Source organism: Sphingobacterium sp. UGAL515B_05, assembly GCF_033097525.1.
In the GTDB taxonomy this organism is placed as follows: domain Bacteria; phylum Bacteroidota; class Bacteroidia; order Sphingobacteriales; family Sphingobacteriaceae; genus Sphingobacterium.
On sequence record NZ_CP109907.1, the window covers coordinates 4,612,665 to 4,670,335 of the forward strand.

Consider the following 57,671-nt stretch of genomic DNA (forward strand, 5'->3'; position numbering starts at 1 on the left):
AGTTAATGCGGCTTCGATTGGAAGGGGAGAAAAAGGAACAGCAGATCAAGTTGATGAAAGCCTTGAATGATAGGCAGCATCAACTGGTGGAGAATTTGAAGTTAAATGAACTGAATCGAAGCCAGCAACTTAAAGTATTGCAGCTCGAACGGGATAAGAAGGAGCAGGATCTGCAATTAAGCCGACTGGAAAATGAACAACGCTTACAGGAGCTTGATGTTTCCAAAAAACAGATTGCTTTCAAGTCACGGATGAATTCGATCTATATCTGGTTATTTATCAGTTGTTTGATTGTGACCGTATTGTTGTTTTACGCCTACTGGCAACGTTCAAAGGCATTGAAGCAAAAGGAACATTTGCATGAGCTTGAGATAGAAAAGAATAATCAACAACATGCCATTAAAAACCTGACTGCGATGTTGGCAGGGGAAGAGAAAGAGCGTACCCGTCTTGCTCGCGACCTTCATGATGGATTGGGAGGTTTACTGTCAAGTACCAAATTGGGATTATCAGCCATCAATAAAAATGCTTTGGAGCAAGAAACCATGAAAGCAGGAATCGATCGAAGCATTGATTTGCTGGACGGGGCTGTCGATGAACTTCGCCGGCTTGCGCATAATCTTATGCCAGATTTAATTGTAAAATTTGGTTTGAAAGAAACTTTAAGAGACTATGCAAGCCGAATGAGTCAATCTACATGTCAAGTTGAATGTGAATTTTTACAATTCGAATCAACCCTAAGTACGGAACAGGAGATTTCTTTGTATAGAGTTATTCAAGAATTGGTGAATAACGCGTTGAAGCATGCTAATGCGACCAATATTTTAATACAGCTTTCTTCACATAATAAACGTTTACATATTACAATTGAAGATGATGGCAAGGGTTTTGATATGGAAAGTGTCGATTTGCAGCATTCTGCAGGAATGCATAATGTGCGATCAAGACTTTCGTTTCTAAACGGGGAAATGAAGGTTATGTCGGAGAATGGAGCGGGTACAACCATTGAATTGGAATTACCCATGATTTAACTTTTTGGAAAAATGATAAAAATAGCGATTACAGACGATCACCCTTTGCTACTTGAGGGATTGAAAAACATTATAAATGCGCATGAGGATTTTGAAGTAGTGGGTATGTATTCCAGTGCAACTGAACTGTTCCATCGTATTGCTACTGATATGCCATTGGTATTGCTACTTGATATCAATCTACCGGATGCTAACGGTATCGATTTGGTTAAAGGCCTGAAGGATAGTAATAAGGATTTAAAAATTATTGCGTTTAGTGTCCACAATGAATTTGCAGTGATCAACAGCATTTTAAATGAGGGCGCCAATGCCTATTTACAGAAAAATGCAAATGGTGATGAAATACTTTCTGCCATTTCCGCTGTTCTTGTTGGAAGAAGATATCTCTGTGAAAAAACTCGGGCTATCTTGAATAAGAAAGTGGAAATGGGGCTTAAGCAAGTACCAAAATTGACACGTCGTGAGAAAGAAGTGCTTACTTTCGTAGCGCAAGGAATGACAACAAACCAAATTGCAGATTCATTGTTTATCAGTTCACATACGGTAGAAAGCCATCGCAAGAATCTAATGGAGAAATTTCAAACCAAAAGTGTTACTGCTGCAGTAAAATCGGCTATTGAATACGGATTAATTCGGGAAAACTAATTAAATTCTCCAATTCCCTGATTTCAGGGATGAAAAGATCTCCAGGCATTTGATACTTTTGCTATTATTGATTTAAAATAGAAGGTATCAAGTGCATTGTTGAAAACTAGTATTTTGCGCTATTTCAAGAGAAGACATTGTTTCGGTCTTCGATTCATTGATCTATTTTAAGATTCATCGGTCTATTTTAAATAGAATCTGTTTCAGAACAAAATTTCAAATCTAGGTTTTTCTTAGAGCGCCTAATACTGCGAAATATAACTTTTTCCAGCTTGAGGGACCTTTCAGAGAAGTTTTTAGGAGATAAACAACCAAAAATTACTGATTCAATTGATATGATTAAAAAAATAATACTTTGGACGATAGCTGTCCTCGTACTTTTGGCGATCGTTGCCTGGGGCGGTTACATACTACGACAGCAAGAATCCTACAAATCATTGGTCCATAAAAAAAGTAAGGCTTTGTTGACCGTATCATTAGATGATATTCTTTTGAATCAGTTTTTTAATAAATGGCAGTCAGCGCCGAAAGAGGGGCAAGATTTTGGTCAAAAACTAAGTAAACTCAAAGACAATGGAATTGATATCAAAGCGAATGTATTTCTTTTTGCTTTGGAGTCCCACCCCAAAAACTTTTATGCTTTTTTTCAGCTAAAGGATAAGCAACAATTTTTGACCTTTCTAAAAGATGTGATACAGGTTGGTGCAGTGGAAAGTAATTTAGCCCCTGATGTGAGCTATGCCTATCATCAACCGAGCAAAATCGCATTTATCTGGAAAGGGGATGACCTGCTGCTAAGTCTAGGCTTTGATCTTGATACAAAGAAAGAAGAAATGCTTCAGCTAATTCAATCAAAAGAAGACCGGGTTACCATCGAACAATTTATTAACCGTCCAAGTACATTGACAGGTAAATCACTGCGTTATAGTGATATTTCAACGGATAATTTTATTGAGCTTGATTTGAAAGGAGACCATCTCGATGTGTCTGGCGAATTTTTCTCAACAGATTGGAACTTTCCGAAGGAATATCTTGTTAGAGAACTCGTTTCCGCAAAATACATTGGTAAAGCTTGGATCAATATCCCCAATAGTCAACTTAAAAATCAGCTAAAGCAATTAGTTAGCGAACTTCCTATAGCCGCTGATTCTATTATAGCACATTTGGATGGAAATTACGTCGATATTGAAATTTTGAAAAACAAGGTCATTCAAACAGATACCATTATTAATTATGCGGTTGACGAAAATTTCGAAACGATCGAAGAGAAAACACCCTACGAAACGAAAGTTCCCGAAGTAAGATTAGCGATGCGTGGAGATAACGACATGCGCAGATTCCTTCCCAGTAAATTATTTTATCAATGGTTTCAAAAACAAGATAAGGAGTTTAGTTTGCTGACCACGTCAAAGGATATTGATAAACTTAATGTGGCTTACGGTAAGACAGCTGAGCTATCCCATGTTGCAGTTCATTTGGTAGATTGGCCAAATGAAGCTAAAATATTACCGATTCTATTATTGAAAACCATCGCTTCAGATATTACGCTGAGTCTGAAAGTTGTAGACCACAATCGCTTGGTTCTCCAGGGAACTATAGCGGACTACTCGCATTAAAACACACTAATTACAAACTTTCTTCGCTTCTCAGTGGTTTGTTCTTGAGTACAAAATACAAGAACATGGATAAACGAACGAAAAGTAGAAGTAAGGTGAAAACCTATTGGCGAATTTTAAAAAGTACGGTCTCGGGATTTTTGAATGAGGATTCGATGAAGTATAGTGCTTCATTATCCTATTATACTGTTTTTTCTATTGGTCCAATATTGGTTTTAATGATTGCCTTAGCCGGAATTTTTTATGGTGAGGATGCAATTGAAGGGAAAGTATTCTTGGAACTCCGTGGATTGGTGGGAAGCAGTGCCGCAAGACAGATTCAAGAGGTTATTCAGAATTTGCAACTTTCAGGAAAATCAAACCTGGCATTGCTTGTCAGTGGTATTACATTGATTTTAGGAGCAACGACTGTTTTTGGGGATATACAGAATTCGATCAATAAGATTTGGCATGTAAGGGCGAAGCCGAAAAAAGGCTGGTTAAAATTGATTCAGGATAGATTATTGTCTTCATCTTTGGTGATTGGATTGGGGTTCTTGTTAGTTGTTACATTGATTGTAAATGGTGTAATATTAGCATTGACAGATCAGCTACAGCATTATTTCCCGGAAATAACGGTGATGTTAATGGATGGGATTAACTTTGCATTGTCCTTCGGAATTATATTCTTATTATTTAGTGTCATATTCAAAGCGCTTCCGGATGTCAATATACATTGGCGGACAGTAAGGGCGGGGGCCTTATTTACTTCGATTTTATTTGTATTGGGACGTTATTTAATTGGAGTCTATCTGGAGCATTCTGCAACCCAAGATACCTATGGAGCGGCAGGTTCATTTGTGCTGATCCTGCTTTGGGTCTACTACACAGCAGCCATTTTATATTTTGGTGCAATCTACACAAGGGAGTATGCTACTGTAATGGGAATCCCTATTGAACCCTCGCAATATGCCGTGCATGTTGAAACGCAGGAAATTGAGCGTAATGTAACCGAAATACCTCCAGCTCCTTTAACGCCTGAGGAGCAGATGGTTACCGAAGAGGGTACCAACTTTCCCAAGGAACCATAAACGTTAGATTTACTGAATTCTTACCACCAAATTCTGTAAATTTGATGGTAAAATCGATCTATTGTTTATGAACAAATTACAATCATTACGTGAGAAACTCAATTTAACCCAAGAGGAACTAGCACAAAAATCAAGTATTTCAGTTAGAACAATTCAGCGGATTGAAGCGGGGCAGTCGCCAAAGGGCTACACCCTTCGTGCACTTGCACAGGCATTGAATGTGGACGAATCGGAGTTTTCTGCATATGATATGCCTGCTGAATCCGAAAATCTCACATGGATCAAAATTATCAACCTTTCTTCCTTACCCTTTTCTATATTGCCTCCACTAAATGTTTTGGTGCCTATCGCAATCATGCTGTTAAAAAAACAGCATTCGTATAAGGTCCGTCAGTTAATCTCAATACAAATCGTATCTACCTTAATCGCGGTGTTACTGTTGCTTGTTATTTTTATACTCAACGATTGGCTAGGTGTTAAAAGCAATGTGAAATTGCTTATTCCGCTATGTTGGATCTTTATGAATATAATCGTTATACTACGAAATGCGATCGGATTAAATAAAGGTGAAAATTCACGGATCTTGCCCGATATTAGTATTTTATAGCGACTATTATACAATTGTCGGGTAACTGTCGGGGCATTGTCGGGGCGTAAAAGTGTACTCTTCGTCCAGTATTTTTTTTCTTTGATCTTGAAAAAAAATACAAAATTATGAAAACACACTATCAAAAAAGGAAAAGCCATATGGCCTTGACTACCTTTGTCATTTTTCTTTCTCTTTTTACGATGACGAACGTCTTTCCACAAAATAAGATACCTTTGATCAAAGCTTCATCTGAGAAAGTCAGTATTAAAGACGGCGCCTATTGCCATGTCGACTGGAAATTAGATCCTAGAGCAAACCCTGATGTCTATTTCGTGAATATTCCAACGAAAGAAAGCACAGTCGTTTTTAGAACAGATCAGGAGGAATTAACTGTTATGACTAAACCCGGAGCAATGTATGATTTCATCGTACTATTGAATGGGGCGGATTCTTGTCACATTCGTATAAAGGCTCAACTACCACCTAATCTACCTGTATTGGATCGAAATGATCCCTTTCCTATGCGAATACCATTTCGTCTTATTGGCTCAAGGATTTTCCTGAATGGAACAATTAACAAGAAAAATGTTTCGATACAGTTTGATTTAGGAGCAGGAACAGGTGTTGTCAATAGAAATAACTCAAAGCAGCTGGATTTATTATTTTCATCGTTTACGACAGTTTCGAATACCGACGGGGTCAATAGCGAGCGGACAAGCCTAGACAATCAATTGCGTATTGGGCCGATGGTTTGGAAAAATGTGTCAATGACAGAGGTCGGTAATATGAAGTCCTTTGAAGATCTTATTATTGGTAACAGTTTCTTTCGAAATCACATTATTGAAATCGATTATGACAAAATGGAATTGGTAATTCATCGCGATCTCCCCACCAAAGCAAAGGAGTATACAAAGCTTCCGATATTTTACGAACAAAATCGACCAAAGTTTAAAGCCGCTTTTAGCCATAACCAACGACATTACGATTTTTGGTTCCTTTTTGACACAGGTCGTGATGGCACTATGCTGTTGGGGGAAGATTTTACCAGTATAGGGCACAATTGGGACAATCTAGAGCCACTTACCATGATCAGTAACCGAAAGATTATCCGTTTGAATGCTTCAATAGCTGGTGTTGAATTTAAAGATATTGTGACGAATGCCGCTGATCCGGCCAAGCCTAATGGCAGAACAAGTTTATTCGGAAATCAGATTCTGAACCATTTTAATGTCATTTTGGATAATCAGGAAGGATTTCTTTATCTGAAACCAAATGGTAGGATCAAGGAACCTTATTCAAACTATGAGGGATATTTGAACCAGATGTCTCAGTCAATGCAGAAAAATTAAAGTGTGCAGCCAATGTCGTTTGTTCAGGGAGCAAATGACATTGGCCACTTATGGTAAGTATATATCTAACGAATAAAATCGGTCCATTTTTGTGTTGATTTTCCAGAGGCAATCACAGTTTCTAGGAACTTCATGCCACGCAGACCATCAGCTACAGTAGGAAAATCAGTATCTTCTTCTCGCGGCTCTATACCTTGCATAGAAGCCAATAGTGTGGCTGCAAAATTTCTATAAATATTGGCAAATGCTTCTATATATCCTTCGGGGTGACCGGCCGGTAGACGGATGTTATGTTTGGCGATTGGTGAAAGGTACTGTTGACCTGCACGAAATAGCTGGGTCGGCGCATCGAGCTGTTTAAAGATGAGTGTATTTGCATCCTGCTGGTTCCATTCCAATCCCCCAAGTTCACCATATACTCTAATTTTTAATGCGTTTTCTTCTCCAGCGGCAACTTGAGATGCCGATAGTACGCCTGTGGCTCCATTTTCAAATCCAAGTAATATATTGCCGTCATCTTCAAGTTTTCTTCCGGTCACAAATGTTTGAAGATCGGCGCACATTTTAGTGATTTTTAAACCTGAAATATATTCTGCCAGGTGGGCAGCATGTGTTCCAATATCGCCCATACAACCACTTTTTCCACTCTTTTCGGGATCTGTCCGCCAAAAGGCCAAAGAAAGACCATTTTCGATCATCTTACTGAGCCAACCCTGCGGATATTCTACCATAATCTTTCTAATCGAACCTAATTGGCCCTCTTTGACAAGATGGCGAGCTTGTTTTACCATCGGATAGGCCGAGTAGGTGTATGTAACACAGAGTATCAATCCTGTTTCAGCTACTTTTTGTTGGAGCAATTCGGCCTGTTCTGTTGTCAGCGTCATCGGCTTTTCAAGCACGACATGGAAGCCATGTTCCAGAGCCATCATTGCTGGTTCAAAATGAGCAAAATTCGGCGTGACTATACTGACAAAGTTCATGCGGTCATCCGCCGAACGTTTACTTTCCTCGATAATCAGCTCCTGGTAACTTCCATAGCTCCTTTCCTTTGGAAGACCTAAAAGCGCGGCGGATTCTTTTGCAACAAGGGGATCAGCGCTCAGTGCGCCGCAACATAATTCAATTTGACCATCAATTCCTGCAGCCATACGATGTACAGCCCCAATAAATGCATTTTTTCCACCGCCGACCATGCCCATTTTTAGTTTTGTATTGCGCATAAAGTTGAATTTTTAATGATGATATCTTTTGTAATTACAAACCCAATAGTTTACGGTTAAGGCTATCATTGGTTTCGACGGCAGCAAAATTATCGAATGCCTTGTCAGTAACACGGATAATATAGTCTTTAATATGCAGCGCGCCTTCCCGTGCACCATCTTCAGCATTTTTGAATGCACATTCCCATTCCAGTACTGCCCAGCCTTGATAATCATATTGTGTGAGTTTGGTAAATATGGATTTGAAATCCACTTGGCCATCACCAATTGATCTAAAACGACCGGCCCTTGACTGCCAGTTCTGGAAGCCACCATAGACACCCTGACGACCAGAAGGATTGAACTCAGCGTCTTTAACATGAAACATTTTAATTCGCTCATGGTAAATGTCGATGAATTGAAGATAGTCAAGACATTGAAGAACAAAATGGGAGGGATCATAGAGAATGTTTGCCCGCTTGTGGTAATTTACATTTTCGAGAAATAAGTCAAAAGTAGCACCGTCATGGAGATCTTCTCCGGGGTGTAATTCATAACATAGGTCGACATCATACAAGTCGCATTCATCGAGAATAGGTAACCATAATTTTGCAAGTTCAGCAAAACCCGTTTCGATCAGGTTAGCTGGTCTTTGTGGCCAAGGGTATATAAATGGCCATAGAAAGGCGCCACTAAAGGTCGCTAGCGCTTTAAGTCCGAGGTTATGGGAAGCTTGTACGGCATATTTTAATTGCTGGATCGCCCACTGTTGTCTTGCTTGAGGATTACCATGTAAATGCTGTGGTGCGAAAGCATCAAATAGATCATCGAAACTTGGATTCACAGCCACCAATTGCCCTTGGAGATGGGTTGAAAGTTCGGTGATTTCCAATCCAAATGACTGTACTTTAGCTTTTAGATCAAGTGCATAGCTTTTATCGAGCGCTGCTTTTTCTAGATCGATAAAACGGGCATCCAAAGTTGGCAGTTGTATGCCCTTATAGCCAAGCGCTGCTGCCCACTGGCAGATTGAGTCCAAAGAGTTAAACGGAGCTTCATCACCGATAAACTGTGCAAGAAAGATGGCAGGACCTTTAATTGTTGTCATATGTATTGCGTTTTGAAAAAGACTATATTACGTACAAAACAGATCAATATTCCAATGTGTTTGAAGAAATGACTCAGTCTGTCGTTTATACTATTATAATTTGGTTATCCAAGCTACCTGCTTGTTTAATACAATATTACAAAAATTTGCAACCGGTTGCAATAAAATCAAAAAAAAACCTTAAACTTGTTTAGACGATTCATGCTTACGCTTTCCAAAATATAAGAATGGAACGTCTAAACCAGGTATAACTGTCAGGCATCTTTGCAGCACTTGATTGTGGAGGAGACTTGATTTTAAAGGGAAACTTCCCTTTGAGTAATAACCAAATAAACCAAGTATAAATAAATGGCAAATAATGTTTATGATGCAATTGTCATCGGGTCTGGGATCACAGGTGGCTGGGCAGCCAAGGAACTAACGGAACGTGGATTGAAAACCATCATGTTAGAAAGAGGACGCAATATTGAGCATATCAAAGATTACCCATCACCAAACAAAGATCCTTGGGAATTTCCGCATCGGGGTCGGGTACCTTTGGATCGGGCCCAGCACTACTTACCTTTTGGAATTAAAAATCAATGGATGAACGAAGGAAACATCGACTTTTGGACTAATGAGACAGAAAGTCCATATAAGGAAATAAAACCCTTTAATTGGTTCCGGGGCTATCACGTTGGTGGGCGCTCGCTTATGTGGGGGCGGCAAAGCTATCGGTGGTCGGATGTTGATTTTGAAGCAAATAGCAAAGATGGGCATGGGGTTGACTGGCCCGTACGTTATAAAGATATAGCACCTTGGTATAGTCACGTTGAGAAATTTGCGGGTATTTCGGGTAATAGAGACGGTATAGCGGTGCTTCCGGATGGCGAATTTATGCCGCCAATGGACATGAATATTGTGGAGAAAGATCTTGCTGCGCGATTGAAATCGCATTATCAGGGAAAACGACACTTTATAATTGGCCGGGTAGCCAACATAACAGTGCCCCACCACGGCCGTGTTAATTGCCAATACCAGAACAAATGCTGGCTGGGTTGTAATTTCGGCGCTTATTTTAGCACACAGTCTTCAACATTGCCCGCAGCAGTGAAGACAGGGAAACTTACCCTACGGCCATTTTCAATTGTAAAGAACATTATTTACGATCGGGATACGCAGAAAGCTAAAGGAGTCGAAATTGTTGATGCGGAGACGAATCAAACCTACGAGTATTTTGCTAAGATTGTTTTTGTATGTGCTTCGACTTTAAATTCCACCTGGGTGTTAATGAATTCAGCTACTGATGTATGGGAAGGTGGTCTTGGGAGCAGCAGTGGTGAACTGGGACATAATCTGATGGATCACATGTTAAATAGTGGGGCTGGGGGAAGAGTTGAAGGATTTGAGGATAAATATATTTTTGGACGACGCGCGAATGGATTATATGTACCCCGATTTGCCAATATTGCCGGCGATACCAAAAAGAGAGATTACATACGTGGTTTTGGCTATCAGGGCGGAGCTTCAAGGGGACAATGGTCAGGTAAGGTCGATAATAAGAGCGTAGGCGGGGCTTGGAAAGATGCTATAGCCGAGCCCGGAAGTTGGGGAGTTGGTTTTACTTCATTTGGCGAAATACTTCCATATCACGAAAATAAAGTCCTTTTAGATTCATCTGTAAAAGATAAGTGGGGGCTTCCTGTATTGGCTATAGATGCAGAGATTAAGGATAATGAGCGGAAAATACGGATTGATGCAAGCAATGAAATGAAGGAAATGTTGGAATCTATCGGTGTCAAAGACGTAACAACCTATGACAACGGGTTTAGTATGGGACAGGGAATTCATGAAATGGGAACAGCACGGATGGGCAATGATCCGAAAACCTCGGTATTAAATAAATTTAACCAAGTATGGGATGCTAAAAATGTTTTTGTGACAGACGGGGCCTTTATGACTTCGTCTTCCTGTGTGAATCCATCGCTTACCTATATGGCATTTACAGCAAGAGCAGTAGATTTTGCTGTTAATGAGTTAAAAAAAGGGAATCTTTAATATTTTATGATGCAATAATTATGAATAGACGAGAGGCAATACAACGTGTAGCCATGCTCATGGGAGCAACAGTTATTGGTGCTTCGTTATTTTTGGAAGGATGCCAGAGGTCTGCTTCGAAAGATATAGAAATGCTCTTTGATCCAAAATCAATCGATTTTTTGGGAGATCTCGCGGAGGCGATTCTTCCTAAAACTACTACCCCAGGGGCGAAAGAAGCTGGTGTAGGTTCTGAAATTCCCGTTCTAGTGCGAGACTGCTATAAACTTGAAGAACAACAGGTTTTTTTGACTGGAACAGCCGGAATTGACGAACGTGCCAAGAAAGAATTCGGACGTAATTTTCAGCAACTCGACAAAAAAGATCAAACTGCTTTTGTTGATGTTTTGGACAAGGAAGCGCAAGATTACGATGAAAAGAAAGCAGTTAATGAACTGCCCCATTTTTTCACACTGTTTAAACAGCTTACACTCCTTACATTCTTTAGCTCGAAATTAGGCGCCACGGAAGTTTTCCGTTATGTGAAAATCCCAGGAAAATATAACGGCGATTTCCCTTATCAAAAGGGTGATCATGCCTGGGCAACCTAGCTAATAAATTGTATATTGACCCCTTGTCTTTAATTGGCAGCGGGGTCAATTATAGAGGTTGTCAAGCCTATGAACTTTAAAAGATTTTTGCTATCGAAAAGTAAAGTGGTAAAATGTGTCCCTGTTTTCATCGTCAGTCTGGTACCGCCCGGAAAAGAGCTTCCAGCATCAAGTTTTTCCTTTTTAACATTGTGTCGGCTGAATTTTGAGAGCGCCTCTTTGACTGTTGTTTTATTGATCGCTAGATCAAAAGGCAATCCTTCGACCACCAGAAACTTGTCTTCAGGGATATCAAAAAATAATTCATTGACGGATTTATCAGCCCCATAATTGCTATAGAGTTCCAAGCCGGATTTTGTGATCCATTTTGCATACTTTTCTTCGTTGGCATCTTCATAGAAGACTGTTTTTACGTTTAATGTAGCCGCTATTTTATCTATTGTCTGGGGAAATACAAATTCACTGTTTTTATTTAACAATGATTTTAACTCCGCTTTGTTCTGCGCGAAAGTCGTTGCAGCAAAAAGGAAAAGACCTATATTTAATGTAAATGATTTTATCTTCATCATATCCTTGTTATATGTTTGGCAGTTGTTTATGTCCGCTAGATTAAAATTAATCAAACGAGTAAAAATATACAATAGTGCTTTATACTTGTTTTGATAGCGGGATCAACCAAAGTTTTCAGCATGCGTATCGCCTATAATCGATCTAATTTAATCCTAAAAGCGCGTATAAGAGATCTTTTTTATTGCTTGCAATGATAATGGAAACTATTAGGGATGGAAGCGCTAAATTTAGGGATAAGCTATTTAAAGCAACAGTGTTTATCGTTATAATAATGAGATGGATAAAATATCATTCTGCAGAAAACAATTTAGCGTATTGGACAGTTACAATTTAAATTGTACTTTCATAACGTTTTAATAAAGGAAGATATTTAATTTTTATGATCACAACCAAGTATTTTAACTATCGGCAAATATTTAATTTAGCGGGTGCCCATTTAATATGGCTGACGCTTTGGTGCTCTCTGGTGGCGGTCATTTATTATTTTTTTAATTGGCAGTGGATGATAATTCCCTGGGTGCCATTGGCTTTGATTGGAACCGCTGAGGCTTTTTACGTCGGGTTTAAGAATAATCAGGCCTATGATAGACTTTGGGAAGCGCGGAAAATCTGGGGTGGGATTGTCAATTCAAGTCGTTCTTTCACGGCAATGTTATATGCCTTTGATACCCAGGATGGTGATCATACCGATTTGGAGGAGCGGAGGAAAAGGATTGCTTATCGCCATATCGCTTGGTTATATACTTTTCGTGAGCAGTTGTTGATCCCGACAGAATGGGAGCATGTCAGTTTGAAAAAACACTTTGGTTCAATGAATGTTAAACGGAACAGGCTGATAAAGGCTGGCTTTCCTGATTATAGTAGAACATCGATTTTTTTACGCAAATACCTTTCTACAGATGAGTTTAAGTTGCAGAGCACTTATAAAAATTTTGCAACGTATTTGATTTCTAAACAAGCAAAGGAAGTTAATGCATTGAAAAATGATCAAATCATTTCGGATTTTAACCAAACCCAACTGCAGAATTGTCTGAATCAATTTTACGACTATCAAGGTCAGGCGGAAAGAATCAAAAAATTTCCTTCACCGAGACAGTTTGCCAGTACAGCATTTGTCTTTAATGTTATTCTCATCATTCTGCTTCCATTGGGCCTAGTAAACGAATTTGCGAAATTGGGAGACTGGGGGATATGGACGAGTATTCCTTTTTGTGTGGTAATTGGATGGATTTATATCGTGATGGAATTGGTCGGCGATTATACCGAAAATCCTTTTGGAGGACTCATGTTTGATGTGCCTATGCTTTCTATTTGTCGAACCATAGAAATTGATGTGTTGCAAATGGTGGGAGATGAGGATCTTCCGGAAGCAATTGCATCGAAAAATGGTGTTTTGGTTTAAATTTCCTTATACATTTATTGCAATTGTATTCTTTACCTCGGCGATCATAAATGAGCTATGGGTGCTGGCGATATGCTGTAGGCTTGTCAATTTCGTTAACATAAAGCTCCGATAGTCTGCCATATCATGGACACAAATCTTTAGGATATAGTCGTAGTCGCCACTCACGTGGAAACACTCGGTTACCTCCTGAAGGTTCATGACCTCTTTTTCAAATTGTAAAATATACTCCTTTTTATGCTGTGTTAATTTTACGTGGCATAATACAAGGAAATCTTTTGCTATTTTCTTTTTATCCAGTATGGCGACATAGCTAGCGATAATTCCAGTATTCTCGAGTTTACGGACTCTTTCATAGACCGCTGTTACAGACAAGTTCAGTTTGTAGGATAGTTCTTTGGTCGTTTGTTTAGCATCTTCCTGTAGAAAACGCAATAGCTTACGGTCAATCTCGTCAAATTGCATAGATTTTTTTTTGGTTTTTACTAGCTCGTTTTAAATTAGCTAGATGTTTTAACTAATTATTGTTTCTATAATAGATTTATATTCTAAGATAAGTAAAATTACTTGTAATATAATTTGAAATATCTCAATTTTAAAGATAAAAACATGGAAAATTTTAATGCAGCAAATGAAATTCAAGATTTGCAATACTTTGGTGAGTTTGGAGGTGTGAACCCGTCAATTTCTGATAGCTCCACCTATACTTTTCTTTCGGCTAAAAAAATGTTCGACACATTTGAAGGGAATGCGGAAGGCTGTTATCTCTACTCAAGGCATTCGTCGCCCATGAATTTGTATTTGGCACAAGCCTTGGCAAAAATGGAGGATACCGCTGCGGCCAATGTAACATCTTCGGGGATGGGAGCGATTACAACAGTTCTTTTACAACTATGTAAAAGTGGTGACCATATCATTTCCAGCAGAACAATCTACGGTGGTACTTACGCCTTTCTTAAAAATTTTCTCCCGCCTTTCCAGATTGAGACGACGTTTTTGGATATTAATGATGTCGAAGAACTCGAAAGATCGATAAGACCTAACACAAAAGTGTTGTATTGTGAAAGTGTGAGCAACCCTTTATTGCGTGTCGCAGATTTAAGAAAACTTTCGGCCATCTGTAAAAAACACAAGCTAAAACTGATTGTCGACAATACGTTTTCTCCATTGTCCATCTCGCCAACACTTTTGGGAGCAGACATTGTCATTCATAGTTTAACGAAATTTATCAATGGCAGCAGTGACACAGTCGGTGGGGTTTATTGTGGAAATCAGGAGTTTATTAATGAAACGAAAAATGTGAACACAGGTGCCTGTATGTTATTGGGGCCAACGATGGACAGCTTACGTTCGGCAAGTATATTGAAGAATTTAAGAACACTTCATATACGGATGAAGCAACATAGTTATAATGCAATGTATCTTGCCGAACGGTTTGAGAAAGATGGATTAAAAGTATCTTATCCGGGCTTACAGTCGCATCGAGATCATGAACTAATGAAAACTATGATGCATGAGACCTATGGTTTTGGTGGCTTAATGACAGTTGATGTGGAAACAACCGAAAAAGCCAATGAACTAATGGAACTGATGCAGGCTGAAAATTTAGGGTATTTAGCTGTCAGCCTAGGATTCTATAAGACGCTATTCTCCTGTTCAGGTAGCTCTACGTCATCAGAAATTCCTGAGGAAGATCGTTTGAAGATGGGTATTTCCGATGGATTGATCAGGTTTTCAATTGGTCTAGATCAAGACATTGAGCGTACCTACCAAAAAATGAGAGCATGCATGCAAAAGACTGGAATTATAAAATAATGTAGAATTAATCGCCATTGGTTGAGCAAAAAGTCAACGACAATAGAAGAGATCCGTAACTATTTTGACCTTTTTCTACATAAATAGTTTACGGATATTCTCGTGCAATGCAGGCTTACTGATTTTGAGAAACTCATGAATAAGATCCTCACTTGTGGGCGGCCGATGTGGAAAGGCATATTGCTGTAAAAATCTCCTCAAAGCAGTATTTATTTTTTCTTCACCTATTAATTCATGTAATTGATACATGGCTAGCAGGCCTTTATAATAGGCTACATTTGTATTTCCGGGAGATACCCTCATTAAAGCTTCATCTGCACCGTTTGCTTTTCCAATTTCATAAAGATCCTGATACATTTTGACCACGTTCTTAATTCCTTCGGGGCCATGTTTGTGTTTATAACACATCAACTCAGTATACATAGCGAGCGTTTCTGTCAGCATCGTAGCACCTTCTCGCCGGTCATCGGGATCGATTTGACTGTTACCCCACCATTGGTGCGATAATTCATGTCCGGCAAGTTCATTAATGACATCTCTTGTTTTTTCACGACGTAGGTCTGAATGAAAAGTCGTGTTTTCATTCATGAAAATCGTACCGGGATAAGCTGTCGCATTAAATCCACTAACAAATCCAGATATTTCAACGAAACGTATGCTTTTAAATGGATATTTTCCAAAGTTGTTTTGGCAATAGGCTAAAGTTCTTTTTGAGTCGTTTATAAGTTGTTTAACATTCTCAGGGTGTTTACTGTCATAATATACCTCGACGGATATGTCGTCGTAAGTGGATTTTTCAACTGCATATACAGCAGAAGAAATTCCAAAACGAAAGGGAATCGGCCCTATTGATTTATAATGAAAAAAGTTTCGATTCCCCTTCCGCCATTTTCTGATGAATTCCCCGGTCGCGATACAGGTTTGGTCGAGGTCACTGGAAATAATTGTTTCAAGGTCGACATATCCATAATCGTAAGGAAGAGCATCAGGTTGATCTAACTTTTTTAAAGCGCTTGCTTTTCCGAGTTTTCGTTTTTCACGCTCAAGCGGGTCTTCTATTTCATTTTGGTGCTGATAACCGAATATGGGATAATAGCGACTAATACGCATAAAAGATCCATTAGCTAAGATGGCATTCATGGGGTCGTGACGGTTGAAAGGTGTCCATTTGTATTTTAGGGCAAATTTCATCGTAATAGAATCTCCAGGCATGAAAGGGCTTGTAAGTTTAAATCGGCGATGGCCATAGGTATTGTCGTTCGCTTTTTGTAAAGTACGGTCTATTTTGACCTGTACTAATTCCATCGAGGGATCTGTGTAGAGCAGTAGACTATCCAGCGGAGCACCTGATTTATTGACAAGCTTATACCGACCGCTAATGACATATTCATTTGATGTTGGATAAAGATCTATCTCGGTTTTGACTGAGACGATTGTCGGTTGAGCTATATCTTGATAGGGTCTATATTTCTGTTCATAATGTTGCATCCATTCGATTTTCGCCTCAGAGCTGCTAACCTGAGTCTTTTGATAGATACGATAACCCGAAACTGACAGAATGGCAAACATCAGTAATGAGAAGACCTTTAAGCTTAAATCTGATTTTAAGACGGCAGAAATATGCTTCGCCTTGTTTCGTTTATGAATAGAATATATAGCTATAAGGACTGAAAAGGATGTCCAATAGACCATCTTAAAGCTGAATGCATGCAGATAGGCACCAAATTGATTCATGTCGCCGCTATATTGTAAGGGAGATTTCGCAAAACGAAAAACTGGATGTTCTAAGCCAAGCATGATCCCAATAAATGAATTGGTCAATACAAAAAACAAGACCGTCAAAAGTAATGCTGGATATTTTACTCCAACAATCGACTGTATGCTGATAATAACTGAAGCATACAGGAATGACGGAATACCAAGAATATAGAAAAGACTTATATATAGATTCCATTCAATTTTTGGATATTGGAATATAAATTGAAGAACAATGCATTGCAGTATGCTTATTGTAATAAGCAATAATGCAATACAGCATAACGAGATCCATTTGGCCAGTGAGATAACAGTGGTCTGTACAGGAGTGCTGTCTTCGAGTACATTCATCCGCGTAGTTCGAGAGCGCCAGACTGTCTCCATACCATAAAAAGATAAGAGGGAAAGCAAAAAAAAAGGAAAGCTATTGATGATGTTCCGAATCATCAATCCAGTACTAGCATAACGTTGGGGCAAGCGCATTCCTGCATCGATATCACTGTATATTTCCATACCAAGAAAAAACACCCATAAGGCAATGATAATGACAAAGGGTATGCCTTTCACTAGAAAGCGAATGTCCATCTTTAAGAAGCTATAAAACGTATGCCATTTATAAGAAAAACCCTTGTCTGAAACGCTTATTTCAACCTTAGCAGATGGGGGGCGCTGTCCCGTTTCTCGCAACTGCGGTTTTGTCTTCTGTTTTTGCGAGTGTTGAAAACGTGCTTGATAAATAGCAAAAAGCATAAGCGCGGCTGAAAATACAAATACACCAAGGCGGTTTATTAAAAAATTTCCTTTGAGCTGCAGCAATTTCGAGTTTTTCAAGGCTGGACTCCATGATTGACATTGTTCAAAGAAAGCTGCGAGACCAAAAGGGTCCATTATCGCCATCAATCTCATGGTTTCGGTGGAAACGGGTGATGCATTGGCAAATAATGGCGAATTTGAAAATAGAGAAGCGATGAAATAAAGAATGTAGATAAAAATCCCCGAAAGAAAAACAAGTGTCTTGCTTCGGCTGCTCCAAGCAATCGCGCTAACAATTGCGGTACAGAAAAAGATATTTGGAAGTACAAGCAGGAAATAGGGCTTTACGTAATTGAGCAGACGGAATGACATAAACTTTTCATGTTGACCTCCCTGTAATGTGTGACCGAGCATCAATCCAATAATAAACAATAGAAATGTGAGGGCTGTAATTAAAAGCACCAACACAAAACGACTTAGTAGAAAAATACTTTTATTTACCGGCGTTGTATATAGGAGTGATGAAAATTGTGCATCTATTTCTCGTAAAAATACCTGTGATGAAAAAATAACAATGGTAAAGATATTCAATAGCGACACAAGTCCAATGGTATAAGTTAATACAAAGGGCGAATTGGAGTAAACTCCGGTAAGCGAAAAAGAGCCTATAATACTAACCCAATAACCAAATGCTACAAAACTGAATAATAGTGCCAGGAACCATTTTTTTGGAAAGTAAAAGCTGACTTCCAATAGAAAGTAGTCGATAAACATGGCTATACAATTTGAGATAAATGTGTGAAATAGACATCTTCCAGATCAGGTTTAATTTGCTCAAAACCAGTTTCCGGACTTACTGCGGCATAGATATGGACATCAAGACGCCCTCCATGTAATTGTGTTGATAAGATGTGAAAGTTTTCGCTAAAATATTGTAATTCGTTTTTGTTGATCGTTTTTGCCCAAATATTGCCTTCCAACGATTTTAGAAAGTCGTTCGGTGCACCATTGACAATTAATCTTCCGTTATTGACAATCGCCATTTGCGCACAGAGGCTTCGTACATCTTCCACTAAATGTGTTGAAAGGATTACTATAATCTGTTCGCCGATTTCACTGAGCAGATTATTGAAACGATTGCGCTCTTGGGGATCGAGGCCAGCCGTAGGCTCGTCTACAATGATGATTTGAGGCGAACCTAACATTGCCTGTGCAATGCCAAAACGTTGCCGCATTCCTCCCGAAAAATTGTGAACTTCTTTGTCCCGAAATTCGTAAAGATTTACTCGTGCGAGTAAATCCAATATATGCTCCTTTCGTCCTTCTTTTTTAATTCCTTTAAGTACGGCAAGATGATGCATGAGCTGATAGGCGGATAGGTGCGGATATACCCCAAAATCTTGCGGTAGGTAACCGAGCTGTTTTTTTATAAAAGAGAGGTCATTTAAAATATTGACCTCATTCAATACGATTGAGCCGGTATCTGCCTGTTCTAAGCCAGCGATTATCTTCATTAATGTTGATTTTCCAGCACCATTTGGACCTAACAGCCCAAACATGCCTTGACCGATATGTAATGAAAACTCCGTAATCGCTTTCACCCCGTTAGGATAGGTTTTCGAAAGATTCTGGATGTGTAGCTGGTTCATAATAGACTTGTCTTTACCCCGCATTACCATGTGGGCCCTATAAATGGTTAAATCCTAGTTTTATATGCTAATCGGGTACGAATTCCAATATATCACCTGGTTGGCATTCCAATACATTACATATAGCTTGTAGCGTTTCAAAACGTATACCTTTTGCCTTTCCGGTTTTTAATACCGAAAGATTACCCTGTGTAATGCCGATTAATTCTGCAAGTTCCTTACTTTGCATTTTTCTTTTAGCCAACATCACGTCTATATTTACAACAATAGCCATATACTAAATATATAAATCTTGTTCATCCTGTAAGTGGAGGCCTTGTCGGAAGATTTCCGCGAGAAAAAAGACAAAAATTCCCAAAATGAAATGTACAGCAATGAGTATGGCAATTCCCCCTTCAATTGTAACAAATATTGTAGCAATAGCCGTACAAATGGTTGGTAGCAAAATGTTTAACCAGTAATACCGTTTGAGTATAAGGAGGTGGGATTTGGTGAAAAGCTTTCTTCGGGTAAACAATTTAAATATTTGCGCAGACAACAAAAAAAAGAGAGCATAGCATGACAGGGGTAGTAAGAATGAAAATACTTTGTACGATAAGTTATCATCCACACTCATTAAGGGTGTTTTGGTAAACGGATAGTTGATATGAAGATACATTCCATCGCTATAGGAAACCGTATTCCAGCTTGTCAGTAGGCATATCAACGAATAAATCGTCATGATTAAATATAAACTCCCTAAAAATGAAGTTATATAGAATAAGACACCGCCGATTATTTTTGTTCGGTTCATGATGTATAATTTTGTTTGATACTGTAAAGCTACAATTAATTACCGTAAAACGGTAATTAATTATTTAAATAGCGTATTTTTTAAAAATAATAAGATACTCAAATCTCACAATGGACCTGGTCTTTTCGAGACTGTGGAGGATAGTAAGACATATTGGCAGGTATGGAAACCAAGCACGCAGACCTTTTATCAATCCATGCCAAAGAAGAGGCAATTGTCACATAGACATCACTATTCACGACGATAGGGGCTGTAACAGTTAAAAAATCTCTTTTGGCATATCATTAGCAATTTAAAATCAATATTTTAGTTAATATGGCAAAGAGACTTTTACTGATAGTATTCTTATTTGTTTTGGGGGATATCTATTTTTTTCAGGCGTTCAGTACGGTTATTCGTGGTTCGATTTGGCAGAACATGTATTGGGGGATTGATATCCTGTTGTTTTTTGGTGTTTTTACGTTAATTTTTTTGCGGAGAGCGGGTTATGATGTCCAGGAGACAGCGACAAGTCTGATCACGGCATTTTTAATTGTTTTTATACCAAAATTGCTTGCTGTTCCCTTTTTATTTGTTGAAGATCTGATGCGTATTTTTCGTTCCTTTCCCCCACGTAGTATATTTTTGAGTGAGATTGTATTGTTTTTGGCGGGGGCCATGCTATTGGTTATTTTTTTCGGATTAACGAAAGGTCGTTATTTTTATAAAGTGCGGGAGGAAGTATTGAGTTTTCCTGATCTACCTACGGCGTTCGACGGTTTTAAAATTACACAGCTATCGGATATTCATTCTGGTAGTTTATCTGATATCAAAAGGGTACGTAAAGGTATCGAATTGGCCAATGCACAAAACAGTGATCTGGTATTGTTTACGGGCGATCTAGTCAATAATAAAGCTTCCGAAATGGAACCTTGGGTTTCGGACTTCAACCGATTAGAAGCTCCTTCGGGCAAGTTTTCAGTCCTTGGAAATCACGATTATGGGGACTATGTGCAATGGGAAAGTGTTGAATCAAAAGCCTTAAATTTGAATAGGCTTAAGCAAATTCATCATGAAATGGGATTTAAATTGCTGCTAAATGAATCGATAGCGATAGAAAAGCAAGGTGAGCGTATTTCGTTAATTGGAGTTGAAAATTGGGGGAAAGGAGGGTTTCATCAATATGGTGATCTTGCTAAAGCAACCCTTGGATTGGACGCGGATACCTTCAAAATTTTGATGTCTCATGATCCTTCACATTGGGATCATGTTACTTTGGACTATAACCAACATGTTCATCTGACCCTGGCAGGACATACGCATGGTATGCAGTTTGGGATAGAACTATTTGGGTTAAAATGGAGTCCAATTCAATATTTTTATAAACAGTGGGCTGGACTCTATCAAAAACAAGGAAAATATCTTTATGTCAACCGTGGTTTTGGTTTTCACGGTCTAAAAGGTCGGATAGGCGTTTGGCCTGAAATTACGGTTATTACATTACGGAAAAGCGTTGTCTGATATTTTGCTATGAGAAACAACGCTTATCTGTTCTATCAATCGATAAGATTCATTTCCTTTAACCGGCTAAAGATAATCTGATCTACGGCAGAAGTCCTATGTTTGTCTTTATAGGTTAACCATTCAAATGTCTCGATTTCATTTGCCGGATGCAATACTCCTTCGAAATCAGAAAAGTAGCAGGTCATTCTTACGAGCGTATCTTGATTTCGTCCATCGGCGATTGCTTCAAAGATACCCAAAAGGCGCATTGATTCTTCGACGATATGTACAGAAAGCTCCTCCAGTATTTCTCTTTTTAAACAGGTAATATCGGATTCATTATTCTCTCGTTTACCACCGGGAAAGTAAAATTTTGTTTTAGTTTTGGAACGCGTGCTCAAAATTTTCTTATCTTTAATGCTAATTAAAGCAACTTTGTCTATTATTTTATGCTGCATATTGCAAAACTAGCCATTGAGAATGAAAAATCAGATAGCATAGTGAAATACTGCTTGAAATTATATTCAAATTTGAGTATTTAAAGGAAGATGAATCTTTATATTCCTGATGTTAGTATCTTAACAATTTCTTTGAAGCCTCTTTGTTTTGCGTGTTGCAAAGGGCTTGTGCCATTGAAATCAGGAATATCCAATTTTGCGCCAGCATCTTTTAGAATCTGAATAATTTCCTGATATTTTTTGCTTCCGTCACCGAGTACAATGGCTTCCATCAAAGCAGTCCATCCTAAACGATTGACATGATCCAAAGGGAAATTTTTGGTATTGGCCAATAATCTTACCGTTTCTACATATCCACGTTCGCATGCCGGGATTAAAGCTGTGCCGTTATATCGATTAAATAAATCGAAGCGAGCGCCGTGATCTAAGAAAAGTTTGACGAGTTCAACTTGCCCACTTGCTCCTGCGTATAAAAATGGGCTGTCCATATTGTCGGCCTGAAGGTTGACATCGGCACCATACTCTACCAATAATTTGGCCATTTCAATATTTCCATTGTTTGTCGCGATAAGTAGAATAGAACGTTTATTCGTATCCTCACTATTTACGTTGGCATTATTTTCGAGCGCCTTTTTCACTCCCTGTAGGTCATTTTTGGCGACCAATTTAATAAGCTCTTCCTGGGACGAATTTTCAGTATATATGTTTTCTGTTAATGCCGATCGGCACGAATTTGTTATGCTCATCATTATCAGGAGTATTAAAGTTGTTTTCATCATTTTATTGTGCTGTAATTTTTTCGATAAAGCCGTAGAAACTTCGATGTTTAATACAAAAATAGTAGTTAAGGCTGTTTTTACAATGTGGTTTTCATTCCATTCTTTGGATATTTTATTCTAGGCTTACATTTTGGGAAATCCCTTATTTCTTTTCCATATCGTCATCATTATTCGTCTTGTACCTGTTGTGTAATTAATTTGTAGGCAAAATGTGGGCAGTAATAAATTGTTCAAATATCGAGATGTATTCTGCAAAGCATCCCAAAGAATCATGGCGACCTTTGTACTAGAAATTCTAGCCAATAACAATGTAAGGAATTAATTCCTGTTCTATTGTCTAGTAAATTTTACATGCTGAGTAGAAGAACATGATCAAAATAAATATGGAAGCTAAAACATATATTTTAAAAAACGTACTGCTTGAGATAGGATTTGAGTACGATGGAAAAGAAGTGATAAGCACACGTACTGCTTTATTCTGTATAGAAGTTGAAGACGGTAAGATAAAAGGAATTAAACCTAATGACCCTAAAGCAAATGCTATTGATGCAAAAGGACATTTAATGTTGCCGGCTTTTAAGGATATGCATGCCCATTTGGATAAAATGTTATTTGGTTTGCCCTGGGAAGCTGTTTCTCCAAGGCGGCATACTGTAAAGGACATGATCGCTTATGAGCAAAAAATGATTCCAACCTGGCTAAATACTTCTGTGGAGAGAACTGGTAAAATGTTGAATTTTTTGCAGGGATATGGAACAGATTTTATTCGCTCACATTTCAATGTTGATCCAACATCAGGACTAAAATCCCTAACAAATTTAGAAAGTGCGCTGGCATTAAAAAAGGATACCGTCGAAGCAGAGCTGGTAGCCTTTCCACAGCATGGCCTTTATTATACGGATACTTTACCGATTTTAAAAGATGTTGCAAAATTGGATGCTGTTAGTTTTATTGGTGGGGTAGATCCATATTCTTTAGATGGAAGTATTGAAAGAACCATGGAGCAAATTACGAATTTAGCTCTCGAAAACGATAAAGGTGTTGATATACATCTCCATGAAATGGGGGAAAGTGGTATGAGGACAATCGAGTTCTTGATCGATCGAACACTAGAAAACCCCCAATTAAAAGGGAGGGCGTTTGTCAGCCACGCTTTTGCACTGAGTCGACTTGACAAAGCCGAAACTGAAAAAATTTCAGCGCGCCTAGCTGAAGCGGGTGTGGGAATCGTTTCGTCGGTGCCATTTGGCACGATGATTATGCCTATTCCAACACTTCGGAAATATGGTGTGGAGGTTTTGGTCGGGAACGACAACATCCAAGATCACTGGAATACTTTTGGATCTGGAAACATGCTTCAAAAAGCAAATCTTATTGCCCAGCTGTATGGTTATGGAACGGAATTTGGCTTATCAAGAACATTAGCTTTTGCAACACGTTATAGATTGCCTTTGGATAATAATGGGAATCAGGAATGGCCAAAAGCAGGTGATGAAGCAAGCATGGTTTTTGTTGATGCTAGTTGTTCTGCTGAAGCAGTCTCGCGAATTTCAACAGTAAGCTCTTTGGTACATAAAGGAAATATTGTATTTTAAGAGTTGTTTTTAACTTTGATTATTCACTGTATACGCGTTCAATTCCATTTTGAGAGGTATTGAATACAATAAAACAACTTAGTTGAAGAGCTGGTTATTTATAATAACCGGCTCTTATGTCTTGGCAATAGAAATCTTACTGATGACCTCAAAATTTGAGATTCGATAATCGTCGTCAAAAAATAGTCCATTTATGTATCGCTGTATAGGGTAGAACAAATCGGCGGGGCTATCACCGAAGAAAGTTTTAAAATCGTTCGGAATAGAATACAGGTGACTGTACTGTCCTTTACCTAAACTGATACCGCCAATTTTCTTCAAGTAACCCGTTACTTTATGTATTTGTTTGTCGGAGAACGGTTCCTTTGTCTCTACGAAATAATCCTCAACATAAAAATTACGGATATCCTGAAGTTTGAGCGCACTGTTTGGGTCGGGTTTAATACGTCTCGAATAGGATACATCAACTAAAGTGCAACTCGCTTTTTGGGCTTGCGCAACATCAATAAAATAGCCTTCATCAACCATCAAATGCTTACTATCTTTATATATTCCTAATAGCATTTCGTTGATTTCCCTGTCAGAATAATCCGATATATTAGAAGATCTTCCCAACTTCTCAAATGCAAGGCCACTATCGTTCCAATGTTTTCTAATTCTATTAAGCTCGTGCTGTTGAAAAGTTTTTATTTTCTCCATGTATAATCTGTCTAACCTTACTTTAGGGACTTTAAAGATAATTTTAAAACTTTACTTTTGTTAATCTTAGAGGTGGCTAAGTGCAATTTGAATCAAATCTAATTTAACAGAATCTTTGTTCAGTTTATTTTTGCAGCGTTAAGACGCTATTTGTAAGGGAAATCAAATTATTTGGACGCCTAGCTCTTGATTAAGACAACGTCACCCATTAGGTTACCCGTCTGTTAAAACAGAACGAATAAATCCCTTTGGTTCTTTACAGGGTGAATAAATATATTAAAAGACCACTTGTTATATCAAATGGTCTTTTATGTACTTTTAAGAAGAGTTGATTATTGATTCAGGACTGTGGGATCGCTATTTTGTTGCCCTAATCTGGATATCTAAAGTAAATTCATCCTCAATGGCCTTATTACCTAGGTCAGAGAAGAAACTCGCTGAGCGATATTGTATATCAAAATCCAACCGATTCACTTTAACACCTTTCGCCTCGGCAGAGAGCCCGTCTGCAGTTGTTGTAACTTTTGCGGGAAAAGAGATCGATTTTGTTTTATTTTTGATTGTAAGATTGCCTGTTATGATTGGATTTCCCTTACTGTTGTCAACTTTACTGATGACAAACTTCGTAGTCGGATAACTTGGCACATTAAAGAAATCCTCATTTTTTAAATGTCCGGTCAATTTAGGGGCATCTGTACATGCCAAGGAATTCATATCTATAGTAAAATTCCCGGAAGTAATTTTTCCTTTATCAATCTGGATTATGCCATCCTGCAGATTTATAGTTCCCTCATGTCCTCCCACCACTTTTTTAGCATTCCATTTGATTGTGGAGGTCTGGGTATTGATCTTATAGCTTGCTTTTTGAGCAAAAGCCATTGATGTTAGGCAAATAATTGCTAACGTTAAACTGGTTCTTTTCATTGAAATGATTATATAAACCCAAATATACGTCGTGTTGTGTTGATCGCTATATGTTGAAACCCGTTTTTTGTTTGCGCAGTGTCAATATTACGATTAAGCTTCTTTATCCGTCGGTAATACCCGCTAACTTAGCACAAATTAAATTGTGGATCGAAAACATTTTCGTCTCCAAATTGTGGTCTATAAAAAAAGATAATATGATTAAATCGAAAGGTTATGCGGCAAAAGACAGTACTTCTCCACTTGAATACTGGGAATTTGAAAGACGGGAGCTTGGTGCAAACGATGTTTTAATAGATATCTTGTATAGTGGGATCTGTCATTCGGATATTCATCAAGTTCATGACGAATGGGGAGGTACACAGTACCCGATTGTTCCAGGTCATGAGATTGTTGGTCGAATCAGTGCCGTTGGTTCTGGAGTGACTAAGTTTAAAAAAGGTGACCTCGCCGGTGTGGGATGTATGGTGGCCTCTTGCGGCCAGTGTGATAACTGTAAATCAGACCAACAACAATTCTGTTCAGAAAAGAAGACCGTTTGGACTTATAATAGCAAAGATGTTATGCATGATCACAGCTATACCTTTGGTGGATACAGTAATAATATAGTAGCAGACGCAGATTTTGTGCTTCATGTACCCGAATCTTTGGATATTAAAAAGGTTGCGCCACTTCTCTGCGCTGGGATCACTACTTACTCGCCATTAAAAAGATGGAATATCAGTAAAGGTCATAAAGTTGGGGTTTTAGGCTTAGGCGGATTGGGGCATATGGCTGTCAAAATTGCGGTGGCAATGGGAGCAGAAGTTACCATGATCAGTCATTCCCCCCGAAAAAAGGAAGATGCCGCATTGCTTGGTGCGCACAAGTTCTTAAATACTCATGAAGCAGAAGAGATAAAAGAGTTTTCATCGTATTTTGATTTCATTATTGATACTGTATCTGCACCACATGACTACAATCTTTATTTAGCATTACTGAAAACAAAAGGTGTTTATATTTGTGTTGGCATTCCAGCCGCTCCCATGCAGATTAACGGACGCTCGATTATGGGCGGGAATAAGATCTTAACGGCTTCTAGTATTGGAGGGATACAGGAAACACAAGATATGCTTGATTTCTGTGCTCAACATAACATTTTACCCGAAACTGAAATGATCGACATTGATTATGTCAATGAGGCTTATCAACGGGTATTGGATAGTGATGTAAAATATCGGTTTGTAATCGATATGTCAACTATTGAGAAGTAACTAAAAAACAGATCGACAACTTTTGGCGATCTGTTTTTTTAATTAACTATTTTTTGATATTTCATTCTATAGGAGTATTTATTTTCTCTTATGATGTTGAACCCGATATTTAAATATAATTTTTGTGCTTTATTGGATTTGAGAACATCTAGTGTAACCGATTTCCCTTCGGAAACTGCTCCATCTATAATCTCTTTAATGATTTTTTTTCCTATTCCTTGGCCTTGATATAAAGGGGCGATCTGAATTTGAATCAACTCGATACTATCCCGTTTTTTCTCTATTTTTAAGAGTCCAATTGATATTGTATTATATTCAATGATGGAAGCGCAATCGAATTTGTATTTAATTCTCTGCATGTGCGAATCTACGGACGTCGAGAGGGAAGATGCTGTTAAATGCGGATTCATAGTTTTTACTCTTAGATTTAACAAAAATTCAAATCACTTTCCTTTGCTGTTCTGTATGTTATTTGCGCCATATGATCAAGATGTTTTAACGTTTAATCTTTTTAATTTCATTAGGTGTTATATCAGATTAAGATTAACCAATAACAAGGACTTCTGTGTCTGGTTGATGGGGGCATATTATAAGTTCCTCAATAGAAATCGTTTTGCAATTTAGCATATTATCCTCATTTCGTCTCCAAAGTATTGCTCAATGGGGTATGGTGATGTCGTCTTAAATTTTTTATGACATTTTTATGTGATGGTCTTTGGCTTGCCTCGACGTGAATAACGTAACTTTAGTGTAGTTGTTGCATATGTTATGTGATACATGTTTTTTATTCAATGGAACAATAGATAGATAATTTCGATGAAAAAGATAGAATTACAACACACAGATTTGCAGATAGCACCGATCAATTTTGGTGGAAATGTATTTGGATGGACATTGGACGAACAGCAGTCGTTTGATATTTTAGATAAATTTGTAGGCGCAGGATTTAATTTTATAGATACCGCAGATACTTATTCATGGTGGGTAAATGGTATTGGAGGGCAATCTGAAGAAATTATTGGCAAGTGGCTAAAAAGCCGGGGTAATCGTCAAGATATTGTGGTTGCAACGAAAGTTGGTTCGGAAACCAAGGAACACGGCTATGATATTTCAAGAAAACACATTTTGAAATCTGCTGATGAGTCATTGAGACGGTTGGGAATAGACCATATTGATTTATACTATACTCATTTTGATGATAAAATAACACCTGTTGAAGAGACACTATCGGCTTATGATGAGTTGATTAAAGCAGGTAAGGTTCGGTATATTGCAGCCTCTAATTTGTCTGCAGCACGATTAATTGAAAGTTTTAATGTTGCGGAGAAAAATGGTTTACCTAAATATGTTGCACTGCAACCACATTATAATCTTGTTGAGCGTGGTGGTTTTGAAACTGACTATGCTTCATTGGTTCAAAAGTATGGTTTGAGTGTATTTCCATATTGGTCCCTTGCAGCAGGATTCTTGACCGGTAAATACCGTACTGAGGTTGATTTTGATAAAACAGCAAGGGGAGGCGGTATCAAGAAGTATTTTGACGACAAAGGAAAAGCCGTTTTAAAGGCGTTAGATTCTGTCGCCGAAAAACACGAAACAAAACAAGCGACGGTTGCGCTAGCTTGGTTATTAGCCAAACCCTTAATTACGGCTCCGATTGTAAGTGCTACTAGTGAAAATCAGTTGAAAACCTTATTTGCGGCTCCGTCTCTGCAACTAGATACGGAAGATATCGAATTGCTGGACGAAGTGAGTAAATGAGTGACAATGTTGTAGTTATTTTATGATTTCTTTTTAATACCAAAATATTGTTTGAAATCTCCATCTTTCATGGAGATTTTTTTATTTTCTGTTTAAACTGACAGGAATATAAAAACTTATATTTTAATAGGCTTCCTGTATAACAATAGGTGAGAACCGGAAAGCTTGGTTTATATACTTTAATAAGTTTATTGTAAATTGGGTTATTAAATTGATCTTATGAAAAAGCTCCTAATTTTATTTTTCTTTTTGGTTGTTGATAGAAGCTATGCTCAGGTGCTCACACCTTATGAACGTGGCAATGGGAATCAGTCTACAACTTTTGATGAAATGCGTGAATATTATCGGGAATTGGCACAGAAGTATGCATCAATTACCTATGAAACAAAAGGAGTCGACGATAATAATAAGCCGATTGATGTTGTTATATTTAATCCCACAGGAAGTACATTGGAAGAGTCTAGGAAAGAGAAGTGTATTCTATTCGTTAATAATGGTATTCATCCTGGAGAACCAGATGGCATTGATGCGACTATGATGCTCATGCGAGATTTGGCGTCGGAAAAAATTAAACCAGTTAAGAATGTAATTGTTGTAGCGCTTGCAAGTTACAATGTCAGTGGAATGATGAATCGAGGTAGCTTTTCAAGAGCCAATCAAAATGGCCCTGAAGAGTATGGTTTTCGAGGAAATGCTAGAAATTATGATTTAAATAGAGATTTTATAAAAACAGATACAAAAAATTCGCGAAGCTTTCAGCAGATTTTCCAATGGATCAAACCAGATGTTTTTATCGATAATCATGTGAGCAATGGGGCAGATTATCAATACACATTCACGTATATTTCGACAAATAAAGAACGTCTTGGAACTATTTTAGGAAACTATTTTAACAACCAAATGCAAAAGACTTTGCTAAAAGATCTTCAGGGAAAAGGATTCATTTCTGTCCCATATGTTAATATACATGGCGATATACCAGATGGTGGTTTTCCAACCTTTATGGATTCGCCGAGATACGCTACAGGATATACCAGTCTATTTAATGTAATAGGAACGGTTGTGGAAACACATATGTTAAAGTCTTATAAACAACGTGTCAAAGCGACCTATGATTATATGCTGTGTAACATTGATTATATGGAACAAAATTACAATGTGATAAAGCAGAAGAGAGCTGAAAACCTAAATCAATATAAAATAGGGGACAAATATGCTATTGCATGGAAGCTGGATTCCTCAAAATATGAATTAATGGATTTCAAAGGTTTCCAAGCTAAATACAAACCCAGTGACATCTCTTCGAAAGATAGGTTATGGTACGATAGAGAGGCTAAGTTTTCAAAGCAAGTTAAACTATATAATTCCTATATCCCAATCAAAGAAATTACAGTTCCCAAGTATTATGTGATCCCACAATCCGAATGGAGAATTATTGATCTGTTAAAACTCAATCAAATTAAGATGATCCCTTTAAAGGAGGACTCGGTCATTATGGTGGAGCAATATCGAATTAATGACTTCAAGACAACTTCAAGTCCCTATGAAGGACATTATTTGCATTTTGATACCGATCTTATTCGGGAAACTAGTAAAGTAAAGTTTAATGTAGGAGATCTTTTGGTACCAATGAATCAAGACGGAGTGAAATTTCTATTGGAAACCTTGGAACCCGAAGCAATCGACTCTTATTTCAATTGGAATTTCTTTGATGCAATTTTAGGACAGAAAGAATATTATTCAGCTTATGTTTTTGAGGATACGGCAGCTAAGCTTCTAGAAGAGGATAGAGAATTAAGAACTGCATTTGAAAGGGAAAAGACGAGCAATCCTAAGTTCGCCGAGAATGGCAGAGCACAATTGGACTGGATTTATAAACACTCACCTTATTATGAAAGATCTCACCTTCTTTATCCTATTTTTCGAATCAATTGATATTTTCGTTATTTTTAAAAGGGTAGGCGTATTTAAAAGACAATTATTTTAAGCATAAATCAATGGTAAAACCGATCGTCATTATTACAATAAAATACGTTATAAATCCTAGTGTGTAGGCCGAAAATGCTTTGAAGTAATTGATTTTTATATTCTTGTCAAAAAATTGGCCCATGCCCCAAGTGCAATATAAAAAATTTAATGCAGTTGCATACATGAGTAAATTTGTATGAGTCATACCCTCAATTATTGCAAAAAATCCATACATTAACATACTCATTCCCATGATGAAACACAATAAAATGAGAATTTCGAAGAAATTGTAATTGTATTTTCTGAAAAATAGTTTAGCCCAAAAAGCGATAAATAATCCCATGATAATATTGGCATAACCATAATGATTTTGCAACCACTGGAAAATTTTGGATGTTATAACGAATTGATTTTCGATTGTACGTGCGTCGACGGACTTGATATATTTCTCTTCTGTATGGAAAAAATGAGCGACCAATGAGTACAACAATGAGGTCACGATGATAAAAATGATCGGTTTCACCAGACGACTTCGATTATCAGAAATGTAGTTTTTTACATTTTGTCCCGGGGCTGTGATTAATTCTTTAATTGTATAAAAGATACCTCTTTCAAAGTGGAGAACGTGCTCTATTTCGTGTGTTATGTAGTGTGCATCTATTCTTTTAAGAGCTGCTGGCTGGCCACAGTCAGGACAAAATTTTGAAGTAATGTTTGTCCCGCAGTTTTTACAGTTAACCATGTTAAATGTTTATTGAGATAATAAGGGATAAATTCAATATTTTTAAAGGATAGGAGGAATAGTAAGAGCTTTACTATGAATGATTTCTATTTAAGGTAATTATCAATGTTGATAAGTTTATATTTGGGACTCCTTTCCAAAAACTCTCCTAGAAAGGCAGCATGTGTAGCTCCAGAAATGATGAGGATTCGATCATCCTTTGTGACCGGGATTTGATTTATGTTAGAAAACATCCGTAAGTTTCTCCTATAGAATTTACTTGCTTCATCGGCCCCTTCAAAATGACCTTTGGTACTACTATAGGTTAATATATCAGCGTTTATATTGATGAACTTCTGTAAGGTCTCTCGGTCATTAAATATCTTTAGTTTATCTAACACCGATAGTTTATCAATATTAGCAAACTCTGCAATGACTTTTTTCATATAGTTTTTAGCTGTAGTACTGTCCATAGGATTGTCTAATTCGCTGCTAATGTTGTAATTATAGGCAGCTGTTTGCTGTTCGTCAATACCGTAAATCTTTTTTACTCCTGACAATTTACCTACCTCATATGCAATTAAAGCGATTTCGCCACCAAATTTGGCTTTATATTCTTTATCCTCAACAAAAGCGTGATAGTCGGTGTTTAATTCTTCATTTTTTGCAGGAATTATTTCGACACAAATGATTGTAGGTTTAAACGCTGCCAATAGTTTTGCTATTTGATAGGCATCATTTTTATTCTTATTATCATTTTCATCAAACTTCACTTTATGAGCATCTGGTGTATAAGTCATATGGAATGTCGCGAAGTTTAAAACGTCTATCTTTTCCTGTGCAGAGCAATTTCCGTAGAATAAAATTCCAAGTATGATCCCGAAATTTCTAAAATAAGCAGTGTTTATAAGCATTGTATAATAAAAAGTTTTTGTTTTTCCGGCTTTATTTCGTCAGCTATTTTTGCCGCGATTTTTTTCAAAAATATTACTGTTTGTTTTAAAAAAAGCTACACTTGAGTGTAGTTTTATTTAACTTCGAATTTTAGAACTTCTTTATGGATTTTAACGCACTATTTTCACAAAAAAATACGGTTGATCGTCTTTCGGAAAAGGATCTCTTGCAAACATACGGCTATCTCGAGTTTGTAAAAGCTTTTTCACGGATTACTTATCAAAGTATTTACTTGATAGATTATCAGCGTAAAAGTTTTGAATATGTGTCTGATAATCCTCTTTTTTTAGCTGGTTTAACGGCTGCCGAAGTGATGGAAATGGGGTATACTTTTTATGAGAAATATGTTCCTCCTGATGATTTTAAGATGCTGATCAATATTAACGAAGCGGGATTTAGTTTTTATGAAAAAATACCAATTGAAGAAAGAAAACTATACGTTATATCTTACGATTTTCAAATACAGAATGCATCAAATAAAGCTATTTTGATTAATCACAAATTGACGCCTGTCTTTTTAACCGAAGAAGGGAAAATATGGAAAGCCATTTGTATTGTATCATTATCGACCAATGTGTCTTCGGGAAATGTGACGATCGAAAAACTTAACGCTGATTTATTATGGGAGCTCGATCTCTTAACGGGAAAATGGATTTCTCGAAGTAAGGTAAATCTTACGGAACGTGAAATAGAAATATTGCGTTTCTATCATCGCGGACTTACCATTCATGAAACATCTGAGCGAATTTTCGTTTCCATAGATACGGTGAAATTCCACCGACGAAAATTATTTGAAAAGTTAGGTGTAAGTAATATGAATGAAGCATTAGTCATCGCGCTGAACAACAGGTTATTGTAATGATAAATGAAGTTGTAATCCAGAGTTTTTAGTATAAGCGCCTCTTTACGAGGCGCTATTTCGTTACTTTTTTACCAACAATGGTAGATATTTCTCATAGCCCTGTGCTTTCATTTTATCCTTTGGAATAAAGCGGAGTGAAGCACTGTTTATACAATATCTTAATCCCCCTTTATCGGCTGGACCATCATTGAAAACGTGGCCAAGATGTGCATCGCCTGTTCTGCTACGTACTTCAGTTCTTCGCATTCCATAAGAATTGTCGGATAATTCTTGAACCAGACTATCGCTGATTGGCTTAGAAAAACTGGGCCACCCACATCCAGATTCAAATTTATCAGTAGAAACAAATAAAGGTTCTCCGGTGGTGATATCTACATAGATACCCTCTCTGAACTCATCGTTATATTCATTGTCAAATGCGCGCTCAGTAGCGGCATTTTGTGTAACATTATATTGCAGTGGTGTAAGCTCTTTCTTCAGCGTCTCTTTGTCCGCTTTTTTGTAGGTCTTCTCTTGCCCTTGAATCACTTTTTCTGGATTTGCTTTTCGGGCCAGCTCAAATAAATCGGGGCTTATGTGGCAGTAGCCACCTGGATTTTTGTCTAAATATTTTTGATGATAAGCTTCTGCATCGTAATAGTTCTGTAAAGGCTCTATTTCTACGACTATTTTGCTGTTATATTGAGTTGCTAGCGCAGCGATTCTTTCTTTAATAATAGCAACATCATCCGTATTGGTAAAATAAATCCCCGTGCGGTATTGTGTACCGATGTCATTACCCTGCTTGTTCAGTGAAGTCGGATCAATTGTCTTAAAGAAAAGATCAATTAGCAGTTTGAGATCCACAATTTGAGGATCATAGCTAACTTTTACCGTTTCAGCAAACCCCGTTTTTCCAGTGGAAACTTGTGTATATGAAGGGTTCTGAAGGTTTCCATTGGCATAACCAACCTCAGTTGCTGTGACCCCACGTACTTGTTTGAAAAAATGTTCGGTTCCCCAAAAGCAACCTCCGGCAAAATAAATAACGTGATCTTGTTGATTTATAGTATTCATAGTTCCTTGTTTTGACGATTTTAAATCTTTTCCTTTTTGCGAAAAACACACCTTACTGATTAGAAATAGTCCAGTAGCTAAAGCAAGGAGAATTATTAAGTGTTTCATGAAATGTACCGCTAATCTGATAAAACAAAATTGTTTCTATCATTTGGGCAACAAACACCGTACCTTTCAATATTGTTTTGTTGCTAGATACACAAATACTCAGTGTTTACTTATTCTTTTTACAATTACAAGACCAAGTAGCTGGATCAATTTAAAATCCTGACAAAATGATACTAACCAAGTCAATCGGCTGCGGAATTTTTGGCAGGCTATTTCTTTCAATCCAACTAATTATCCATACACATTAACCTCATGAAAGCTTATTCGTGCGATTAGTTCTCATAGGATCTTATATGGATATTTGACGGGTGAATAGTAGCATATAACTCCTTAATCGTGTTAATGATCGCGTCCTTATCATAATTGTAGAGCCTGTGAAGTTCTTCCTGGCTACCCTGAATCGCAAAAGAATCAGGTAGACCCAGTCTTTTCACGCTAGCTTTATAACCATGGTCGGCCATAAATTCCATAACAGCGGTTCCAGCTCCCCCTGTAATACATCCGTCTTCGAGAGTAATAACAAAAGGATATGTTTGGAATATTTCGTGTAATAGTTCTTCGTCGAGGGGTTTGAAGAACCGTAGGTCGTAATGGGCGATATGTATTCCCATATCGAATAGCTCGCAACATGCCTTCTGCGCATATAGGCCGACCGGGCCGAGGGAAAGTATTGCAATTTCCTCACCTGAACGGAGTTTTCTGCCTTTTCCGATTTGAACCTTAGTAAATTTGTCGGAATGTTGATCCTTTATACCCGAACCCTTTGGGTAACGAATTGCAAATGGTCCTTCAGTAGTGTCGTGCTGAGCGGTAAATAGTAAATTTTTAAAATCTTTTAAATCCATTGGAGATGCTCCAATGATATTCGGAATGCAGCGGAGAAAAGCAACGTCAAATGCACCTTGATGGGTCGGACCATCTGGGCCGACAACACCGGATCGGTCAATGCAAAAAACTACTTTTAATTTCTGTAAAGCAACATCGTGAATGAGTTGATCATAAGCGCGCTGAAGGAATGTCGAATAGATCACACAAAATGGAAGGAGTCCGTCAGCTGCAAGTCCAGCCGAAAATGTGACTGCATGCTGTTCGCAAATACCAACGTCGAAAACGCGATTAGGCATTTCCCGTTTCATAGCGGTCAGTTTGCTACCTGAAAGCATTGCTGGGCTAATCGCCATAATGCGACTATTGCTTCGCGCCAGCTGTATCAAAGTCTTGCCGAGCACCTCCTGGTAACTTTCATTTTGTGCTGGAGTTACATTGTTTTCTAAACCTGCACCAGTTTCCTTGTCGAATTTTCCCGTGGCATGCCATTGTGACTTATTTAGCATGGCAGGTGCAAAACCTTTTCCTTTCTCTGTTATACAATGTAATATTTTAGGACCAGGAATATGTTTGAGTTTTTTAAATACCTTGATAAGCTTGTGCAGGTTGTGACCGTCTACTGGACCAAAGTACCGAATATTTAAGGCTTCGAAAAAATTACTTGAAGTGATTAGTCCCGATTTTATCAATTTTTCGACTTTCCGCATAGTAGCAATTGACCAGCCGACTCTGCGTCTGTTGGTAGATAAAATCTTTTTAACAATAGACCTTAATCTATTATATGATTGCCCTGACGTCAGATCGGTAAGATAATTTTGTAAAGCTCCTGTATTGGCATCGATAGACATATTGTTGTCATTTAATATAATGAGTACGTTTGCCTGTTCGAAACCAATGTTATTTAGCGCTTCAAATGCTAAACCGGCTGTAATAGCACCATCGCAAATCACAGCAATATGCTGACGAACGTGATCACCCTTATATTTGGCAGCGGTTGCCATACCGAGAATTGCGGATAACGAGGTTGAGGAATGACCGGTACCAAAGGCATCAAATTCATTTTCTTCCATGGAAGGAAATCCACTTATACCTCCTAAACGTCGGTTTGAATGAAAGAGGTGAGCTCTTCCAGTGAGTAACTTATGCACATAAGCCTGATGCCCAACATCCCAAATGAGTTTGTCTATAGGAGTGTTAAATACGTAATGCAGTGCTATGGTAAGTTCTACGACACCAAGGCTTGAACTAAAATGGCCACCATTATTAGCGATATGGTCAATTAAGAAAGTTCTTAGTTCATGAGTCAATTCGGGTAAAACATCTTGCGGAAGATCTCGCAAGTATGTTGGGGTGTTGATGTGGTAATTGCCTGTCATTTCTTTTTTACACAAATTTAGATTGATTAGATTTGTAGTACAGGTACAGTGTATGTAAAAATGATCAGTACAGATGAAAAGTTACAAGTTTGAAATCTTTACACAAATTATAGAGAAGAATATAAAATCCGGAATCTATAAGCCAGGCCAGAAGCTGCCTTCGGTACGTGAGTTGAAGGATTATTATGGATTCAGCATGACTACAATACAGGCAGGATATGATTATCTCATGATTAAGGGGGTAGTAGAAAGTGTTCCAAAATCGGGTTATTATGTTGGCGTGAAAAATGAAAAAGTAATAGAGTCCAGTCAAGTCATACGTCCGCCGGTCGTGCGGGATGCGGTCTTTGAGCAGGGGATTGGGTTAACAACCTCCTCACGATTAAATCGACATTTTTCGGAATTTAATGTTGCAGCTCCCGGCGATCTTTTTGTTCCTCAAAAGCTTTTGCTTCGAACGATGCAACAAGTTATTCGGGAAAAGGGAGCTGGATTATTACGGTATTATCCAACAAATGGCTCAACACTGCTGAGAGACAATATTGTTAGCCGAGCGGCGTCGCAGCGGACGTTGTTAAACACCGAAGAATTATTGATAACAGACGGTGCTTTACAGGCATTGTATATTGCCTTAACAGCTGTATGTAAATGCGGGGATGTGATTGCGGTAGAAAGCCCATGTGTATTTTCTGTATTGGAAGTCATTAGGGTGTTAAAATTGCGTGTTATCGAGATTCCTGTCGGTACGAATGAGGGATTTGATATAGATATTTTTAGACAGGCATGTAAAGGAAATGCAGTAAAAGCAGTGGTTCTTACGCCCAACTTTCATAACCCAACAGGCATTTTACTTTCAAACGAACAGAAAATTACTTTATTGGCAATTGCTTATCAATATAATGTAGCTGTTATTGAGAATGATATCTATGGCGATCTGAACTTTCAGGGAAGTAGACCTTCGACAATAAAAGAATATGATGAAAGTGGCTTAGTGATGACATTTTCATCCTATTCAAAAACACTTGCACCTGGTATTCGGCTGGGATGGCTAAGTACAGGAAAATTTCTAAAAGATGCTGAACGGATTAAGTTTGCATTAGGGAGCACAGTTTCACCATTAAATCAAGAAACTGTGAACCGTTTGATTGGCAGTAGTAGTTACGATCGGCATATTCGCTCCTTGAAGATGCAATTGGCAAAAAATGCGTATATGGCAATCAATCTTATTGCTTCCAGTTTCCCTGAAAAAACTGAAGTTGTTACACCTCAAGGGGGATATAATCTCTGGGTGAAAATACCTGAAGGAATCAATATGCATGATTTCTACATACAGTGTGAAAGAATAGGAGCAAGGTTTACTCCCGGATATACCTTTTCTTTTTCAAATAACTTTGGGCGTTATTTTAGATTGGTAATTGCCGATAAATTTACTGAAAAACGGATTGAGGCAATTCAGCAGGTAGGTCGATATGTATGTGAGGCCCCGTAATATCTGTATCGGTTGTAATTATGCGATGTGTATCGAAAATCCCAATTTATAGCATTTACATTTGTGTATTTAAATGTAGATGCAAATAATGAATATAATCACAAAATTTACAGTTGCTACAGAACAAGGCATTGAAGTGCTATCCATGCTTACCAAAGCATTGGCTGTAGAAAAATTCGCTCAGTTATTGAAACCGGCTGAATTAGATCGTTATATTGTTGAAAATTTTAACATCAATACCCTTGTGAACGAAATAAACAGTATGTCAAATCAATGGTTGGTGACCTATGTTGACGATCAACCGATGGGGTATGCGAGAATAACGTCAAAAGGACAAAAGCCAGCAAATCTAGGAGGTAAACGTGCCATACGAATTGCGGATTTTGGTGTTTGCCCACATGAAGTTCAACCACAAATAGAGGCATCATTAATGGATAAATGTCTTGCGGTGTGTAGTTCTTACGAAATCATTTGGATTAATGAACCTATAGGGAGTTCCTTTATTGAAATTTTTGAACAAAAAGGGTTCATAAAACAACAGGAGATTAGCCAATTTGAGGGAGTACCATTAGAATCAGCATTTTATCTTAAGGTCAACTAGAGGTGGTGTGGAAACTCAGATGTAATAAAAAAGCACACTGATTCCGGTCTTTTTTGTTTAAATAGGACTCTTACTATTGAAGGTTGTAATTTGAGTGATTGAGAAGAAGATCCTTATATAATTTTTAAAGTGTATAATAATGAGAAAATCAATAGTTTTCCTGTGTTTAGATTGGGGACTGCCTATTCGATTATTAGGGACACCGATAATTGAAGAATTCTGGAAGTCAAATGTGGAGCCACTCATGAGTCCCAATTGGGATAAGATAACAGTTCGTATGCCCACAAAAGTTGAGTGAGTAAGAATAGAAGGAGTGGGGTGGGTATTGAAACTCAAAGATCAATACACCATACAAAAAGATGAATTGTTGAATAATTATAAATTAATTAAAAAAGATTATATTTAATCTAAACTGTTATAAACAGTTTAGATTAAATATAATCTAGCGAGTTTAATGCCCTAAATCTGCGCGGACTTAATCCGGTATGTTTTTTTATAAATCTTGTTAAGGAAGCTGATGAACTGAAACCATACCGAGAGGTTAATTCCTTAATCGGAATTTCGGTAGAAGCGAGCTTTTTTGCAATTTCACTTGCTACAATTTCTTTGACGATCATGGTAGGGGAAGCTTCGTTGCAGGTAACTGTCAATCGATGCAAGGCTATTCTGGATACGTTTAACTTTTTCAGGTAGAATTGAAGATTCCAATGATTCTGAGGATATTGGTGGATGAGGTTTTTAAATTCCACTAGAATTGGGTGCTCAGCTAGCAAAGTTGGATTTTGATCCAATTGATTCAACGTTTCTTTTTGTTCTTCTATGTTGTTTTTCATGTTTTAATGTAGTCGCTTTCAATTGCTGTCCTATCCGGTATCATAGTTTGGTTAGGTGTTTAGTCAATCATATTGAATATAATCAAAGTTAGCGCTTTGATTTCGTAATGTAGTTTTCGAAATTAATGATTCGCTTTTTAAAATTATAATTTTTTGTGATGGATAGAAGTAAAACTGACGCTCAACCGACTCATGTTGGGAAAACCTGAGAACGAATAATAGATAGAAAACAGCCTACTCAAAATCTAGATTTACACTAAAATTCTGCGCGTTATTTTCTTTTGTTTTTTCGACTATTGTTTTTTGTTATATAGTGTCTTATAAATGTTATTTATATTAAATATTTAATTTATAAAAGGGGTTGTTATAACCTTAGGTTATAGTTGACTTCAGTTCAGTTTTGGTACTCAAAGAAAGTATAATCAGTTGCCAAGCAAAATAGATACAAGTTGATTTTAAAGAAGGAGGGAACTTAATAATTTCTGCATCGTAACATGCATTCCACAAAAAAGAGTAATTGTCTTGTTTTCGATAAGAAATACAATTTGATTAAATCAGGATGAATCTGTATACTTAGTTCGAATGACATCTAGCACCTATACGTGAGGATAAATAAAGCGCTTATTTGTTTTTTAAACTCACTTTCTTATAAGTAGGACATAGTTTAACTGGAAATAGCAAAAATAGGATATAAAACTACTGTAAGCTCTATTTTTGTTGCTAAAAAATTAATCGTTGTTTTACAATAAAAACATTGGAAATTATTATCTTTAGTATGGAAGTTAATTCCAATAACCACGTATTTATTTAATTAATTGAGAAAATGGGTAAATTTGAAGTAAAAACAACAAAAAATGGAGAATTCCAGTTCAATTTAAAGGCTGGAAACGGACAGGTAATTTTGAGCAGTGAAGGTTATACAACTAAAGCTAACTGTTTGAATGGCGTTGAATCTGTGAAAAAGAATGCTCAGGATGATAATAAATTTGACCGTAAAACGTCAACCAATGGTAAGCACTACTTCAATCTCAAGGCTACCAACGGCCAAATTATTGGAACTAGCGAGATGTATGAAAGTGCAAGTGGGATGGAGAATGGTATTGAGTCCGTTAAAAAGAACGCACCCGATGCTCCAGTTGAGGAAATTGCTTAACCTTACTCTGAAATTACAGATTGCTAAATATGAGTAATCTGCTGAAGTGTAGGATAGGATTTGATAGTAAAAGAGCCGCGTTTTTATTCGGCTCTTTTCGAACTATTGTTTTACTGTTGGAACCGGAATAGAAAACCAAAAACTGCTTCCCTGACCTAAAGTACTATCAACTCCAATTTGACCGTTGTGTTTTTTTATGATTTCAGAAGAGATATAGAGACCTAGTCCAAGACCTGAATAAGATTTGCCTTCATGATTGGCCCTATAATATCTATCGAAAATAAAAGGTTGTACTTCTGGATTTATACCTTCGCCTTTATCTGTGACAGTTATTTTTACATGATCCTGCTGTTGTTCAACAACAATATTGATTTCTTTCGATTCCGGAGCATACTTAACGGCATTATTCACAAAATTGACAAGAACTTGTTCTAACCGTTGTTCGTCGGCAAAGAGATCGGCATCAAGATCACCAGTCATGTTAACCTGATGGTTACCCTGCGATATAATGTTGTGACAGCTGGACGTAAGTATCTTTGATGCTTTGAAGCTTGTCTTTTCTAAATGTAGCTGGCCTTCACTGATTCGATGCATGTTAAGCAGATCATCAACAAGTGTAACAATTTTTTTGATATTGACCGCGGACTGATCAATAAGTCTCGAAATGATGTCGCTTCCTGTTTTGTCTTTGAATCGCTCCAGCAATTGAATGGTACCTTTTAGACCGGTAACCGGTGTTTTTAGTTCATGACTGGCAATACCCAAGAAGTCATCTTTTTGAGATTCGTAGTTCTTTCGTTTTGTAATATCTGCTACCACGCCGATGAGGTGGGTGGCATTACCTTCCGCGTCGTATTTCGGCAGACCCGAGGCATTGATCCAATGTAATGATCCATCTGGCCAACAGATAAGATATTCAGCATGATAAGTAGTCTTGTTTTGAATTGCCTCCTGAACTTTTCTGTAGACCATTTCGCGATGTTCAGGGACGATGCTTTGCATAAGGTCTTCGTAGTCAAATCGGTCTTTTTTACTGAGTCCGAAATTTAGTTTACAAGTTTCAGAACAGTCCATTTTCCCGGTTCTGATATCGCGATTGTAAGAACCCAGTTCACCAGCCTTTAATGCGATTTCCAACTGGTTATTGAGCGCTTCGAGATGCTCGTTTCTTTTGATACGCTCGGTAACTTCGTTGGCAATGACAATAATAGACTCTACTTCACCTTCATCATTTCTCAAAGGTTCATAGGTAAAATCGAAATAATGATCGCCTAAAATACCTTTGGATTCAAGCCTAGCGTGCACGGTGTCTCCAATATAGTTTTCGCCTGTTGTAAAGACATTATCCAATATCCCGAGATAGGGCTGCCCTTGGAGTTCGGGGAGTGCTTGCGCCAGCGACTTGCCGATGATAGTTTCGGTCTTTCGCCAAAGCTTGAGCATCATATCGTTTGCTACTTCTATGAATAAATTACGGCCAGTTAAAATCGCAAACGCTATTGGAGCCTTATCGATAAAAGACCTAAACCGACGTTCGCTCTTTTTTAGATTTTTATTTAGTAAGACTGTCAAATCATATGATTTGTTTAATTGGCTATTGGTACGATAAAGTTCGTCATTGGCAAGTTCCATCTCGTCATTAAGTTCGAGTAGGCGTTGTTGCATCGTTGCCATTGTAATATTCAGCCCTTCAAGCTCATCAATTTTATCTATTGAGGAACTCCGAAGTTCAATTTGATCCATAGCCGTTTGTGCGAGCCCTTCCAGTATCTTCCGGTCAATGTTGGTGAAAGTGCGCGGATGCTTATCGATAATACATAGCGATCCGATCATGAAGCCGTCGTGCGTAGTAAGGGGCGCGCCTGCGTAAAATTGTAAGCCGAAATCACCGATAACATTTGGGTTGGCGAGTAATATCTCTTCCCGAAGTGCATCTTCAAACACAGTTACTTTCTCGTCTAAAATAGCAAGGCTACATAGGCTTTTGCCTCGATTCATTTCTTTTGTGGCACCCATACCAATATTTGCCTTGAAATAAACAGATTCAGCATCAACTAACGATAGTAACGCAATAGGAGCATTGAATATTTGCGTGGCTAATTTAGCTATCCCATCGAAGCTTGCTTCTGAAGGGGTACCAGTAATTTTATAGCGTCTGAGCGCATTTAGTCGGTCATGTTCATTTTCAGGTAAAATATCGATTCCAAACGTATTCTCAATCATATCTGGACAGTATAAATTCTTTTTATAAAGATAAAGTATTAATTACAAAAGCGGCGACGCAAAATTTTTTCTATTTTACGCTTCAAATAATATCGACGTTCATTTTGCCGTTCAAGCTCAACTGAGATAGATTTTTTACTATTTTTATACCGAATCTATATTATTGAATATGAAAAAACTTTTTATCCTGCTACTGATGACTATTTTTTGCGAAAGCTTGTTTGCTAAACGGACAAATGAACTTAAAATCTTACAGATCAATATCTGGCAGGAAGGTACAGTAGTTCCTAAAGGTTTTACAGCTATTGCTGAAGAGATTATCGCAAAACAGGCCGATGTGGTCTTATTTAGTGAAGTTCGAAATTATAAGAATACAGATTTTATACAGCGTATATTGGTCGAACTACGTAGGAAAGGAGCAAAGTTTTTTGGAGAGTCAAATGATGAGAAGTTGGATGTAGGCTTTATTTCGAAATATCCTATAAAAGAGCAACACGCACTCTACGAAAGAAACAGTGATATGGGAGGTGTACTTAAGAGTAAGATAGAAGTCGGAAAGCGCCATTTTGTATTTTACGCTTTGCATCTCGATTATACGAATTATGCTTGCTATCTGCCGCGGGGCTATGATGGCGTAACCTGGGAGAAATTGGAGAGTCCGATTACAGATGTATTAGCGATAACTACTGCAAATCGGAAAAGCAAACGCGACGAAGCGATTCGCGATGTTATCAAAGATGTAGAAAAGGAAGACCAATTACAATCTTTCGTTATCGCTGGAGATTTCAATGAACCTTCGCATCTGGATTGGACTGATGAAACAAAAGATCTTTTTGATCATAGGGGCGCCGTGGTCCCTTGGGATTGTTCAGTGCTTCTACAGCGAGCCGGATTCATGGACAGTTTTCGTCAAAAGTATCCAAATCCGGTCAGTCATCCAGGTTTTACGTATCCTACATACAACAAAGATGTGCCTCTTAGTAAATTAGCGTGGGCACCAACTGCCGATGATCGGGATCGGATAGACTACATATATTTTCGCAGTAAATTACCTTTGGTAGTTTCTGAAATACAGATTGTGGGACCGGTGGAAACTATAAAATATGGACAAAAAGAAGAAAGAGATAGCGAGGATCATTTTTTGCTGCCCAAAGGTATTTGGCCGACAGATCATAAGGCTTTGCTTCTTTCCTTTAAATTCTGACCCCATGTTTTGTCCTAACAGCAAGAGGGAACTTTTTCCTTGTGTTGGGAGAGTTGGTCAGCACAGGAAGGTAGCCCCACAGTAAAAATTGATCCTTTATTGGGCGTGCTTTGGATGTTTACAATGCCTTTGTTTCGTTCAATGAGATCTTTACATAGAACTAAGCCTACACCCGATCCTGGCTCTTCTTCTGTACCAAATGACTTTTGTTGAATTTCATTGAATAGAGCGGCAGACTTCGAAGGGTTAATACCAATTCCTTCATCTTGAATATGAATATGCGTATATAGCTCATCCATACTTGAATAGATATTGATATTTCCATTAACATAACTGAATTTGATCGCATTGCTGATCAAGTTGCGTAAAATGATTATGGTATGGTCTCTATTGGCAATTAATTGAGTGTTATCAGGTATATCTATATTGATTTTTAGCTGTTTAGATAGCGTGTTGTCTTTAAAGCCTTTAATTATTTGTTGAATCATGGGTTTGATCAATAAAGTTGAGGCATTTGTATCCATTCCCTGCATATTGCTGCTACCCCATTGCAAAAGGTCATCCAATGCCTGATTCTGCTGAGTAATCTGTTGATAGATTTGTTGAATGTATTCCTGTGAAGTAGTATTATTGAGCATTTGGTTACGAAACATAAATACCAAAGCCTCCAGGTTGGCAAATGGGCTTTTGATGTCGTGAGCTATAATTGAGAATATTTTTTCTTTGTCGCGATTCATGGATTCCAAGTTATGGCGCTGATGCTCGATCTTCTTCATATTCTTGTAGATGATGTCCAAGAAAAAATTTACAGCAACAACCATAAAAATAAGTGCATTGATAATGTTGAAAACAGATCGAGATCGCGGGACCTGTTGGCTCTGAGGAAGTATATCTGGAAGTAAATATAGTAGTGAAATTAGGAAAGCCACTATAATACAAAGTATAATATGGACCCGTCGGTTGTCATACATCAACATCGAAACGATAAGTGTACATAATAAAAAGTATTCACCACCATTTTTATAGAGTAAAGCTCCGGCGAAGAAAAATACAGAATTGCTTGTCAATAATGTTGCCTTTGCACTGTTATACTTTCCATTATATTGAAGAAAAAGTACGGTAATCGCACATATTGAATTGGAGAAATTAATCGCTGATAAAATATAACGGTGGTCAATAAGATTGAGAATTGAAAAGAAAATTGTGGGAAACAAACATAATAATGCAATCAGGTTTATCATATACACGCGCTTGAAATCGATGTACGACATGTCGGTATGCGCACCAATATGGGAAAAATAAATCCAATATTTACGGAATTGATTCATAACGACAGATCTGATTTGCTAATAGTGTCTGAATATTCAAAATTAGCCATAAATCGGGAGTCCAACAATCATTTTTCAAGAATTGAATATCTTGTGAAAACGAGGAAATGGAAAGAATAACAATTGCGTTAGGGCAGCTGTATTAATTGGGGAAAAATAAGCGCACCTCGGTCCCTTGGTTTTCGCGGCTAAAGATGGCCATCTGTGCTTTGAGTCTTTCAAGGAGTTCCTGGACAATAAATAATCCTATGCCTTTACCATTGTAGTCCGTCGAGTTGGATCCGCGTTGTCTTTCCATGCGGATATTTTCGAGTTCATGCTGTGGAATGCCAATACCGTTATCTTTGATAAAATACAATACGCCATTTGTTACTTTTTCACTATAAATATATACTTGTGCCTTTTTATTGGCTGATGAGTATTTAATGGCATTGTTGATCAGGTTGGTGAAGACTTGGTATATTCCATTTTGATCACTATTTAATGGGAAAAGATCACCAAAGATAAGCTCTGTATGATGACTGCGATATAATAGTTTAGCTTCTCGGCACCAATTTGGAAGGGTAAGATCCAAGCGAATGTACTGCTTCCTTAGGCTATTAATTGGAGCAAGACTCAGCTCTACTGTTTTGTCAATAATATCTGCGATGTTCTCAAGAGATTGATCAATCACATCATAGAGTTCTACCCGGCGGCTCGATTGCATATCTAAATGTTCTTTCAGTACACCTATTCCTAATTTAGCAAGCGCTAAAGGATTCTTGGCGTCATGAGAAAGAGTGTACGATATCATTCGAAGGTTCGTTGCCGGATTGATTGTTATATTTTCTTGATCTGTGGGTTTATCTTTATGTATTTTATGGGTAACATCTGTGGCTGTATGTAGGATAGAATAAGTTCGACCCCGCTTATCAAACAAAGGCTTATATTCAAAATCAAAATAGCGCTTCATTTTGAAATCACGGTCTATGATGGTTGCTGGTGTATCAAAGGCCCTATAGGTGACACCGCTATCCCAAACATTACGGAGTATATCTGTAAATCCTTCCTCAGTAAATACAGGAAAAACCTCTGCAAAGGAATGTCCAAAGATTTCATTCTCACTACGCCATATGTTTAGCATACGCGAATTAGCAAATGCGATATTGAGGTTTGAGTTATCATAAATGGCAGTTGCAATAGGCATCTGACTTAGTGCTTCAAAGAAAATCGGAACATTCTTTTGAGGTTTTTGCATATTGGAGCGAATGAGTGTTTATTACCACAGTAATAAGGTAAAAATACGCAAAGATCAAGCCAATATTTAGCTTTTTTGCATTTCTTGTTGTTATTTGAAGTTACGTTTTGGTTGTAGACAATAGCTATAAATGGTACAGATGAGTTAAGGACTAATGGTCGATTCAAGGTGCCAATTTTTTTCGCATTATTTAAACTCAATAAAAAACAAAATATGATTATATTTAATAAACTTCACGGGAGATTGTAAGTTAAGGAATAACTAGGAATTTGTAATCGTACCAACTATGGACAAGTATTTGGAAATTAGAGAATATGATGCTCGGGACAGAAATAAACTGATTGATATTCTTTATATGAATATACCGAAGTACTTTGCGGAGAGTGAGGTCGCCGACTTCGAAGAATATCTTGACAAGGAGGTGGAAGCCTATTTTGTCGCACTGGTTAATGGGCAAATTGTTGGTGGTGGTGGGGTCGGATTTTCGGATGATGAGCAAACAGGATTTTTAAGTTGGAGTTTTTTAAATCCAAAATATCATGGATTTGGTTTTGGTAAAGCCTTATTGAATTATCGCATTGGCTTTCTATACAGCCATCATCAGGTTGAAAAAATAGAAGTTGGAACCTCCCAATTTACATTCGGATTCTATAAAAAAAATGGGTTTATACTAAGAGAAATCCATAAAGACTATTGGGCTGAAGGTTTTGATTTATATGATATGGTCCATACAAGGGAATAGATAGCAGCATTAATTCGGGTGACAAGCTGGCGAATAATATGTAGTTCATTGATTGAATACGATCAAGTTTTCCTTGATTTGATTCAGGTGATGTAGGGGATGATAGCTCATCAGATAAAACATTTCGCGAATACTGAGTTTTCCGAGCAGAGGATGCGGCAAAACCAGGCTATCTAGCTCCTCTTCATTGTACTGTGCAAATAGTTGATTGATTGTTGCTAATACTTCTTCCAGCTGCGCTATCAGATCCTCTTTCTGTGCGGGTAGGATTTCTTCAGGCAAAAATTGACTTGGGGCCTGTCGGCTTGTTTTGAGATAATTGTTACGCACTGTATCGTAATCCCAGGTTGTACGTTGTAGAGACCCGAATTTTTGGGCTATGAAATCTTTTGATTGAAGTACCTTTGGAAAGGGTAGAAGTGTTAAGAGAATATGTTTTAGCTGCTGACCAGCCGTCCATTTTTCATGATTACGATATGAAAAGTGGGGATCAGGTAATACCTCGATATAGGCAATAACGGTATGGTGGTTGTCAGAAAAGGTTTTGATCAATTCTTGTCTATTCATCTTATTTTTAGTATTAATGGATTATTTCGATCGTTTTTTTTAGCTTATTGATAAGTTAATATGATGTACTAAAAATATAAAATTATTTGCAAAACTCAGTTATGAATCTCACTTATTCGGAGCCAATCAGAGCTAAAAACGGCCGGTATTCATTGCTATACCGGCCTATTATTTCACTTATTTAAGAGATGTTCTACCCATCCATAAAGGTTTGTACTCGTTTTAATAAACTCCAAAATCAGCGAGATGCGAATAGAAGAAATCGCCCCAAGAACTTGTCGATTCTATTTTAAGGTATTGGGTACTAACGGATGTATTAAGATCGACATTGATCCAGGAACCAGCAACTTTGCTCAACTGCGTCGTTTTGATCAGTGTCCAGCTTACACCATTTGTACTTACGTAAATATTGACATCTTTCATCGCTCCATTTAAATTGTCTCGGTTACGGAAAGCAAGTCCTTTTACGGTACGTAATGCGCCCATATTGACGGAAAAGAAATGTGGCTGCGGGGTTTGAGTGGACGACCACGGAGTATGCCAGACCGTACTTCTATTCATATCCAATACATTGCTGGCTGGTGATCCAGGCTCATTACTATCGCTAGCTACAATTGACCAACCTGTGGTCGGTAACAATTTATAGGTCACAACCTTGGATAAATCGGGGATATTGTTAACGAAGTTATAAGCGTATCCTAAGGTAGTACGGCTTCCATTGACATGGAGAAATCCTATTCTCATTTCGTAATTTCCTGTCAGATCATAAAAATCAGCTAATGGGCACTCAAATCGAAAACTATCTTGGCCTATTATTTTTGTCGCCCATTGTACGGCATCATAATCGTTATTCACCCCAAATGGCTCCCTATCGTGCCAAACAACAATGTCATTGACTGGTTTTGTTGTTGTAAATTTCCCGGAAACGATAATCTTATTGTTCACAAAGCTTGATGACAGGGATGTTATTTCTGCAGATGCGGACGCGTACCAGTCAGTTCTTACCACAGGGCTGAATACTTGGCTATTGTTAAATGTTGCTGCTGTGGTACTGGTCAAAGAAGTTGTAGAGATTCCATAGGTCGAATTGCCCGAACCCATCAATGCCGTACCTAAAGTTGGCGCTAACGTTTTATTCATTCTGTTGTGGCTGGCATTTAAGCCATGGCCCAGTTCGTGAATCATTCCACCTATCCATACAGTTGCTTTCCTTCCAATATCACCGCCTATTCCTAAGTTTTTGGCGTCCAGATTTACATAATCTAATGCGTAGCAGCTGGTACCTGTACCATAGAATGGAGGACCTCCCGGATTAGCTGGATCTGTATTGTAGGTTGGAATAATGATTAGATTGTGCTCGCTTTTTTTTCCTGACGGATTTTGATTAAAATAGCTGTCCACTTCCGCTTTCACAGCGCCGCTGCCCCCTGAGTACGGATAAGTAGCTTTGCCATATTTTCCAGCAATGTAATGGATATTAATCAGGCTGTCATTGAGCAGATCCAATCCGAAGGATTTTCTGCCGAAGCCTTCGCGGTCCATATTATTTGCAAACATATTTTGGGCGTCCAACAGGATCTTGCTAAGACGCTTTCTGAAGTTGGGAATGGAATCAACATCATTTGGAACAAAATAGATGACGTTCAGCTTGTAGGGATTACTGTTCCATTCATTTGTTACCGAGCTAGTTGATGTTTTTGCTTTTAGAGTTTCGACACTTTCTTCGGTGTTTACCAAGGTCTTGTTACAGGAGGCAGCCCCTAAAGCGAGGGTTGCAAGCATTAGATTTAAAAGTTTTCTCATAATGGTTTATATTGTGTATCAATAAATATAAATAAGGCATCTTTTATTGGTGTGTAAAAAAATAAACTTTTATCACAAATAGTTTAGTCAATCGATTGATTAATCAACTTTTAAAATTGTTTTGTAACATTTTAATTTATTTGAGCATGAAATGATTGAGAGTTAATAATGGCTGGATAAAATTTAACCGACTTCTTACTTGCTTTTCATCCAGGTCTTATTACATTTGATTGTATGAATATTTAAATCGTATGGAAAAAATTAAAAACCTGATATTATTGTTGGGCGCACCCAATGATGAGCAGGGGAATCTCAGCGTTATGGCATTAGATAGAAATGAATGTGCCTATAATTTCTATTGTCATAATGAAGGGACTACAATTTTGTGTACCGGCGGCATGGGTGAACATTTCAATCGGACAGAAAAGCCGCATGGCGCTTATGCTCAAGCTTATCTTATGGAAAGAGGTGTCGTAGAGAAAGATTTACTTCCATGTGTACTATCCACAAATACTTACGAAGATTTTATGCTATCAAAAGAGATCATCAAAAAGATCTCTCCAGATCTCTTCATCGTGATTACCTCTGATTTTCACATGAGGCGAGCGAAATTATTGCAAGAAAAACTCATTGACTACCCAAATGTACTGTTTATTGCTGCAAAATCGACTGTTAGTCCCGACGAGCTTAATTTATTGTTACGGCATGAGCAACAAGCTATCCGGAGAATACTGGGACGTTAAACAGGTGTATTGAATAGCACTATTTTTAGCGGTTGCCCCTTATGCCGGCAAATTTTTTATACATTAACCCAGTTTCTTTCTGAGCCATTTGCGGACAGGTTCGTCATACCATTTCAAGCTGACATAGGCTAGTGCAATACTCGCCACCAAAATCAATAGGGCATAAGGCAAAGCTTTTATAAGCGTCATATCCTTATTGTTGCTGATCCAGGCAACATAAAAATAGACGAAAGGGTAGTGTACGAGGTATAGCGGGTAAGAGATGTCACCCAAAAATTTACAGAGCTTATTTTCTAATCTGCTGCTTGATATGCTGCCTGTCCCCAGGTAAACAATTAGGGGGAATACAATGATAATGCATACCGACTCATATATCCCGTTCATCCAGAGCTGTTCTGCTCCACCTATACGAGGCATATAAAACACAATGGCGATTAAAATACTACAGTATAAAAATGCATGTCGGATACGGCTCGGGCTCGTTATTCTGGATAGCAGGAGGCCAGCAAAAAAAGGGTACATGGTGCGGGTGATTCCTATGCGCACTTGTTCAGTATTTAATGTCCAGCCACCGCTAACATCTCCAGTAGGACTTGTGATCGCCAAATGCGCGAGTGCGACAGCCGCAATAAAGACCAAAATGCTTAACGATGTTTTGGATAGTTTGCGAATACCGATGGCATATAGCATATTGGCAATATATTCAAAAAACAATGACCAGCCGACACTATTGAGCGGATGCATTTCCTGCCAGCCTCGAATATCCAAAGAGAGGGGAACGGGAAGAATCGTATAACCAATGAGCATGACCAAAAGCATTTTCCAGAGCGGAACGGTGTGAATAAGTGGCCAGATTGTAGAATCTGTAAAATAAAAGCCTATTGCACCAAGAGTCATACCTAATAAAACCATCGGCTGAAGGCGTTCAATACGGCGTTTAAAGAAGGTACCAATAGACATTTTATGCCAACGATCATCATAAGCATAGCCGATCACAAATCCAGATAAAAGAAAGAAAAAGTCAACGGCCAAATAGCCATGGTTGACCAAGATATCGAGATGTCCTGTTCCCAATGGCTCCGTGAGATGAAAGGTTACAACGATAATCGCAGCGACGCCTCGTAGTCCGTCTAAAATGGGATAGTGTGCCTTTGTAGAAAGGTTTTTATTGTTCATGGCTTCTGATTTTATTTCGAAGATGTCTATGGACTTGCTAACTGTTTATAAATGTTATTGAATGAACGGCTGAAAATAATGAAATAACAGGTGTAAATTTGATCAAATCGTATCAAAATCCCGATGGTTATTCTCATTTTTTGTGCTGTACCGAATCGTTTATGGGGATTCACAATTTTTATTGCTGGTACACCCAGCTGCCAGCTTTTATATTCTTATAGAGTGTACATTCCGAAATTCAATGACCCAAATTTTTCATATCTTGCTGTCCAATTCACAAATGCTTTCTTCGACCGTCAGTTTACGTGAAATCGAGAAGCTCCCTTTGTGCATTGAAAATTCCGCTGTGCATTTATAAACATAAATTAATAAAAGAAATGATCGTTGTTAAAGTAACCTATAGTGTCCATGATGACTATGTACATACGAATAAAAAAATGATTGAAAGCTTTCTCAAAGATTTCAGGAAGTTAGATGGAACACAATTCCTGTATACTATTTTGCAGGGTGGTGAAAGCAATACTTTCGTACATATTTCCTAGTATAAGAATAAAGAGATACAGGATCAATTGCTGAAAGTACCGAGCTTTCTCCATTTTCAGGAACAAAGAGATAAAAACCTTGCTGTTGAGCCCAAAATTGAGTTTATGAACTTTATAGGGAGCTCAAACGATCCGTTTTAGCGAAGGAGAGACCGCGCTTCATGCAAAAGATATGTTTAATCACTATAGGCAATTAAACCACTTTGTTTGTTACTTGCAATGTCAAGTATTTGGATGAAGCTATTTATGTCTGTATCCATTTGGAGTCCCTTGTTTAATATAATTTGCTGAGTTTGTTTAATCAGAGCAGTATCTAGCCTGAAATCTGTATAATAGTCAAATCGTGTGGCGATTATGCCTTTTTGCCGAAGGCTGCTGAAAGTTTTTTCGTCAAGTTGTCCAGCGAAAACCAATCCTGCCTTTTCAGGGAAATCTGGTTTTAATTGTTTATCATCAATAATATAGAAATCTAACATCTCAGGATTTAATTTTAGCAAGTATTTGGTTATTACGACTCGATAATGGGCCGTTTACTTCAATAGCTTGTATACTAAAGTCGTCAATCCAATCGCGGAGTAAATCATTAACTTTAGATCTAAGTTTGGGTAGATCCGACTTGTGGCAAGGTATCAAATCGGGGTCTTCAATGGGGACAAACACCAAAAGATCAATTTCGGCCAATACAGCAAAGGCTTTTTCAAAAAGGAACTGAATATTTTTCTTTGGATCAAGAATATGCAGATAAGCTAAGATGTCGAGTACACATCTATCGAATATTACATTGTCTCCGCTTTGTGAAATTAGCTGGGCAGCGTAGTTAAATTGCTCAACGAAATCTTCGGCAGTGGGTTCTTCAAGGAATTCATGCCCCGATGATTCCAGCTGATAGTAGGGTTCTACTTCCAGTGTATATCCGGGAAGCTTTTCTAGAAGCTCTTCTGCTAAGGTGGTTTTACCTACTTTGTGCGTGCCAAATAGGGCAATTCTCATTTTTAAATTTATTTTATGAACTACGCTGTCAATATCTAAGGTAATGTTGTTAAACGAGAAAAGCTAATTAAATATCCGATATGCTAAATAACGATGATCAAATGAAGATTTTACATCGCAATTTTATTCATCATATCCTTGTTTTTCTAACTTTGAGTCTTAATCGGATATAGATAACATAGCAACAGTTCATTTGATGGGAAAAATACAATATTATCTTAAAAACAATACGCGTATTGCCGATGAGCACATAGACCAGATAAGCAGATGCTTCAGACTACAGCATTTAAAAAAGAATACCCTGTTGCTGTCAGAGGGAGAGACTTGTAAAGATTTATATTTTGTTCATCGCGGTAGTATTAGAACATACTTTGTAACCGCGCGGGGGCAGGAAAAAACGAGACATATCGCATTCGAAAATGCTATTATTACCTCAATCTCTAGCTTTATATCGCAAAAAAAGTCAACTGAATTCGTCGAAACGCTCGAAAATTCAGAACTATATGCAATAAACCATAAAGATTTTTATCAGTTATTGTCAGATATCCCGCTGTGGGAAAAATATTACCGGCAATTTTTGGAAAGTACTTATTTATGCCAGAATCAGAAGATGGAGAATCGTATAACACTTTCGGCTAAACAGCGCTATGACAAACTCATGAGTGAAGAACCAATCTATATCCAACGGCTTTCAAACAGAATACTTGCCTCTTATCTTGATATTACACAAGAAACGTTGAGTAGGCTTAAATCGAAATGATTTTTTGACATACATCAACGCGTCTAAAGTTGGAATGTTTTAAATTTGATTAGTTACATTTTTAAAAATAATCAATATGTATTTAGATCCAGATAACCACGTCGTTAAACTTTGTGCCCAAGGTATGGACATCGAGGGTAAACCGGAAGAAGCAAGCAAATTATTTACTCAAGCTTGGAATGAAGCAATAAATGACGTTGAAAGATTTATAGCAGCCCATTATATAGCAAGACATCAGAAGAGTGTTGCAGACAAATTGAAATGGGATGAGACGGCCTTACATTTGGCTCAAGAAATAAAGGACAACGATGTCAGCGGGGCATTCCCGTCGCTTTACTTGAATATTGCCAAATGCTATGAGGATCTAGGCGATGTTGAAAATGCAGAAAAAAATTACCAATCAGCACTTTCGTTCACGGACAAATTATCTGATGACGGATATGGAAATATGATTAGAGGAGGTATTTTGAACGGAATTAAAAGGTTAAAGTCATTGAGTGAGAATAGATAACATAATCGTCCAGTCTTTGTCACTTACAATTCATATAAACAAAAAAAGCTAATCTTGCGACTAGCTTCTTTCTGTGATCCCGCTGGGATTCGAACCCAGGACCCATACATTAAAAGTGTATTGCTCTACCAGCTGAGCTACGGAATCTTACTTCTTTATTTTTGAACTGCCGTTCCTTGTTTGAAGTGATGCAAAAGTAGGGCTTTAATCCTATTCCTGCAAATAATTTTGGCTTAAAATCACGCTCTAATGCTTAATAAGCTGATTTTAAGCCAAAAAAATTAATCATTTTCCAAATCCATGATTTCTTCCGCCAACTGCTCCCAACTCTCCTGGAATTGTGTCAATAATGCCTTTGCTGAGTTGTAAGAACGTGTAGTTTCCTGTAACTTAGTCGCATCCGAATAAACCGCTTCGTCCGCAAGCTTCGATTCTAAGTTTTTGACTAAAATTTCCTGCTCCTCAATTTTTTGTTCAAAAGACGTTAGCTCCTTATTTTTCTTGCTCAACAAACGTGTCTTATCTTCCGTAAGTGGATGTTTCTCCTTCTTTACTTTGGGTTCTTCCTTGACTTTTTTCTCGGTTTTTACCTCCGTCTTCACAACGCGTTTTGCAGCCCATTCTTCATATTCCTGGTAAGTACCTGGGTACTCCTTGATCTGTTTGTCTTCAATGTACCAGATTTTGTTCGCCACATTGTCCAAGAAATACCGGTCGTGGGATACAACGATAAATGTACCTTCGTATTGCTGCAAAGCCTGGATCAGAATGTTGACAGACTGCATATCCAAGTGGTTGGTAGGTTCATCAAGCGCTAAGAAGTTCGCGTCTGCGGTTAATGCTTTTGCAAGAGCCACACGTGATTTCTCACCTCCGGAAAGTACTTTGATCTTTTTGAAAGCATCGTCTCCGGTGAATAGAAAACATCCAAGAATGGAGCGCAATTCGGTCTCTGTATGCTTCGGTGCAAAAGTTTGTAACTCGGCAAGGATGGAATTTTCCAGGTGTAAGGCTTCCAGCTGATGTTGTGCAAAAAATGTTTGCGACACGTTGTGTCCCTGTTCTGCCTTTCCTTCAAACTCGTGATCCGCATTGGCCACGATACGTAAGAGGGTAGATTTACCTTTACCATTGGCACCAATTAGTGCAATCTTATCACCCTTTTCTATAATTGCTGAGGTATTTTTTAAGATCTCCAGGTTAGGGTAGGACTTGGAAATATTTTCCAACGTCACAACGTGACGACCTGAAGGTTTTGAAAATTTAAAGCTGAAGTTTACCGTCGGATTGTCATCGTCAACATCGTCAATTCTCTCCAAGCGATCCAACGCTTTGATCCGCGACTGCGCCATTTTGGCTTTGGAAGCCTTAGCACGGAAACGCTCAATTAAACGTTCTTCCTGTTTTATCTTGGCTTGCTGGTTTTTAAACTGATTGGCCTGCAATTCATTCCGTAATTCCTTCTCTTCAAGATAAAAACTGTAATTACCTGCATAAAGTGTTAATTTTCCTTTACGTGATTCTACTGTTTTCTTGATGATGCGGTCAAGGAAATATCGATCGTGGGAAACAATCACAATGGCGCCATCAAATGCTTGCAGATAGTTCTCCAGCCATTTGATGGAAGGTAAGTCCATGTGGTTGGTCGGCTCATCCAGTAACAGAATATCCGGAGTTTGCAATAAGATGCGGGCAAGCATAACCCGCATACGCCATCCTCCAGAGAAAGTTGCCAATGGTCTTTTTTGTTCTTCTTCTGAAAAACCTAGACCAGCAAGGATTTCATGGGCCTTAAATTCGATGTTATAACCATCTAAGGCCTCAAATTCTACTTGTTTATCGCTTAGTTTATTCAGGATGTCATCCGAATAATCTGTTTCTAGTTTGTGGAGTAAGTCCTCGATTTCGGCATGTAATTGATTTTGGCGCTCAAAAGCTTCCATAGCAACATGCAAAATGCTTTTGTCCGAATGGTAAGACAATAAGTCCTGGTTTAAATAACCAATCTTAAGGTCCTTCGCCATGGAAATCGTTCCTGATGTGGGCGTATATTGACCGACAATAAGGCGAAGTAAAGTTGATTTACCTGTACCATTGGCACCGATCAAGCCAACTTTATCTCCTGGTTTGATATGCCAGTTTGCTTCGTCATATAAAGCGCGAGATCCTATTTCAAATGTTAAATTATTTATTGATATCATTTCAACTGCAAAAGTACAAAAGTAATGAATATTTCTTCTTCTTTGAGTAACTTTGCGATTATGTATAAATTAGTCAAACCTATATTCTTTACAATGAATCCGGAGACGGCTCACCATAAAGTGACCGGTGGATTGAATGTTTTCTCAAAAATTTGGGGCGCCAAACAATTATTGAACGCTTTTTTTACCGTGGAAGATCCACGTTTGGAACGCGAAGTCTTTGGATTGAAATTTAAAAATCCTGTGGGCCTTGCTGCTGGCTTTGATAAAAATGCGGAATATATTGCAGATATGACTAATTTGGGATTTGGTTTTATCGAAATTGGAACGGTAACTCCTAAGCCGCAACCGGGAAACGATAAACCCAGGATGTTCCGACTTGTTTCCGATGAAGCTTTGATCAATAGAATGGGATTTAATAATCAAGGGGCAGACGTTGCCGCCACAAGATTGAAAAATCTAAAGGATCGAAAAGGATTGTTAATAGGGGGGAATATCGGTAAGAATAAGGTGACGCCTAATGAGGAAGCTGTCAATGACTACATTTATTGCTTCAATGCATTGTTTGACTACGTGGATTATTTTGTGGTCAATGTGAGCTCCCCGAATACACCGGGCTTACGCGATTTGCAGGAAAAGGAACCTTTAAAACATCTATTAAATACTTTACAAAGCCTCAATGTCGCTAAAACAGCTCCGAAGCCAATTCTGCTTAAGATAGCACCTGATTTGACGGATAGTCAATTGGATGATATCGTCGAGATCGTATT

General features: G+C 37.9%; 54 protein-coding genes, 1 tRNA gene and 1 pseudogene (2 of these 56 cut by a window edge). 27 read left to right on the top strand and 29 right to left on the bottom strand.

All coding sequences use genetic code 11. The features are described 5' to 3' along the window. The 6 genes from OK025_RS18905 to OK025_RS18930 all read left to right on the top strand — a co-directional run. A protein-coding gene (locus OK025_RS18905; RefSeq protein ID WP_317666136.1) for a sensor histidine kinase crosses the window boundary here: on the top strand, positions 1-1,031 show its final stretch. Its footprint begins 1,216 nt before the window's first position; 1,031 of the gene's 2,247 nt are visible here — the last part of the coding sequence; its start codon lies off the left edge, out of view; its stop codon occupies positions 1,029-1,031. 12 nt (positions 1,032-1,043) lie between these two features. Continuing rightward, on the top strand, positions 1,044-1,676 hold the full coding sequence (locus tag OK025_RS18910) for a response regulator transcription factor (RefSeq protein WP_317666138.1): 633 nt from the start codon (positions 1,044-1,046) through the stop codon (positions 1,674-1,676). A 335-nt stretch (positions 1,677-2,011) separates the two neighbouring features. Further along, positions 2,012-3,292 (top strand): hypothetical protein, encoded by a 1,281-nt coding sequence (locus OK025_RS18915; RefSeq protein WP_317666140.1) that lies wholly within the window; start codon positions 2,012-2,014, stop codon positions 3,290-3,292. A 65-nt stretch (positions 3,293-3,357) separates the two neighbouring features. Further along, positions 3,358-4,362: a YihY/virulence factor BrkB family protein gene (locus tag OK025_RS18920; protein ID WP_317666142.1), complete on the top strand. Its 1,005-nt coding sequence runs from the start codon at positions 3,358-3,360 to the stop codon at positions 4,360-4,362. Positions 4,363-4,429: 67 nt separating this feature from the next. Further along, positions 4,430-4,969 carry a helix-turn-helix domain-containing protein gene (locus tag OK025_RS18925; RefSeq protein ID WP_317666144.1) on the top strand — a complete coding sequence of 180 codons (540 nt, stop codon included), beginning with the start codon at positions 4,430-4,432 and terminating at the stop codon, positions 4,967-4,969. A 107-nt stretch (positions 4,970-5,076) separates the two neighbouring features. Then, positions 5,077-6,300 (top strand): retropepsin-like aspartic protease, encoded by a 1,224-nt coding sequence (locus OK025_RS18930; RefSeq protein ID WP_317666146.1) that lies wholly within the window; start codon positions 5,077-5,079, stop codon positions 6,298-6,300. Between the two features lie 65 nt (positions 6,301-6,365). Here OK025_RS18930 and OK025_RS18935 read toward each other — a convergent pair whose 3' ends face one another. Together OK025_RS18935 and OK025_RS18940 are read right to left on the bottom strand one after the other, a co-directional pair. Then, positions 6,366-7,523, bottom strand: a complete 1,158-nt coding sequence (locus OK025_RS18935) for a Gfo/Idh/MocA family oxidoreductase (RefSeq protein WP_317666148.1) — start codon at positions 7,521-7,523, stop codon at positions 6,366-6,368. A gap of 34 nt (positions 7,524-7,557) precedes the next feature. Continuing rightward, a complete protein-coding gene (locus OK025_RS18940) occupies positions 7,558-8,610 on the bottom strand; it encodes a sugar phosphate isomerase/epimerase (protein WP_317666150.1) in 1,053 nt (350 codons plus the stop codon). 348 nt (positions 8,611-8,958) lie between these two features. Here OK025_RS18940 and OK025_RS18945 point away from each other — a divergent pair, with 348 nt between their 5' ends. Next, a complete protein-coding gene (locus OK025_RS18945; RefSeq protein WP_317666151.1) occupies positions 8,959-10,647 on the top strand; it encodes a GMC family oxidoreductase in 1,689 nt (562 codons plus the stop codon). A 20-nt stretch (positions 10,648-10,667) separates the two neighbouring features. After that, the gene (locus OK025_RS18950; RefSeq protein WP_317666153.1) at positions 10,668-11,237 is read left to right on the top strand and encodes a gluconate 2-dehydrogenase subunit 3 family protein; all 570 of its coding nucleotides are present in this window, start codon (positions 10,668-10,670) and stop codon (positions 11,235-11,237) included. 29 nt (positions 11,238-11,266) lie between these two features. Here the strand turns inward: OK025_RS18950 and OK025_RS18955 are convergent, their stop codons facing one another. Continuing rightward, a complete protein-coding gene (locus OK025_RS18955) occupies positions 11,267-11,806 on the bottom strand; it encodes a hypothetical protein (RefSeq protein ID WP_317666155.1) in 540 nt (179 codons plus the stop codon). A gap of 380 nt (positions 11,807-12,186) precedes the next feature. Here OK025_RS18955 and OK025_RS18960 point away from each other — a divergent pair, with 380 nt between their 5' ends. After that, positions 12,187-13,209: a bestrophin family protein gene (locus OK025_RS18960; RefSeq protein ID WP_317666156.1), complete on the top strand. Its 1,023-nt coding sequence runs from the start codon at positions 12,187-12,189 to the stop codon at positions 13,207-13,209. A gap of 6 nt (positions 13,210-13,215) precedes the next feature. Here the strand turns inward: OK025_RS18960 and OK025_RS18965 are convergent, their stop codons facing one another. Then, positions 13,216-13,674 carry an Lrp/AsnC family transcriptional regulator gene (locus OK025_RS18965; RefSeq protein ID WP_317666157.1) on the bottom strand — a complete coding sequence of 153 codons (459 nt, stop codon included), beginning with the start codon at positions 13,672-13,674 and terminating at the stop codon, positions 13,216-13,218. Between the two features lie 144 nt (positions 13,675-13,818). On the opposite strand from OK025_RS18965, the gene OK025_RS18970 reads away from it, so the two are divergent. Then, a complete protein-coding gene (locus tag OK025_RS18970; protein ID WP_317666159.1) occupies positions 13,819-15,024 on the top strand; it encodes an aminotransferase class I/II-fold pyridoxal phosphate-dependent enzyme in 1,206 nt (401 codons plus the stop codon). Positions 15,025-15,099: 75 nt separating this feature from the next. Here the strand turns inward: OK025_RS18970 and OK025_RS18975 are convergent, their stop codons facing one another. The 4 genes from OK025_RS18975 to OK025_RS26815 form a co-directional block, all read right to left on the bottom strand. Continuing rightward, complete coding sequence (locus OK025_RS18975; RefSeq protein WP_317666161.1) at positions 15,100-18,306, bottom strand: ABC transporter permease/M1 family aminopeptidase; 3,207 nt, start codon at positions 18,304-18,306, stop codon at positions 15,100-15,102. Positions 18,307-18,308: 2 nt separating this feature from the next. Further along, positions 18,309-19,181: an ABC transporter ATP-binding protein gene (locus OK025_RS18980; protein WP_317666163.1), complete on the bottom strand. Its 873-nt coding sequence runs from the start codon at positions 19,179-19,181 to the stop codon at positions 18,309-18,311. A 67-nt stretch (positions 19,182-19,248) separates the two neighbouring features. Continuing rightward, a complete protein-coding gene (locus OK025_RS18985; protein WP_317666165.1) occupies positions 19,249-19,455 on the bottom strand; it encodes a helix-turn-helix transcriptional regulator in 207 nt (68 codons plus the stop codon). 3 nt (positions 19,456-19,458) lie between these two features. Continuing rightward, the gene (locus OK025_RS26815) at positions 19,459-19,974 is read right to left on the bottom strand and encodes a DUF2975 domain-containing protein (protein WP_411567676.1); all 516 of its coding nucleotides are present in this window, start codon (positions 19,972-19,974) and stop codon (positions 19,459-19,461) included. A gap of 315 nt (positions 19,975-20,289) precedes the next feature. On the opposite strand from OK025_RS26815, the gene OK025_RS18990 reads away from it, so the two are divergent. Then, positions 20,290-21,474, top strand: a complete 1,185-nt coding sequence (locus tag OK025_RS18990) for a metallophosphoesterase (RefSeq protein ID WP_317666167.1) — start codon at positions 20,290-20,292, stop codon at positions 21,472-21,474. A 35-nt stretch (positions 21,475-21,509) separates the two neighbouring features. On the opposite strand, the gene OK025_RS18995 is transcribed toward OK025_RS18990, so the two are convergent. Then, entirely contained in the window at positions 21,510-21,914 is a 405-nt protein-coding gene (locus OK025_RS18995) for an NUDIX domain-containing protein (RefSeq protein ID WP_317666168.1), read from the bottom strand. A gap of 98 nt (positions 21,915-22,012) precedes the next feature. Beyond that, a complete protein-coding gene (locus OK025_RS19000) occupies positions 22,013-22,663 on the bottom strand; it encodes an ankyrin repeat domain-containing protein (protein ID WP_317666169.1) in 651 nt (216 codons plus the stop codon). 413 nt (positions 22,664-23,076) lie between these two features. On the opposite strand from OK025_RS19000, the gene OK025_RS19005 reads away from it, so the two are divergent. Further along, the gene (locus OK025_RS19005; RefSeq protein WP_317666170.1) at positions 23,077-24,288 is read left to right on the top strand and encodes an amidohydrolase; all 1,212 of its coding nucleotides are present in this window, start codon (positions 23,077-23,079) and stop codon (positions 24,286-24,288) included. 114 nt (positions 24,289-24,402) lie between these two features. Here OK025_RS19005 and OK025_RS19010 read toward each other — a convergent pair whose 3' ends face one another. Together OK025_RS19010 and OK025_RS19015 are read right to left on the bottom strand one after the other, a co-directional pair. Next, positions 24,403-24,987, bottom strand: coding sequence for a hypothetical protein (locus tag OK025_RS19010; protein ID WP_317666172.1), 585 nt, complete (start codon positions 24,985-24,987; stop codon positions 24,403-24,405). Positions 24,988-25,344: 357 nt separating this feature from the next. Further along, positions 25,345-25,911 (bottom strand): YceI family protein, encoded by a 567-nt coding sequence (locus OK025_RS19015; RefSeq protein ID WP_317666174.1) that lies wholly within the window; start codon positions 25,909-25,911, stop codon positions 25,345-25,347. A 197-nt stretch (positions 25,912-26,108) separates the two neighbouring features. Here OK025_RS19015 and OK025_RS19020 point away from each other — a divergent pair, with 197 nt between their 5' ends. Further along, the gene (locus tag OK025_RS19020) at positions 26,109-27,164 is read left to right on the top strand and encodes an NAD(P)-dependent alcohol dehydrogenase (RefSeq protein WP_317666176.1); all 1,056 of its coding nucleotides are present in this window, start codon (positions 26,109-26,111) and stop codon (positions 27,162-27,164) included. Positions 27,165-27,202: 38 nt separating this feature from the next. Here the strand turns inward: OK025_RS19020 and OK025_RS19025 are convergent, their stop codons facing one another. Then, complete coding sequence (locus tag OK025_RS19025; RefSeq protein WP_317666178.1) at positions 27,203-27,523, bottom strand: GNAT family N-acetyltransferase; 321 nt, start codon at positions 27,521-27,523, stop codon at positions 27,203-27,205. A 457-nt stretch (positions 27,524-27,980) separates the two neighbouring features. Between OK025_RS19025 and OK025_RS19030 the strand changes: the two genes are divergently transcribed. Together OK025_RS19030 and OK025_RS19035 are read left to right on the top strand one after the other, a co-directional pair. Then, positions 27,981-28,925 carry an aldo/keto reductase gene (locus OK025_RS19030; protein WP_317666180.1) on the top strand — a complete coding sequence of 315 codons (945 nt, stop codon included), beginning with the start codon at positions 27,981-27,983 and terminating at the stop codon, positions 28,923-28,925. Between the two features lie 219 nt (positions 28,926-29,144). Beyond that, on the top strand, positions 29,145-30,860 hold the full coding sequence (locus tag OK025_RS19035) for a M14 family zinc carboxypeptidase (RefSeq protein WP_317666182.1): 1,716 nt from the start codon (positions 29,145-29,147) through the stop codon (positions 30,858-30,860). A gap of 43 nt (positions 30,861-30,903) precedes the next feature. Here the strand turns inward: OK025_RS19035 and OK025_RS19040 are convergent, their stop codons facing one another. Further along, complete coding sequence (locus OK025_RS19040) at positions 30,904-31,635, bottom strand: DUF3667 domain-containing protein (RefSeq protein WP_317666184.1); 732 nt, start codon at positions 31,633-31,635, stop codon at positions 30,904-30,906. An 86-nt stretch (positions 31,636-31,721) separates the two neighbouring features. Next, complete coding sequence (locus OK025_RS19045) at positions 31,722-32,414, bottom strand: DUF5694 domain-containing protein (protein WP_317666186.1); 693 nt, start codon at positions 32,412-32,414, stop codon at positions 31,722-31,724. A 257-nt stretch (positions 32,415-32,671) separates the two neighbouring features. Here OK025_RS19045 and OK025_RS19050 point away from each other — a divergent pair, with 257 nt between their 5' ends. Beyond that, positions 32,672-33,427, top strand: coding sequence for a helix-turn-helix transcriptional regulator (locus OK025_RS19050; RefSeq protein WP_317666188.1), 756 nt, complete (start codon positions 32,672-32,674; stop codon positions 33,425-33,427). Positions 33,428-33,490: 63 nt separating this feature from the next. Here OK025_RS19050 and msrB read toward each other — a convergent pair whose 3' ends face one another. From msrB to dxs, 3 genes and pseudogenes are all read right to left on the bottom strand, one after another. Beyond that, positions 33,491-33,910, bottom strand: a complete 420-nt coding sequence (msrB, locus tag OK025_RS26820) for a peptide-methionine (R)-S-oxide reductase MsrB (protein WP_411567706.1) — start codon at positions 33,908-33,910, stop codon at positions 33,491-33,493. A gap of 108 nt (positions 33,911-34,018) precedes the next feature. Then, positions 34,019-34,594: pseudogene (gene msrA / locus OK025_RS26825) on the bottom strand (peptide-methionine (S)-S-oxide reductase MsrA); the annotation flags it as partial. Between the two features lie 272 nt (positions 34,595-34,866). Then, positions 34,867-36,798 (bottom strand): 1-deoxy-D-xylulose-5-phosphate synthase, encoded by a 1,932-nt coding sequence (gene dxs / locus OK025_RS19060; protein ID WP_317666192.1) that lies wholly within the window; start codon positions 36,796-36,798, stop codon positions 34,867-34,869. Between the two features lie 73 nt (positions 36,799-36,871). On the opposite strand from dxs, the gene OK025_RS19065 reads away from it, so the two are divergent. The 3 genes from OK025_RS19065 to OK025_RS19075 all read left to right on the top strand — a co-directional run bounded on the left by OK025_RS19065 (position 36,872) and on the right by OK025_RS19075 (position 39,186). Next, a complete protein-coding gene (locus OK025_RS19065) occupies positions 36,872-38,287 on the top strand; it encodes a PLP-dependent aminotransferase family protein (protein WP_317666194.1) in 1,416 nt (471 codons plus the stop codon). 88 nt (positions 38,288-38,375) lie between these two features. Then, a complete protein-coding gene (locus tag OK025_RS19070) occupies positions 38,376-38,888 on the top strand; it encodes an N-acetyltransferase (protein ID WP_317666195.1) in 513 nt (170 codons plus the stop codon). A 139-nt stretch (positions 38,889-39,027) separates the two neighbouring features. Continuing rightward, entirely contained in the window at positions 39,028-39,186 is a 159-nt protein-coding gene (locus OK025_RS19075) for a hypothetical protein (protein WP_317666197.1), read from the top strand. 133 nt (positions 39,187-39,319) lie between these two features. On the opposite strand, the gene OK025_RS19080 is transcribed toward OK025_RS19075, so the two are convergent. Continuing rightward, entirely contained in the window at positions 39,320-39,721 is a 402-nt protein-coding gene (locus OK025_RS19080) for a helix-turn-helix domain-containing protein (protein ID WP_317666199.1), read from the bottom strand. A gap of 823 nt (positions 39,722-40,544) precedes the next feature. Between OK025_RS19080 and OK025_RS19085 the strand changes: the two genes are divergently transcribed. Next, a complete protein-coding gene (locus OK025_RS19085) occupies positions 40,545-40,874 on the top strand; it encodes a YegP family protein (protein WP_317666200.1) in 330 nt (109 codons plus the stop codon). Positions 40,875-40,976: 102 nt separating this feature from the next. Here OK025_RS19085 and OK025_RS19090 read toward each other — a convergent pair whose 3' ends face one another. After that, positions 40,977-43,097, bottom strand: a complete 2,121-nt coding sequence (locus OK025_RS19090; RefSeq protein WP_317666202.1) for an ATP-binding protein — start codon at positions 43,095-43,097, stop codon at positions 40,977-40,979. Positions 43,098-43,266: 169 nt separating this feature from the next. On the opposite strand from OK025_RS19090, the gene OK025_RS19095 reads away from it, so the two are divergent. Further along, the gene (locus OK025_RS19095) at positions 43,267-44,301 is read left to right on the top strand and encodes an endonuclease/exonuclease/phosphatase family protein (protein ID WP_317666204.1); all 1,035 of its coding nucleotides are present in this window, start codon (positions 43,267-43,269) and stop codon (positions 44,299-44,301) included. A gap of 14 nt (positions 44,302-44,315) precedes the next feature. On the opposite strand, the gene OK025_RS19100 is transcribed toward OK025_RS19095, so the two are convergent. Together OK025_RS19100 and OK025_RS19105 are read right to left on the bottom strand one after the other, a co-directional pair. Next, entirely contained in the window at positions 44,316-45,629 is a 1,314-nt protein-coding gene (locus tag OK025_RS19100; RefSeq protein ID WP_317666205.1) for a HAMP domain-containing sensor histidine kinase, read from the bottom strand. 142 nt (positions 45,630-45,771) lie between these two features. Beyond that, a complete protein-coding gene (locus OK025_RS19105; RefSeq protein ID WP_317666206.1) occupies positions 45,772-46,866 on the bottom strand; it encodes an ATP-binding protein in 1,095 nt (364 codons plus the stop codon). A 286-nt stretch (positions 46,867-47,152) separates the two neighbouring features. Between OK025_RS19105 and OK025_RS19110 the strand changes: the two genes are divergently transcribed. Further along, entirely contained in the window at positions 47,153-47,608 is a 456-nt protein-coding gene (locus tag OK025_RS19110; protein ID WP_317666207.1) for a GNAT family N-acetyltransferase, read from the top strand. A 45-nt stretch (positions 47,609-47,653) separates the two neighbouring features. Here OK025_RS19110 and OK025_RS19115 read toward each other — a convergent pair whose 3' ends face one another. Both OK025_RS19115 and OK025_RS19120 read right to left on the bottom strand, forming a co-directional pair. Further along, a complete protein-coding gene (locus OK025_RS19115; RefSeq protein ID WP_317666209.1) occupies positions 47,654-48,175 on the bottom strand; it encodes a DinB family protein in 522 nt (173 codons plus the stop codon). 222 nt (positions 48,176-48,397) lie between these two features. Beyond that, positions 48,398-49,978, bottom strand: a complete 1,581-nt coding sequence (locus OK025_RS19120; protein ID WP_317666210.1) for a discoidin domain-containing protein — start codon at positions 49,976-49,978, stop codon at positions 48,398-48,400. 251 nt (positions 49,979-50,229) lie between these two features. Between OK025_RS19120 and OK025_RS19125 the strand changes: the two genes are divergently transcribed. Further along, positions 50,230-50,721, top strand: coding sequence for a YdcF family protein (locus OK025_RS19125; protein WP_317666211.1), 492 nt, complete (start codon positions 50,230-50,232; stop codon positions 50,719-50,721). Between the two features lie 63 nt (positions 50,722-50,784). On the opposite strand, the gene OK025_RS19130 is transcribed toward OK025_RS19125, so the two are convergent. Beyond that, the gene (locus OK025_RS19130) at positions 50,785-51,897 is read right to left on the bottom strand and encodes an acyltransferase (protein WP_317666213.1); all 1,113 of its coding nucleotides are present in this window, start codon (positions 51,895-51,897) and stop codon (positions 50,785-50,787) included. Positions 51,898-52,274: 377 nt separating this feature from the next. On the opposite strand from OK025_RS19130, the gene OK025_RS19135 reads away from it, so the two are divergent. Next, a complete protein-coding gene (locus OK025_RS19135) occupies positions 52,275-52,439 on the top strand; it encodes a hypothetical protein (RefSeq protein WP_317666215.1) in 165 nt (54 codons plus the stop codon). Positions 52,440-52,615: 176 nt separating this feature from the next. On the opposite strand, the gene OK025_RS19140 is transcribed toward OK025_RS19135, so the two are convergent. Together OK025_RS19140 and OK025_RS19145 are read right to left on the bottom strand one after the other, a co-directional pair. Continuing rightward, on the bottom strand, positions 52,616-52,915 hold the full coding sequence (locus OK025_RS19140) for a hypothetical protein (RefSeq protein WP_317666217.1): 300 nt from the start codon (positions 52,913-52,915) through the stop codon (positions 52,616-52,618). Position 52,916: 1 nt separating this feature from the next. Beyond that, entirely contained in the window at positions 52,917-53,429 is a 513-nt protein-coding gene (locus OK025_RS19145; protein ID WP_317666219.1) for an ATP-binding protein, read from the bottom strand. Positions 53,430-53,625: 196 nt separating this feature from the next. On the opposite strand from OK025_RS19145, the gene OK025_RS19150 reads away from it, so the two are divergent. Together OK025_RS19150 and OK025_RS19155 are read left to right on the top strand one after the other, a co-directional pair. Beyond that, positions 53,626-54,189 (top strand): Crp/Fnr family transcriptional regulator, encoded by a 564-nt coding sequence (locus OK025_RS19150; RefSeq protein WP_317666221.1) that lies wholly within the window; start codon positions 53,626-53,628, stop codon positions 54,187-54,189. A gap of 76 nt (positions 54,190-54,265) precedes the next feature. Then, entirely contained in the window at positions 54,266-54,700 is a 435-nt protein-coding gene (locus OK025_RS19155; RefSeq protein WP_317666223.1) for a hypothetical protein, read from the top strand. A gap of 74 nt (positions 54,701-54,774) precedes the next feature. Here OK025_RS19155 and OK025_RS19160 read toward each other — a convergent pair. Continuing rightward, a tRNA-Lys gene (locus tag OK025_RS19160) sits at positions 54,775-54,847 on the bottom strand. 134 nt (positions 54,848-54,981) lie between these two features. After that, a complete protein-coding gene (locus tag OK025_RS19165) occupies positions 54,982-56,901 on the bottom strand; it encodes an ABC-F family ATP-binding cassette domain-containing protein (RefSeq protein ID WP_317666224.1) in 1,920 nt (639 codons plus the stop codon). 60 nt (positions 56,902-56,961) lie between these two features. Between OK025_RS19165 and OK025_RS19170 the strand changes: the two genes are divergently transcribed. Then, positions 56,962-57,671 carry the 5' portion of a quinone-dependent dihydroorotate dehydrogenase gene (locus OK025_RS19170; RefSeq protein WP_088163570.1) on the top strand. The gene runs 325 nt beyond the window's last position, so only the first 710 of its 1,035 coding nucleotides appear in the window; its start codon is at positions 56,962-56,964; the stop codon falls past the right edge of the window.

Coding starts and splice junctions, on each gene's coding strand:
- OK025_RS18910 (WP_317666138.1), top strand. CDS start 1,044: ATGATAAAAATAGCGATTACAGACGATCACCCTTTGCTACTTGAGGGA.
- OK025_RS18915 (WP_317666140.1), top strand. CDS start 2,012: ATGATTAAAAAAATAATACTTTGGACGATAGCTGTCCTCGTACTTTTG.
- OK025_RS18920 (WP_317666142.1), top strand. CDS start 3,358: ATGGATAAACGAACGAAAAGTAGAAGTAAGGTGAAAACCTATTGGCGA.
- OK025_RS18925 (WP_317666144.1), top strand. CDS start 4,430: ATGAACAAATTACAATCATTACGTGAGAAACTCAATTTAACCCAAGAG.
- OK025_RS18930 (WP_317666146.1), top strand. CDS start 5,077: ATGAAAACACACTATCAAAAAAGGAAAAGCCATATGGCCTTGACTACC.
- OK025_RS18935 (WP_317666148.1), bottom strand. CDS start 7,523: ATGCGCAATACAAAACTAAAAATGGGCATGGTCGGCGGTGGAAAAAAT.
- OK025_RS18940 (WP_317666150.1), bottom strand. CDS start 8,610: ATGACAACAATTAAAGGTCCTGCCATCTTTCTTGCACAGTTTATCGGT.
- OK025_RS18945 (WP_317666151.1), top strand. CDS start 8,959: ATGGCAAATAATGTTTATGATGCAATTGTCATCGGGTCTGGGATCACA.
- OK025_RS18950 (WP_317666153.1), top strand. CDS start 10,668: ATGAATAGACGAGAGGCAATACAACGTGTAGCCATGCTCATGGGAGCA.
- OK025_RS18955 (WP_317666155.1), bottom strand. CDS start 11,806: ATGATGAAGATAAAATCATTTACATTAAATATAGGTCTTTTCCTTTTT.
- OK025_RS18960 (WP_317666156.1), top strand. CDS start 12,187: ATGATCACAACCAAGTATTTTAACTATCGGCAAATATTTAATTTAGCG.
- OK025_RS18965 (WP_317666157.1), bottom strand. CDS start 13,674: ATGCAATTTGACGAGATTGACCGTAAGCTATTGCGTTTTCTACAGGAA.
- OK025_RS18970 (WP_317666159.1), top strand. CDS start 13,819: ATGGAAAATTTTAATGCAGCAAATGAAATTCAAGATTTGCAATACTTT.
- OK025_RS18975 (WP_317666161.1), bottom strand. CDS start 18,306: ATGTTTATCGACTACTTTCTATTGGAAGTCAGCTTTTACTTTCCAAAA.
- OK025_RS18980 (WP_317666163.1), bottom strand. CDS start 19,181: ATGAACCAGCTACACATCCAGAATCTTTCGAAAACCTATCCTAACGGG.
- OK025_RS18985 (WP_317666165.1), bottom strand. CDS start 19,455: ATGGCTATTGTTGTAAATATAGACGTGATGTTGGCTAAAAGAAAAATG.
- OK025_RS26815 (WP_411567676.1), bottom strand. CDS start 19,974: ATGAACCGAACAAAAATAATCGGCGGTGTCTTATTCTATATAACTTCA.
- OK025_RS18990 (WP_317666167.1), top strand. CDS start 20,290: ATGGCAAAGAGACTTTTACTGATAGTATTCTTATTTGTTTTGGGGGAT.
- OK025_RS18995 (WP_317666168.1), bottom strand. CDS start 21,914: ATGCAGCATAAAATAATAGACAAAGTTGCTTTAATTAGCATTAAAGAT.
- OK025_RS19000 (WP_317666169.1), bottom strand. CDS start 22,663: ATGATGAGCATAACAAATTCGTGCCGATCGGCATTAACAGAAAACATA.
- OK025_RS19005 (WP_317666170.1), top strand. CDS start 23,077: ATGGAAGCTAAAACATATATTTTAAAAAACGTACTGCTTGAGATAGGA.
- OK025_RS19010 (WP_317666172.1), bottom strand. CDS start 24,987: ATGGAGAAAATAAAAACTTTTCAACAGCACGAGCTTAATAGAATTAGA.
- OK025_RS19015 (WP_317666174.1), bottom strand. CDS start 25,911: ATGAAAAGAACCAGTTTAACGTTAGCAATTATTTGCCTAACATCAATG.
- OK025_RS19020 (WP_317666176.1), top strand. CDS start 26,109: ATGATTAAATCGAAAGGTTATGCGGCAAAAGACAGTACTTCTCCACTT.
- OK025_RS19025 (WP_317666178.1), bottom strand. CDS start 27,523: ATGCAGAGAATTAAATACAAATTCGATTGCGCTTCCATCATTGAATAT.
- OK025_RS19030 (WP_317666180.1), top strand. CDS start 27,981: ATGAAAAAGATAGAATTACAACACACAGATTTGCAGATAGCACCGATC.
- OK025_RS19035 (WP_317666182.1), top strand. CDS start 29,145: ATGAAAAAGCTCCTAATTTTATTTTTCTTTTTGGTTGTTGATAGAAGC.
- OK025_RS19040 (WP_317666184.1), bottom strand. CDS start 31,635: ATGGTTAACTGTAAAAACTGCGGGACAAACATTACTTCAAAATTTTGT.
- OK025_RS19045 (WP_317666186.1), bottom strand. CDS start 32,414: ATGACTTATACACCAGATGCTCATAAAGTGAAGTTTGATGAAAATGAT.
- OK025_RS19050 (WP_317666188.1), top strand. CDS start 32,672: ATGGATTTTAACGCACTATTTTCACAAAAAAATACGGTTGATCGTCTT.
- dxs (WP_317666192.1), bottom strand. CDS start 36,798: ATGACAGGCAATTACCACATCAACACCCCAACATACTTGCGAGATCTT.
- OK025_RS19065 (WP_317666194.1), top strand. CDS start 36,872: ATGAAAAGTTACAAGTTTGAAATCTTTACACAAATTATAGAGAAGAAT.
- OK025_RS19070 (WP_317666195.1), top strand. CDS start 38,376: ATGAATATAATCACAAAATTTACAGTTGCTACAGAACAAGGCATTGAA.
- OK025_RS19075 (WP_317666197.1), top strand. CDS start 39,028: ATGAGAAAATCAATAGTTTTCCTGTGTTTAGATTGGGGACTGCCTATT.
- OK025_RS19080 (WP_317666199.1), bottom strand. CDS start 39,721: ATGAAAAACAACATAGAAGAACAAAAAGAAACGTTGAATCAATTGGAT.
- OK025_RS19085 (WP_317666200.1), top strand. CDS start 40,545: ATGGGTAAATTTGAAGTAAAAACAACAAAAAATGGAGAATTCCAGTTC.
- OK025_RS19090 (WP_317666202.1), bottom strand. CDS start 43,097: ATGATTGAGAATACGTTTGGAATCGATATTTTACCTGAAAATGAACAT.
- OK025_RS19095 (WP_317666204.1), top strand. CDS start 43,267: ATGAAAAAACTTTTTATCCTGCTACTGATGACTATTTTTTGCGAAAGC.
- OK025_RS19100 (WP_317666205.1), bottom strand. CDS start 45,629: ATGAATCAATTCCGTAAATATTGGATTTATTTTTCCCATATTGGTGCG.
- OK025_RS19105 (WP_317666206.1), bottom strand. CDS start 46,866: ATGCAAAAACCTCAAAAGAATGTTCCGATTTTCTTTGAAGCACTAAGT.
- OK025_RS19110 (WP_317666207.1), top strand. CDS start 47,153: ATGGACAAGTATTTGGAAATTAGAGAATATGATGCTCGGGACAGAAAT.
- OK025_RS19115 (WP_317666209.1), bottom strand. CDS start 48,175: ATGAATAGACAAGAATTGATCAAAACCTTTTCTGACAACCACCATACC.
- OK025_RS19120 (WP_317666210.1), bottom strand. CDS start 49,978: ATGAGAAAACTTTTAAATCTAATGCTTGCAACCCTCGCTTTAGGGGCT.
- OK025_RS19125 (WP_317666211.1), top strand. CDS start 50,230: ATGGAAAAAATTAAAAACCTGATATTATTGTTGGGCGCACCCAATGAT.
- OK025_RS19130 (WP_317666213.1), bottom strand. CDS start 51,897: ATGAACAATAAAAACCTTTCTACAAAGGCACACTATCCCATTTTAGAC.
- OK025_RS19135 (WP_317666215.1), top strand. CDS start 52,275: ATGATCGTTGTTAAAGTAACCTATAGTGTCCATGATGACTATGTACAT.
- OK025_RS19140 (WP_317666217.1), bottom strand. CDS start 52,915: ATGTTAGATTTCTATATTATTGATGATAAACAATTAAAACCAGATTTC.
- OK025_RS19145 (WP_317666219.1), bottom strand. CDS start 53,429: ATGAGAATTGCCCTATTTGGCACGCACAAAGTAGGTAAAACCACCTTA.
- OK025_RS19150 (WP_317666221.1), top strand. CDS start 53,626: ATGGGAAAAATACAATATTATCTTAAAAACAATACGCGTATTGCCGAT.
- OK025_RS19155 (WP_317666223.1), top strand. CDS start 54,266: ATGTATTTAGATCCAGATAACCACGTCGTTAAACTTTGTGCCCAAGGT.
- OK025_RS19165 (WP_317666224.1), bottom strand. CDS start 56,901: ATGATATCAATAAATAATTTAACATTTGAAATAGGATCTCGCGCTTTA.